The following is a 57671-nucleotide window of genomic DNA, read 5'->3' as shown; positions in this document are numbered from 1 at the left end:
AGATGCGTATATCGAGCCAACGATCAACATCGAAGAACTGCCAGACATGGACCCTTGGTCTGCTGAAGGTATGGCGTTGGCTCAGTTTGAGAAAGAAAGAGATGCAGCACAAGAAGCCGCAGAACTTGAGCGTGTTGCTTACACAGAACTTGCCGCAGTGAAGAAAGAAATTCGCGCTTATGTGTTAGAACAAGGTTCACAAATGGAAACTCACGAGTTACCAGAGAACCTACAACAAGCACTTGAGCAGGCCGAGAGTAATCTTAGTGCCGCACAAGCGAAAAAGATCGAGTTATCTGAGCAAGCTCAGAATGCTCGTATCACGTTCAATCAGGTGGTTGCAGACTTACCGCTTGCTTGACATTAGCCATGACACAGTCCATTGATTTGGACCCTCCTAAATACGACAAAGGCTCACAGAAATGTGAGCCTTTTTTTTATTCGGGTGATTGACTAGTCTTCGTTAACTAGCGGTTCGGGTGGTTCAAGATGTGATCTTCCCAATCGACAACATCGATTTCGTATACCACTTTGTTACGAACGCTTTCACCTGCTGCATGCATCTCTGTTTTTGATCCGGTGATCAACGGGTGCCATTCAGGAATCGGCTTAGATTCTGATAAAAGGCGGTAAGCACAAGTGTCTGGTAGCCAGTGAAACTCATCGATCTTGTCACGAGTCAGCTTCAAACACTCTTCACCTGAAGTGAAGCGGTTCGGGTAATCTTTACACGAACATGTTTTGTCGTTTAACCAGCTACACGCCACATTGGTGTAGTAAACTTCATCGCTATCTTCATCCATTAGTTTATGTAGGCAGCACTTACCACAACCGTCGCAAAGTGATTCCCACTCATTCTCGGTCATCTGTTCTAGTGTCTTTTCTTGCCAAAATGGATTCGTCATAGGATTACTTCTTACTCTTTTACTGGGGTGCGTGTTATACCGCTAGCCCATAAAAAGTTCAAGGATAATAATTGTTCATTCTTTGATTCAATCAACAGCTGTCACTCTCATCATTTTTTGCTACTATCGCGCACCCTGTTATTTAGTGAGTTTAATTTGATGGAATGTCGCCTAGGTTGTGGAGCATGCTGTATCGCTCCAAGTATTACATCTGCTATTCCTGGAATGCCTAATGGTAAGCCTGCTGGGGTACGCTGCATCCAATTAAATGAGCAAGATCTCTGCAAATTATTTGGTCAACCTTCACGCCCGAAGGTATGTCACCAATTCAAAGCTTGCCCTGTCATTTGTGGTAAAACCGACCAAGAAGCCCTTGATAACCTGATCGAGTTAGAAGCTATTACCTAAGCGTATTAGCCCTTTTCTATATCCCAGCAATTTCTTTTCCTACTCATACTTTGCTTTAGGTTATAGGTGCTTATGAGGCCTCAATAGTCTTTCAAACAATACTGACTACCTCGCTATGAGTAATAACCGTTTCAGGAAACTCTCGGCGAAATAAAGCCATCGATAAGACATCACAGATCAATGAGGCCTTTATTCTCGTACCCATAAACCAACCAATAACTTGCCTTGAATAAAGGTCAATAATGGCAACTAATTATAGCCAATATTTGTTTGTAGCTACGTCGGTGATATCTCCTGCCCATTTTTAAATTAGCAGTCGTTGCACTGAAGACCTGAGCGAGCAAGGCCGTAACTACGGGTATTCAGTTCAGGTCAAGAAGTGGACAATATCTTATAAACTTGAAGTACTATGTGTATATCATCAGGTAGCGTTTTTATTTACTTTGTTGTCAGCCAATATATTGGATAATATGGCAATAATACATTATGGAAGGAAAATGTGATGAGTAAAAAAATGACCATGGCGGAGATTTCAAGACAGCTTGGAATTTCAACAATGACCGTGTCACGTTACTTTAATGACGGTTATGTCTCGGCTGAAAATCGCCTTAAAATTGATGCTATCGTCAAAGAAAATCATTATACCCCTAATATATTTGCTCGTTCCATTCGTAGCCAATCTAATATTATTGGTTTCGTTGCTCCTCGCATTGAGTCATATACAACTAGTTTAGTAATTAAAGGGGCACTGGCGGCTGCCAATGAATCACAAGTACGAATGCTTTTTCATGCCTCAGGGTTTAACCATGAGTCAGAATGCCAAGCTGTGAGAGAGTTTAATGGCTTAAATGCATTGGGCACTATTATTATTGCTTCAAAGCACAGTGTCGAAGAGACGTTTTATCAAACCTTAGACAATGTGTTATTTATTGGTAAAAACACCCCCCACCATTGCTGTTTATATTACCCCGACCATGCTGCAATTAAAGCACTCGTTTCCCAAACCATCACTCAGTTAAAACAACAGCAGGCACCGCTGGCAGCCGTACATTATATTTATGATGAGCGTATGCTTTCCAGCCGTACTAAGTTGATGCAAGCCACCATTACTGACACCGTCCCTGAGTTGAATTTTTCACTACAAGCTCTAGCCAACTCGGAGGACAAAGCCGGCTACCAGGCAATTCAATTACAGCCTAATCATGTCTACTTTTGTGCCACCGATAATATTGCTATTCGTTTATATCGTCGCGCCAAAGAACAGCAACTCAAGATTGGTCATAACTTATGGATTGTAGGCATGGGTGACTATGACTACAGCGATTTGTTAGTCCCAAGCCTGACTACTGTCGCTTTTAACTACTATCAAGTGGGCTACCAAGCTGTCAAAAAATTGCTCAAGCGCGATTTCAGTTCCGTTGAAGGCACATTCGACATAAGAATGAGAGAAAGTTCACAGTTTCTCTGAAATTGTATTGAGTCCAAATAGGTTCCATTTAACACTATGTGTTAACGATAACACACATAGTATAACCGATGACACTCGCTAATAATCTACACTCAAAACCACTCGCGTGGTGGAAGAAAGCAACTGCCTACCAAATTTATCCCCGTAGTTTTTATGATACAAACCAGGACGGTATTGGTGACATCAATGGGATCATTGCTAAGCTAGATTATCTTGCTGATTTGGGCATTGATTTAATATGGATCTGCCCATTCTACGCATCACCGAATGATGATAACGGTTACGATATCAGTGACTATCAAGCGATTCATCCTGACTTTGGAACCCTTGAGGATGTGGATAAATTAATCACTGCTGCTCATGAACGTGGCATTCGCATTATTATGGATTTAGTGATAAACCACACTAGCGATGAGCACCCATGGTTCATCGAATCGCGAGATAACAAAGATAGCCCTAAGCGTGATTGGTATATTTGGCGTGATGGTTGTGAGCCTACAGCTGAAAAGCCGACTTGCGAACCAAATAACTGGGAAAGTATTTTTCATGGTAGTGCATGGGAATATGATGACAAAACTGCACAATATTATTTGCACCTATTTTCTAAAAAACAGCCAGATCTTAATTGGGAAAACCCTGAAGTTAAACAAGCACTATTTAAAATGATTCATTGGTGGTTGGAACGAGGTATTGATGGTTTCCGTGTCGATGCAATTAGCCATATTCAAAAACAAGCTGGTTTACCCTCTTTACCCAATCCAAAGGGTGAAAACTATGTCTCTTCATTCGATTATCATATGAATGTGGCTGGGATTGAAAAACATCTGTATGAGTTAAAAGAGCAGGCGTTTTCGCCTTTTGATATCGTGACCGTTGGTGAGGCCAATGGGGTGACGGCCGACAACGCATTGCCTTGGGTTGCTGAAGCGACCGAGCACGATCAAGGTGGTGTTTTTAACATGATTTTTCAGTTTGAACACATGAAGCTATGGTCGGAAGAACAAAGCAACGAGAATTTCGATCTCGTGGCGTTCAAACGCATTTTATCGCGTTGGCAAGATGCCTTAGAAGGTAAAGGCTGGAATGCGCTTTATTTAGAAAACCACGATCAAGCTCGTAGTATTGATACTTTTGCCGATCCTAACTCTAGGTATGCCAGTGCTACCGCGTTAGCGAGTTGTTATTTCTTGATGAAAGGAACTCCATTTATTTATCAGGGCCAAGAGATTGGTATGGTAAATCATCAGTTTACTTCTCTTGACGAATTTAACGATGTGTCTGCGAGAAATTTAATTCAAAAGCTATCGCAACAAGGTCAGAGCGATGCCGATATCTTAGCCTTGTTAAATCAAGTATCCCGCGACCACAGTCGCTTGCCAATGCAATGGAATGACCAGGATTTTGCCGGTTTTTCTGAGGTGCAACCTTGGTTCTCGGTGAATCAACAGTATGCAGATATCAATGTTGAGCAACAACAGCAAGATCCAAATTCGATCTTAGGTTTCTATAAGCAGTTGATTGCTTTGCGTAAGTCACATGAAAGCTTAGTGGTTGGCCGTTATCAATTACTGCTAGCTAACGATCCTAATATCTATGTTTATCAACGTGTTGCTCAAGATATGACATGGACCATTATTACCAATTTAAGTCCACAAGAGAGCGTTGTTGATATCGACTGCACCCAATTAGGCGAGTTAATGCTTGATAATCAGAATATTAACAATGAACACGTTCGCTCAGATTTTATAACAACGCAAATAGCCCCCGCTTATGCCGCGTATATATTTGCAAGAAAGCACTAAATTATATTTATGGCTAGGCGCTGATAACGTTAGCCTGTATTTAAATCAAGGAACTATTTATGAGTAAGTTACTATCGTTTGATTTTTGGCAACGATTTGGGAAGTCCCTTATCGTTGTTATCGCGGTGATGCCTGCCGCTGGTATCATGATATCACTAGGTAAAGTGGTCGCAATGTATGCGGGTGGGTTTGGTGCCATTGAAACACTAGGCGCTATAATGGAAAACATAGGTTGGGGGATCATTGTTAACCTTCACCTATTATTTGCGGTCGCGATTGGTGGCTCGTGGGCAAAAGAGCGTGCAGGTGGCGCATTTGCCGCGCTAATTGCCTTCATCTTAATCAACCGTATCACTGGGGTTATATTGGGCGTGGATAACGCTATGCTCAGTGACCCAGAAGCGGTTGTGATGAGCCTATTTGGTTCTGAGTTACCTGTCTCTCAATTCTTCACGAATATTTTGGGTGCTCCTGCCCTAAATATGGGTGTGTTTATCGGTATTATGTCTGGCTATTTAGGTGCCAACTTATTTAACCGCTATCATGACTTCGCTCGCTTACCTCAGGCATTAGCATTTTTCAACGGTAAGCGTTTTGTACCTTTTGTTGTTATTTTCTATTCGCTGATTATTGCGTTTGGTTTATCTGTAATATGGCCTTTAATTCAAGGTGCGCTTAATGATTTTGGTCAATGGATTGCTACCTCTAAAGACACTGCGCCGATCACTGCTCCTTTCTTGTATGGTACGTTAGAGCGTTTATTACTGCCATTTGGTTTACACCACACTTTAACTATTCCAATGAATTACACCGAGTTGGGTGGTACTTATGAGCTTTTGACTGGGATGAATGCGGGCTCAAGTGTTTATGGTCAAGATCCATTATGGCTTGCTTGGGTCAGCGATTTAAATAATCTTAAATTAAGCGATCCGACAACTTACCAACACCTGTTAGATACGGTGCACCCAGCACGCTTTAAAGCAGGCCAAGTTATTATCGCAGCCTCTTCATTGATTGGTATTGGACTTGCGATGTATCACTGTGTTGATAGTGATAAGCGCGCACAATATAAGCCAATGTTCTTATCTGCCTGTCTTGCTGTGTTATTAACCGGTGTGACTGAGCCTATTGAATTCATGTTTATGTTTATCGCTCCCGTTTTGTATGTTGCACATGCTGTGTTAACAGGAGTTGCATTTGCGTTGGTCGATGTGATGGACCTACGTGTACATGCCTTTGGTTTGATTGAGTTACTCACTCGTATACCTATGATGGTTTCAGCGGGCATCGGTGGTGATCTGGTTCGCTTTGCATTAGTTTCTATTGTTTTCTTTGTGATTAACTATGGATTGTTCCGCTTCCTAATCGTGAAATTGAAGTTACCAACACCGGGTCGTATGGGTAACTACCTGGATGAAAGCTCAGAATCGATGTCAGAAGATGAGAAGATGAACATTATTATTCAGAATTTAGGTGGCCGTGCCAATATTGCTGAGATTGATGCTTGTATGACTCGCTTGCGTATTACAGTTAATGATCCGAAGTTGGTTGCTGAATATGCGTCATGGAAGCCGACAGGGGCTCTTGGTGCTGTGATTAAAGAACAGGGTGTACAAGTTATTTATGGCCCTGGGGTGGATGTTATTAAATCTAAGTTAATAGAGAAATATTCAGCACAACCTGCGTAATTCTTTTTAGATCAAATAACCTCGAGAAACGCAGCCTTGCGCTGCGTTTTATCTCACTAGAATAAATAAGTGAATAATAATGAAGTTAATGACACTAAATACCCACAGTTGGCAAGAAGAAAAACAGCTAGAAAAGTTAGATGTGGTCGCGCAAGCCATTATCGAGCAAGGGAGCGATGTGGTTGCATTACAGGAAGTGAATCAACATCAAGATAGCCCGGCCGTTGATGCCAATATATTAACCAATCACACTGTGTTGGCGAATAACTATGGTTATTTATTACAGAAAAAACTCATGGAATACGGTCATCACTACCAACTTACGTGGGATTTCGTTCATCAAAGTTATGAAGTATATCAAGAGGGGCTCTCATTTTTAACGCGACTACCGATTGTCGAACATGAGGTCATTGATTTAAGTGATAACTATGATGTGAGCTTTTGGAAACATCGGCGAGCAGTGCGTATTAAAGTGACCTCTCAACAGGGTGATTTTAATCTTTATAATTGTCATTGTGGCTGGTGGAATGACTCAGAGAACTCATTTGAGGATCAGTTCGACCGAATCAAGGCAACTTTACCAACAGAGTTGAGCTTTCTATTAGGCGATTTCAACAACCCAAGCCATATACGTAATGAAGGCTATGATTACGTATTACAACGCGGTTTGATGGATTGTTATGAAGTTGCTGAAATCAAAGATGATGGAACCACTGTCATTAAAAACATTGATGGTTGGGAGCAAAATAGCCAAGCGTTACGCATTGATTTAGTACTTAGTAATCAGCCTGTAGTGGTAAAGCAGCATAAGGTGATTTTTAATCACGATTTTTATCCGGTTGTATCAGATCACTTTGGGGTGTTGGTAGAAGTAGAACTTACTTAATTTTTATCAACTCATCGTAGTTTAAATAAAAAGAATACTGACACAAATACGGCTAATTATCAGGTCACTCTTACTTGCTAAAATAGCGATAGAATACGACTGACCTTAACGATCTTTAGTGCGAGTTCGAAGTGATTACATAAGATTCTCTGTTCTTTCTTTCAACTATATACACAAGATTTCACACTTCTGCGAAATCTAAACTATCTTGTTGATACTGGTACAGATTAATAAGGATCGTTATGAATAGGTATATTGCAGAAATGTTCGGTACATTTTGGTTGGTGTTAGGGGGTTGTGGTAGTGCCGTCTTGGCCGCTGCTTTTCCCGATGTAGGTATCGGCTTACTCGGGGTTTCCCTCGCGTTTGGTTTAACCGTACTCACCATGGCTTTTGCTATTGGCCATATATCCGGCTGTCATCTCAACCCTGCTGTTACAATAGGTCTTTGGAGCGGTGGTCGCTTTGATGCCAAAGACGTCGCACCTTATATTATTGCCCAGGTCATTGGCGGTATTATCGCGGGTGGTGTGTTATTCGTGATTGCTTCAGGCCAAGCAGGCTTTGACGCTGCGGCATCTGGCTTTGCTTCAAATGGTTACGGTGAACACTCACCGGGCGGCTATTCACTTACCGCTGCACTGGTCTGTGAAGTGGTCATGACCATGGTGTTCCTGTTCGTGATCATGGGCGCGACTGATTCGAAAGCCCCTGCTGGGTTTGCACCGATCGCAATTGGTCTCTGTTTGACCTTGATTCACCTTATCAGTATTCCCGTAACCAATACTTCTGTGAACCCTGCTCGAAGTACCGGCGTGGCTGTATTTGTCGGTGACTGGGCCGTTTCGCAATTATGGCTATTCTGGGTTGCACCGATTATTGGTGCCGTGATTGGCGCGATGATATACAAAGCGGTAAGAGGTTCAGATTAAGCGCTGAAAAACGTCTAAAGCAATAAAAGAAAAAGCCGCTTAGTGATGCTTCACCAAGCGGCTTTTTTAGATCTTATGACGACCGAGTAAGGAGTGCGAAAGCGTGGTGCCATCCACCAGCTCTAGCTCACCACCAACGGGAACACCATGAGCGATACGGCTAGCGTTCACTTCATGGGCATTACATAGCTCAGCAATGTAGTGCGCTGTCGCTTCCCCTTCAACTGTTGGGTTAGTCGCTAGGATTACTTCAGAGATATCACCACGACGCAGGCGGTAGTCCAAAACATCGAGACCGATGTCACTTGGACCAATACCATCAAGTGGTGAAAGGTGGCCCATCAATACAAAGTAACGGCCTGAATATTGGCCAGTCGCTTCTATTGCTGCAATGTCTGCAGGGCTTTCTACTACACAGATTTGACCATTTTCCTGACGTTTAGGATTGGTACAAATGTGGCAAGTATCTTCTTCAGTAAAAGTACGGCACTCATTACAGTGACCAATTTCGGTCATTGCTTGGCTAAGAGCTTCAGCCAATTGTAGGCCGCCTTTTCTATCGCGCTGTAACAAATGAAAGGCCATACGCTGCGCCGACTTGGGGCCAACCCCAGGTAGACAACGTAAGGCCTCCATCAAATGCTCCAGCATATGACTGGTACGCATATTTAACCGTTCTAATGTTCAAGTAATAGCCTGTTCAACACAAACCACCACCTGAATTAACCTTTAAGAATAAGTTACTTAGAAAGGCATCTTCATACCTGGTGGAAGTTGCATTCCGCCAGTTACGCTAGCCATTTTCTCTTTTTGAGTTTCTTCAACGCGACGAGCCGCATCGTTGAAAGCAGCAGCGATAAGATCTTCAAGCATCTCTTTATCGTCTTCCATTAGGCTTTCATCGATATCAACACGGCGAACGCTGTGGCTACCAGTGATCGTTACTTTTACAAGGCCAGCACCTGACTCACCTGTAACTTCCATATTTGCGATTTCTTCTTGAAGCTTTTGCATGCGCTCTTGCATTTGCTGGGCTTGCTTCATCATGTTGCCCATACCGCCTTTACCAAACATGTTAATACTCTCTGGTCTAATTGGTTTATTAAAATTAATTAAGCTATACGAGCTTAAATGGGGGTTAAAACAGTGTGATTCAACCCCTCGATGTTCAGTTCTCAGATTTGCTTATCTGGGATGATATGCCGGTCACTAAACAAGAAAACGTTCTAGATAGGACGAACGCTGTCTCTGTCGAGTTCAGCGGCAAAACGTCTTTCAATGAACTGTACGTTGGCATCGTTTTCTAAAGCGGTAAACGCGTCTTTCAACTTACCTTGGTACAACCTTTCTCGTAATTCTAGCGGCGTTTCTCCACCATCACCGATTTCAACACTCAAATGACACTCTTCTCCAAGCACAGTATTGAGAGACTGCAATAATTCACTCTGTGCACGGTCCGTATTCAAGTGAGCTTGGCTCGCTCTTAACGTTAAAGTGATTGATGTGTCGTTTTTAGCAAACACTGAGTTCAATGCTAACTGTTCAACAAGCTTGGCTGTCTCTAGCTTTTGAATCGTGGCGGACCATTCATCTTGAGCAATCGACTCTTGAAGCAATTTGTCGACCATTTCTGGTGTCTTAATATGCTCTAACGCACGCTTGATCTGAGTAGGTGTAAGCTCTTTGCTCACCTCTTTCACTACAGGTTTAGACGGTTTCCAGCGATAAGGTTCATTATCGTTGGTCACATTTTCTGTCGAAGAGGCTGATAAAGAAGCTGGCGACACCCGCTCAGAACCACCGTGTTGCTGAGCAACTCGATCAAGAACTGAAGTTTTAGCTGGTGTCGCTTTAGCCTTTTTTGGCGCCGAGCCTTTGTTTTCTGTTGCCGCGCTGCCTCTACGTTGAGAACGTAATTGGTGGCGTAAACCACTCACAGGCGAAGTTGCACGCGCCGGCTGCTCTTGCGGAGCAGAAGGTGCAACGCTTGGCTGTTGAACCGGGCTCTGGTTTTGATAATTCGTTTGTTGCTGCTGAGGCTGATCTGCACCGTAGCTTGGACGCTCATCATAAGCAGGAGGCGCGTCATACTGGCTATGCGGGTAATCCTGTTCTGGATAACCTTGGTTACCTGAATGATCAGCGTAACCTTGCGAATCTGAATACTGTGTTGGATTCTGCTGCGGAGCCTGTTGCACCGGTTGCTGCTGCATAGCTTGCTGTTGAGGCGCCTGTTGTTGCATCTGAGGCTGTCTCGGAGCTGCCATTGGCGCAGGTTGACTCACTGACTGAGCAACGTTCTGAGCTTGAGCTGCTGGAACTGGCGCTGGGCTTGCCGACTGAGTCGAGATTGCCGTAGCAACCGCTTGTTCAGCAGGTCTAAAGGCCAACATGCGTAAAACTACCATCTCAATACCAACACGAGCAGTTGGCGATAACGGTAAGTCTTCACGACCTTTCAATACGATCTGGTAGTAGAGTTGAATGTCTTGTGGGCTAAGCGCTTTGCTCAGTAGTTCAAGCTTCTCAGCGTCAGGCTGTGCCTTATCTAATGTAGATGGCAAAGCTTGGAACATCGCAAGACGATGCAGTTGGGCCGCAAGCTGATTCAGCAAACCATCCCACTCAACACCGTTCTCAGCAAGGCTTTGGATACACGCCATCGCTTGCTGTGGCTGCTTACTGCTAATCGCTTCAAGCAAGTGGATAGCTTGGTCGGTATCCAGTGTCCCAAGCATATGAGCAACAGTATCTGTTACGACATTGCCGTTACCTAATGCGATAGCTTGGTCTGTAAGGCTTAGTGCATCACGCATACTGCCATCAGCAGCATGAGCAATCATTCCAAGCGCACGAGACTCAGACGTCACATCTTCTTGTTCAAGAATATGATCGAGCTGCTCGTGAATATTATCAACGCTGATCGGCTTAAGGTGGAACTGCAAACAACGCGACAAGATAGTCACTGGAAGCTTCTGTGGATCCGTTGTTGCGAGCAAGAATTTCACATACTCAGGCGGCTCTTCTAAGGTCTTTAGAAGCGCATTAAAGCTGTGCCTAGAAAGCATGTGGACTTCATCGATTAGGTAAACCTTGAAGCGACCACGTGCAGGCTTGTACTGAACATTGTCCAGAAGCTCGCGGGTATCTTCTACCTTAGTACGTGATGCCGCATCAATCTCAAGTAGGTCAACAAAGCGACCTTCATCGATTTCTTTACAGGTTGCACATTCACCACAAGGTGTTGAGGTAATGCCTGTTTCACAGTTGAGCCCTTTAGCAAACAAACGGCCGATGGTCGTTTTACCGACACCTCGTGTACCGCTGAACAGGTATGCATGGTGCAACCTGTTCTGGCTAAGGGCATTCTCTAATGCTGTTAAAACATGGGCTTGACCAACCACTTCTTTGAATTTGGTTGGTCGCCATTTTCGCGCTAACGCAAGATAGCTCATGAATAATTCCGAAAAGGATTAGTGACCGTCGAATTCGCAGATGCTAAACACTTCTAGACCTAAGCCTTGTAAGCGCTTGTCACCACCGATTTCTGGAAGGTTAATAACAAATGCAGCGTGTTCTACCACACCACCAAGCTGACGAATCAACTTTGTTGTTGCTTCAATCGTACCGCCCGTTGCTAGCAAATCATCAACCATCAACACTTTATCGCCTTCAACGATAGCATCAGTATGGATTTCTAGAGTGTCGGTGCCGTACTCAAGCTCATAAAATTGTGCCACAGTTTGACGAGGCAGCTTGCCCGGCTTACGAACAGGAATGAAGCCAACACCTAGCTCAAGTGCCAAAGGCGCACCAAATAAGAAACCACGAGCTTCAGTACCAACGATCTTAGTAAAGCCCATGTCCTTGTATGTTTCCGCTAGCAGGTCGATAGTCGCTTTGTAAGCTACTGGATCTTCCATCAAGCTTGTTACGTCACGGAACAAAATACCCGCTTTAGGGTAATCAGGAATGCTTTTGATGCTTGCTTTGATCAGAGAGATTTTTTCTGTGTTCATAATCTTATGCACTTCATTAGGCCGCTTTCCAAACTCTCGTTAACGAATCAAACATCAACGCTCGGAATTAAGGAAAGGTACGATTGGTATTCATTGCAACGAGAGTCATAACTCTGATTGCTGAAATAATAAACGCCCGCTATACAAGCAGGCACACTGGCTTAATGGTAGTGATTTTCTTTGCTGTCAGCAACCAACTCATGGGTTGGAAGTCGCATAAACCATGTGAGAAGAATAACAAGTACACAAATTAGGAAAGCCTTGACCCAAATGATAGGGGCAAAGTAGATGGATAACGCAAAACTCAACAAGATAAAGAATACGCCACGCGTTTTAACTTGTTTGGTGACGGCACCGTGTTGATACCAATTGTTCAGCAAAGGACCCAGCGTTTTGTGCTCATGCATCCATTTATGAACTTTCGGATTGCTTCGCATGAAGCATGCGCTGGCAAGAAGGAGAAAAGGAGTGGTTGGCAGAACGGGCAAAACTATCCCTAGAACTGCGAGAAATATACAAAGGCCACCAGCAATATTGAGGCTTAAAACTCGAACGCTAATTGTGGCCTCCTTGAGTTAGCTATCACCAATCGGCGACGACAGCTTAACTAGAATGTTGCGTAACCATTGAATACGCGGATCAACGTAAGTGTTGCTGGTAGCAATGGAATCATTAAAAATGCGGCTAAAAATCCTAAAAAGTAGAATACATTAAACGGGTCTTGAAAGTCTTTGTTATCTGCCATGATTGCTTCTTGTTTTTGTTAGTGAAGGTAAGTATCCGGCGAACCAAACCCGCTTTGCTAAATCGACATTTAACAAAAAAGGCATAGCCACACCATTTGCGCAACTATACCTTAATCAATTATTCACAAAAACCGAGGAAATATAGGGTTAATCAGTAGACCCTTGGTGTATGTCTAAACTAAAACTTGCCGCTCCAAGTAGGCTCAACGACAGTTGGCAGCCCTGTTCGATCGGAAGGTCCCGCGTAATAAAGTTCTTCTTGCAGTTCTCACCCAAGCGCTCACCTGCTGCAATATATTGATTCAATTCACCATTCGACCATTGCCCGTCTAGACCCGCAGGCAAAATGGAGATGGTTCCCTCGGCAAGGTCAGCAACACCAAACAAGGCATTCACTGGGGTGGAGCATTTAGAGCAACGAATCCCCTTCTCTAAGATTTCAGCAATATCTTTGAGATCAACATTAAAATCTTTTCTGTTTCTTATGTAATCGTGGAACAGCGCTCTCACTAACAATGTTGTCGCGGAGCCGCCATTATCAGACGACGATGAATCGACGAGGTAAAAAGCAAACTGCCCGTTCATCATCCACGCATAGTCAAACACAAGTGGCATCATCTCTGTTGATTGCAGTAACCGGTAACTGCAACGCCATGAGCCTTGTTGCGTATCTTTCTCTGGAAGCAGCGCATGCAGTAAGTCTTTTGCTGCGCTTGGGTTATCTTGAAGGTAATTCAGGTGCCAATGCAGTTCTTGGTCTTCAGGGATCTCTCCCCCATCATCCACACAGAACCATTGGCTCGAAAAATCTCGTTGGTCTGAAATGTTATCGAACGAATCTGTCAATGTATTCGCAATCGCACTTCCTAGGTGACGGTGATCCTCTAATGGCTTCGCCAAGAAGTCTTTAATACCAAATCGCAAGGCTTTCGCCACGTCAGACATGTCATCAGTGCCAGACACAACGATCATAGGCAGTGACGGGTACTCTAAACTGAGCTCTTCCACAAGCTCTATGCCATCAAGTATTGGCATTGATAAGTCAAACACAATTAAATCTGGCGCTGAGTCTCTAAGTTTCTGCAAAGCGTCCAGTCCATTTTCAGCCTCAACCACTTTATAACCGACCTTGTCTAGGTACGCGCTGGTTATACGGCGAAAAATAGGATCATCATCAACCAACATCACGCATTTTTGGTTAATTACTTCCTGAGCCGAGGTCATTACTGGCTGACTGTGAGTTTTGTACATAATCTATAACCTCACAAAACTAAGTCGAATTATTATTGTTATCTGTTCTAAGAACTAATATAAAACTTAGTAATAAAATGCTAAATACACAAATTTGCACTCTTTACTGGTAATTCGTGACGAGGGTTGGAATACTTGTAAATAGTGCAACGAGTTGACGTAACGCAAACATTGATCTCACTGTTACGTATAAATTAGATGAGATTGTAAACAAATGTGTCTGGATTTATGAAATTAGATGATTTAAACCTCTTTCGACTCGTCGTTGAAAATGGGAGCTACACCGCAACATCGCGCAAGACTATGATTCCGGTTGCGACCATCACACGACGCATCCAAGCCTTAGAAGATTCTTTGAACCTTAGGCTTCTCAATAGACACGCGCGTAAACTTTCTTTAACAGAGGCAGGCGAACGTTTCTTCAATGAATGCTCTCCGCTGTTGCAACGTCTCTCTTCTACTGCAGAAGAGTTAACTGACGTGTGCAAAGGCGCTTCCGGTAAGATTCGTATTACGGCACCCTCAAACCTGACCAAGCGCATGATGATGCCAATGTTCAGTGAATTCATGATTCAATACCCTGATATCAATATTGAGCTGATGATGAACAACCAAGCGGATCAGCTGGATCCAACGGAGTGGGACGTAATTTTCCGAGTCGGCCCTCAGCGTGATTCAAGCCTAATCGCTCGAAAAATCAGTGAAGTCAAAGATATTCTTATCGCGAGCCCTGAGTACTTAGCGAAGAACCCAGCTCCAAGCCATGCTGAAGAGCTAGCGAACCATTCGCTACTCAAAGGCTACCCGCTGATTAAGTGGCAGCTGAGTAATTCGAATGAAGAGACGGTGGTGAATAGCGAGAAAGGCCGTTTCAACGCCAATGCGCTTAATGTCGTAAGACAAGCGTGCTCAGAAGGCCTAGGTATCACCCTGATGCCTGACGTGATGATTCGTGAATACATTGAAGATGGCAGCTTAGTGCAAGTCTTAGAAGACTGGAGCGCTAACCCTCGTGATATTTACATGCTTTATAACCACAAAGACCATCTACCAGAGAAAGTGAGATTGTTTATTGATTTTGTGATCGCATACCACATTCATTAAGGTCAATCCCCTTCTCTATAAACAAAAAACCAGAGCCGATGCTCTGGTTTTTTATTTTCTGTATCGCTAGCGAAACTCTGTATGACTAACGAAACGCTAGTTAAGCGCCTTCGTTGTGTAACTCTAAGTTAGCAAGATCTTGTTGAATCTCACGCTGAACCTTTGAGTCGTCATTACGCAAAGAGTCTAGGAAATCTAGGTACACTTGGTCGATATCGCCCGTTACATACTCGCCGTTAAATACAGAAGTATCAAAACGAGAGATGTCTTGATTGCCCATGCCCACTGCAGAAATCAGATCTGGTAGCGTTTGGAAAATCAAGGCGTCTGCGCCAATCTGCTTACAAATCGTTTCGTTATCACGACCATGAGCAATCAACTCTGTCGCGCTCGGCATATCAATGCCGTAAACGTTAGGGAAGCGAACCTCTGGAGCAGCTGAAACCATGAAGACCTTATTTGCGCCAGAATCACGAGCCATCTCAATGATCTGCTCTGATGTTGTGCCGCGAACGATAGAATCGTCAACCAGAAGAACGTTCTTACCTTTAAACTCAGAGCGAATTGCGTTGAGCTTACGGCGAACCGACTTCTTACGTTGTTGCTGACCTGGCATGATGAATGTGCGGCCAACATAGCGGTTTTTCACGAAACCTTGACGGTATGGCTTATTGATCGCTTGAGCGATTCGTAGCGCAATATCGTTTGATGTTTCAGGGATTGGAATAACTACATCAATGTCTAAGTCTGCGTACTCTTCTTTAATACGCATACCAAGCATCTCACCCATCTCAACGCGTGCGCTGTAAACCGAGATTTTGTCGATGAATGAATCTGGGCGTGCAAAGTATACAAACTCAAAGATACATGGGTTTAGTTGTGGGTTGTCTGCACATTGCTTAGTGAAAAGCTCACCGTCAAACGTTGCGTAGATAGCTTCACCTGGTGCTACGTCGCGCATGAAGTCGAAACCAACAGCATCGAGTGCTACCGATTCAGACGCAACCATGTACTCTGTTTTACCTTGAACTTCACGCTTACCAAGACACAATGGACGAATACCATGTGGGTCACGGAATGCGATCATACCGTGGCCGATGATCATCGCCGTTACGGCGTAAGCACCACGAATTGTACGATGCACATTTGCCACAGCGCGGAAAACGTCATCTGAAGTTACGTTACCTTTAACAGTATCGATCTCATGAGCTAATACGTTCAGTAGAACTTCAGAGTCAGAGGTTGTGTTTACATGACGACGGTCTTTTTCGAACAACTTCTCACGAACTTCGTTTGCGTTCGTCAGGTTACCGTTGTGCGCCAACGTAATGCCAAAAGGAGAGTTTACGTAGAAAGGCTGAGCTTCAGACGCACTTGAACTACCCGCAGTAGGATAACGAACATGGCCAATACCAACTTCACCTTGTAGGCGCTGCATGTGTTTTGCTTCAAAAACATCTTTTACTAAACCGTTCGCCTTACGCAGACGGAAACGATTGCTTTCTATGGTACAAATACCAGCGGCATCTTGGCCACGATGCTGCAATACCGTTAAAGCGTCATAAATAGACTGGTTTACAGGTGTTGAACCCACGATTCCAACAATACCACACATGTCCTAATCCTCGATTTTTCGACATTAACTGGCGCTAGAGCGCGCCAGATAAGAAACTAGATGTTGCTTGTAAATGCTCGAAGAACGGCGCAATGATTCGACTAAATTCTGGAACCAATTGCGAATTCTTCCACCACTCAGAACTTGGGAATGCAGTAAACGCATCCATGAAAAACAACACTGCAGAAACAATCAAAACACCACGTAAGCCACCAAAGACGACACCGAGGATTCTGTCTGTACCTGACAGGCCTGTTTTCTGAACTAGTTGACCGATGACATAGTTAACTAAGGCACCCACAACTAACGTTGCAACAAACAATGCTGCTATCGCAGTTCCGTTTCGAAACATCTCATCTTCGATATTGGTGAAGTACATCGCTAATTTAGCGTAGTACTGGCTAGCAATAAAAAATGCTCCAAACCAAATAACGAGTGACAAGGCTTCTTTAGCGAAACCACGAACTAAACTGATCACGGCAGAGAAGCCGATCACGCCTAAAATGACAAAATCTAACCAATTCATGAATTCTTCATCTTAAGTTGGCGCGCATTTTAACAGAAAAAATGCTGACGCAAACGTTTTCTTATGGATTTAACGGTTTAAATTTGAGCAACTGGCCTTTTGAACCCGTAATTTTTTCTAATTCCTTAATTTGTCGCTCAAGTTTGGATTTAGAGACATCCGGGCCAATAATTACTCGCGTAAAAGTTTTTTCTTGCTTGGTGTGAGCCTGATAACCGCGCTTTTGCAGATCCTTAACAACGTTTTTTGCGTTGTCAGCATTCTTCAAAGCCATCAATTGAATAATCCAAGCACTGTCTTGGTATTCATTTTTTTCCGGTACCGGCTTAACCACAACTGCCACTTTGTCTGCTTCTTTATCATTAGAAGAAGACGCGGTTTGCGTGTTTGAATTATCAGTACGACCACTTTCAACCACTTGCTCAACCGGAGAATCCGGTAGCGCTATCTGATCTTCAACGGGATCGAGTACTTCAAACACTTCAACATTACTATCAAGCTCAGGCTTAATTGGAATGCTTGCAAACTCTTCTTTGTAGTGGAGCTTCTTACCATCTAGTACATCGGGCAATACAATCACGCCAATGGCCACTAAAATGATGGTGCCGACTAACCGGCTTTGGAATTTACTTGCCATTTAGTTTCCTTTTTTCTGCCAATGCTCCAACACTTCACCCACTGTATGGAAAGAACCGACAACCAACACAACATCGTCACCTTTAACAGAAGCTAAAGCCGCTTCAAACGCTACAACAGGGTTTGAATACCGCTCTACACCTTCAGGTAAGCTTTGACACAATTCAGCGGCTGTTGCGGCTCGTGGGCCGTTCAGCGAAGCTGGGTACCAATGTGTTGTTATTGGAGCTAATACTTCCAATGTCGCGGGGATATCTTTGTCATGAAGCATGGCGACTACAACGTGTAAATTTTTGCCTGCATACTTCTTCGCGACTTGCTGCGCAAAGTACTCAGCAGAATGCGGGTTGTGTGCTACATCAAGCACAATCACCGGTTGTTCGCTAATTTGCTGCATACGCCCAGGAAGCTGCGCATTCTTCATGCCGTTAACCACGTTCACGTCGCTAATACTAAGCTCTGATGTGCCCAATGCCATCAACGCTGTTGCAGCGTTAGGTAACGGCAGGCTTGGAATAGGTAGCGATTCTAGTTGGAATGCACCACTGCGCCAGTTCCACGTATCACCGTCAACATCATAAGTGTATTGAATACCGACTTGGTAGAACTCAGCCTTAATGTCATCAGCGTGCGCTGCAACCGTAGCCGGTGGCTTGGGTTGACCACAGATAGCGGGTTTACCGCTACGATAAATGCCCGCTTTCTCAAAACCAATCACATTGATGTCATCACCTAGCCAGTCAACATGGTCGACAGCCAAACTAGTAATCACAGAAACATCATGCTCAACGATATTGGTCGCGTCTAAACGCCCGCCTAAACCCACTTCTAAAAGCACAACATCAACCGCTTCAGTTTGAAATGCACGTAACGCCGCTAAAGTGCCATATTCGAAAAAACTCAGGCTGATTTCGCCACGCTCTTTCTCAATGAAATCGAAAGACTGAACCATCTTTTCATCAGATAGATCTTGGCCGTTGATACGAACACGTTCGTTATAGCGAATTAAGTGAGGAGAGCTGTAGACACCAACTGAGTAACCAGCGTCCAATAGAATCGCTTCCATCAGTGCACATGTTGAGCCTTTGCCATTGGTTCCGGCAACAGTAATAACATGTTGAGCAGGTTTGGTGAGGTTTGCCTTAGAGGCGACGGCCTGAACTCGGTCTAATCCAAGATCAATAGCGCTTGTGTGGATGTTTGATAAATAATCAAGCCACATCTCCAAAGAGGATGTGGCTTGAGGAATAGGTTGTTGACTCATCTAACTCATAACCATAATTAAGTTGGTTTGTTAGAAGGTACTTTACCCTTTTTCTGGCGCTTCTGGTACTTCATAAGTAGCTTCATTCGGTGAATCGTTCACAGAAACTACTAATGGTGAAGGCTGGTTGGTCATTTTAGCAACAAGGCTTGCAACGCGCTGACGCATCTCACGACGGTCAACAATCATGTCGATAGCACCGTGGTCTAGTAGGAACTCACTGCGTTGGAAACCTTCAGGAAGGTCTTCACGTACCGTTTGTTCGATTACACGACGTCCAGCAAAACCGATCAGTGCTTTTGGTTCACCAATATTGATATCGCCAAGCATTGCCAAACTTGCAGAAACACCACCCATTGTTGGATCAGTCATAACTGAAACAAACGGTAGGCCTTTCGCAGATAAACGCTCAAGCGCAGCACTGGTTTTCGCCATTTGCATTAGAGACATCAATGCCTCTTGCATACGAGCACCACCACTTGCAGAGAAACACACTAAACCACAGTTGTTCTCGATAGCAGCATCTACCGCTTTCACGAAACGAGCACCAACAACAGAACCCATTGAGCCGCCCATGAATGAGAATTCAAAAGCACACGCTACGATAGGTAAACCCAATAGTTCGCCTTTCATTGCAACTAATGCGTCTGTTTCACCACTGTTCTTTTGAGCAGCAGAGATACGTTCTTTGTAACGCTTAGAGTCTTTAAACTTCAGCTTGTCTTGTGGCTCAAGATCAGCACCTAGTTCAACACGCTCACCTTTGTCTAGGAATGTATCCAGACGACGACGTGCTTTCATGCGCATGTGATGGTCACATTTTGGACATACTTCTAGGTTACGCTCTAGTTCAGCATGGTACAGAACCTGCTCACAAGAAGTACATTTCGTCCAAACACCCTCAGGGATAGACGCTTTACGAGATGTTACGATGTTGCTTTTTTCTAAAATCTTTTCAAGCCAACTCATGGAAGACCTTTTTGTTTCGATTCTTCCGCTTGATTGCGAAAGAAATAAATTTGGGAATTATGCGTGGGAATTAAAGCACATAAAACAGCGACTGTAGATAAAAAACTGGTTGTACCTATTTCCTGGGACTATCTTACGCACTAAACCGTAATAATTTTTGAACCTAAGTCTCACATTTAGTTCAAATTATCCGGTAAAAATAGAGGACCAATTGGCTCTCGTGGTAGCTCAAAATGTTCAGGATAATCAACATCCACCAGATACAAACCTTCCGCTTTTGCAGTTGCGCCGGCTACTTTTCGATCTTTAGCTTCTAAAAGCCACTGGATCCACTCTGGTTTCTGCTCACCTTTACCTACGGCAATAAGGCTACCAGTAATATTCCTCACCATGTGGTGAACAAACGCATTCGCTTTAATATCGATCACAATGTAGTGTCCATGACGAGTCACGTTTAAGTGAATCATGTTTCTCCATGGGCTACGAGATTGACAGTGTGTTGCCCTGAACGAAGTGAAGTCATTCTCACCAAGTAAGTACTGACCCGCTTCATGCATTTTTTTCTCATCAAGGTGACCATGATAATGGCTCACGCCTGAATTCAAAATGCCTGGGCGTAGTGCATGGTTAAAGATAATGTAGCGATAACGGCGAGCAGTTGCCGAGAAACGAGCATGGAAATCCTCATTCACTTCTGTCGCCCAACGAACCGCAATATCTTTCGGCATGTTGGCATTCGCGCCCATTGTCCATGCCACCATTTTACGATCGACATTAGTTTCAAAGTGAACGACTTGTCCCGTACCGTGAACACCGGCATCTGTACGACCTGCGCACATAACTTCTACAGGGTGATTCGCGACAACTGAAAGAGCCTTTTCCAATTCTTCTTGGACACTTTTCACGTCTCGTTGGCGCTGCCAACCAAAGTAGTGGGTACCGTTATATTCAATACCTAAAGCAATTTTCATGTTCTTGTTCTCTTTGAAAATGGGCGAGAAGTATATACGGAAATCAGTGCTAGCCCAAATAGGATGGGGCTAAAACTTCAATAAACAATCAGCATCGACCGAGACGATACTGTTGAAAAACCAAATCAAACTATAGCGCTCTGTATTGCCTTAAAATAAAGGGTAGCCAACGCTACCCTTTCTGATTTTTAAATTTATCGACCGTTTAACGTATCGATAAGATTTTTTGCCTCTCGACGAATATCATCGCTGCCATCAACGATTGCCTCTTCTAGAAGCTTAATTGCCCCTTGCGAGTCACTCATCTCGATGTAAATTTTGGCCAAATCAAGCTTACCCGCAGCTTCTGCATTGCTGTCGACATCATAATTGCCAATATCACCGATAACATCAGGGAATTCGTTTAGACCAACATCCAGTTTAAGCTCTTCATCGTCTGGGTTAATGACTTCTTCACCTTCTTGCTCGACTTGAGCCATCAGTTCATCAATCGTCATGTACTGTTTATCACGACTGTTGCCTGATTCGGTTAGGTTGTCTTGTTGAGCCCAATTCTCTTCTTTGATTTTCGGTTCAGCTTGCTGCTCAGCCGATGCCCAAATCTCTTGTTGGTCATCAGGCACATCATTATGCATGCTCGATTGTTGCTCTGGTGCTAGATTAAAGCCTTTCCAGTCTTCGCCGCCAACTTCAAGCATGGCGTCAATATCTAGCCCTGCGCTATCAATCGAAGTTGCGTCCAATGGCTTATCAAACATGTTATCGACAGTGTCTTGAACATCTTCAGAAAGCAACTCAGCTAATGCTGTCTCATCAAAGTCATCAAAGCCTTCTAGTGGCTCGTCTTGAACCGTTGTAGGCGTTGAGTTTGGTTCTGAAGCCGCGCTCAGTGATTGTTCTGACTGTGAAAAACCAGCCGGTTCAGAGTCTTCAGAGTTCGAGAAATCATCAGCCTGACTGTAGCTCTGCGGATTTGAGAACAAATCATGCAACGCATCTTGCTCTTCGCCTTGTGGGCTGAAAGAGGTCAGTGGTGTTGGCTTCTCTGCAAACGCATCGGAGATGGCTTCGTCTTCACCGTATTCCGGTAAATCAAACTCATCAAACTCTACGCCTTGGTCTTCTGCTACCGGCTCAGCATTGCTTTGCTCAATATCATCTAAAACAGAGTCTGCTTTTGCGCTTTCTTCATCGTACTCCGGAAGATCAAGGTCATCGAACTCGAACTTCTCGGTGTCAGGCGCTAAGTCTTGCTCTAGCTGCGCTTCATCTGGTTCACTCACCACTTCCGCTAACGCATCGTCTTCACCAAACTCTGGAAGTTCGAAGTCATCGAATGAGAACTCTTCTTCGCTTTCTGGTTGCGCAGTATCAGCCTGTGGTGCAGTATCTAGCTGAGGCTCAGCGGTGGGTTGCGATTCAACACTTGGTTGAGAATCAATAGCAGGCGTTGCTGGCTCTGGTGTTGATTCAGCATCAGCTTCCGCTAGTGCGTCTTCTTCACTAAACTCTGGTAACTCGAAATCATCAAACGAAAACTCTTCGTCGCCTTGCCCCTGAGCTGTAACTTGGGGTTCAGTTTGAGGTTCAACACTTGGTTGAGCATCAATAGCAGGCGTTACTGATTCTGGTGTTGATTCAGCATCAGCTTCCGCTTGTGCGTCTTCTTCACCAAATTCTGGTAACTCGAAGTCGTCAAACGAGAATTCTTCTTCGCTTTCTTGTCCTAGAACTTCAGCTTGTTCTGCTACTTCCGCTTGTGGTGTCGCTTCAACTTGCGGTTCAGCATCTAACTGAGGTTCAGCGACAGGTGTCACTGGCTCTGGTGTTAGGTCAGCTTCTGCCAATGTTTCTTGTGCGGGCGCCTCATCTTCAATCAGCCAATCGTCGTCTTGTGGTACGCCGAATTCATTTGGAATGATTTCTGGCATATTTGCGGCACGAACTGGCTCTGGTTCTTGTTGTGCGGTTTCTTCTTTAACTCGCTCTTCAAAATCTGGTTTGTCAAAATCAGAATTCTCAGATAACAGCGAGTCGATATCCAGTTCATCATCTTCAACCGATGATGCGGTTTCTTGCGCTGATACTTCGTCGCTGTCTAAAAGAGACGCTTGCTCTGGTTCAACCGTATTGTCAATTGATGGTTCAACAGGCTCTTCTATTGCTGGCAACAAATCATTGTCATCAGAAGTCATTAACTCATCAATCAACGCTTCGTCTGTTGTTTCTAGCGAGTCATCAAGCAAAGCATCCGTTGCCGGTGCGACACCGAACAAATCATCGATAAAACCATCACGATTAAAGGCTTCATCATTTTCTGGCTTAATGTCAGAACTTTCTTGAGTCATTTCAGAATCTAACGATTCATCAGTAACGACTTCAGGTTGTGGTGTTTCACTAATGTCCAGATCTTGCTCAGGCTCACCTTCAGAGGTTAACGGAGTAAGCTCAACGTCTGAGTCCTTTTCAGGCTCCTCATTGGCGTTGTCCAAACCAAAGGCTGCGTCTAACTCTTTATCAAACGTCTTATCTTCAGATTCAAGCTCGTCTTCAATGCCACTTGTCAGTAAGTCATCAAATGGGTCTAGAGATTCTGATTTTGATGCATCCGCTAAAAGCTCATCATCTGACAATTCACTATCAAGGAAATCATCCAATAAGTCGGTACTTTCGGCGTCGAGTTCGAAATCATCCTCGTCAGAGTCACCTATTAATTCATCCAAGGTTTCCGTGCTGTCTTCTGCGATGTTGAGGTCATCATCGGTCGATAAACCAGAAAGCTCTTCAAGCTCAGACAGAGAATCAAAGCCAAGAGGTTCGCTTTCAGACTCATCATCCGAATCGTCCCCTAGCATCTCATCAAGAAGGTCTGTCGAGTTACTTAGGTCTACGTCATCGCCTGCCAGTTGCTCATCAAGCAGATCAACGCTGTCTTGAGGTTCTTCATTTACGATGGGCTTATCGAACTGAGACAGAATGTTTTCGATATCATCATCAGACGCCAAACCACTGTTTAGGTTAGTGGCAATCTCATCGTCGCTATCGAGGTTGAAAGGGTCATTCGCTTGATCGTTCTGAGCAGCAACTTGGGCAAAGATGTCATCAATATCATCATTCGCTGTCGGTGAAGCTGGCTCAGGGGACTGTTGTTCAGAGATTAGAGCATCAATATCAAAATCGTCATTGCTCAAATCAACAGGCTTAGTCTCACTTTGTTGCTCAGAGATAAGCGCATCGATGTCAAAATCATCGCTTGCTGGTGTTTCAGTGCTAGAAGGCGAATCACTTTGCTCTTCCGAAATCAGAGCATCAATATCGAAGCTGTCGTCATCTTCGTCATCAAGAGCAAACAGATCATCTAATAAAGATTGGTCTAGCTCGTTGGAACCGAGATCTTCAGTTTCAGACTCTTGAGATAGTAAAGCTTCAATGTCATCAGCAGACATTGCGTTATCATCAGAAAGATCAAAGTCGACATCATCAGTATCGACGGCGCTTTCCGCTGTTTTGTCTAGCGCACGTTCCATCTCTTCAAGGCCAAGCGCTTTCTCTTCGCCATTAACACTAATGCCGTTGCTGCTGTCTAAATCTAGATCGTCGAAGTTGGTGTCTAAATCACCGTTTTCGCCAATGCTAGCAAATGGGTCATCGTCTTCACCATCTAGATTGAAATCGAGATCAGATTCATCTAAACCAGCAAAGACATCATCCTCTTCGGCTAGCGCTTGATCGTCAAACAGCTTGTTGGCGTCATCTTCCGTACCAAACAAGTCATCATCTAAAGACAGCTCGTTAAGGTCGTCCATCTCGTCGCCCAATGTAATAGGTGCAACGGTACTTGGTTCTGGCTGGAGCGGTTGTTCTTGAGTCGTCTGCTGTTGCTCATCATTTTTAGAACGACGGCCTAACAGCATCACAACGATCAAACCAATGAGCAGACCTGGAATAATCGCAAGAGCCGCCACTAACCAACCATTCGATAACAGTTCGTCCATGACACTTGGTGCCATCTTTTCAATTTCGGCGTTCTTTCTGCGCTCTTCATCAAGCAGCTTTTCCACTTCGCTACGAATGCGGTCTTCATCACTGAGCTCTGTTTTTAGCTCATCCACTTCCGATTGAACATTCGATAACATCAAACGAAGTTGGTGATTTTTCTCTTCAAGTGACAGCAGTTCAGTTTCTGAAAGCTCTAGCTGCTTCTCTAACTTGTTCATCTCTTGGGTTGGTGCAGATTGAGCTAGAGATGATTGAGTTGGAGACAATGGCTTTTTAGCAGTTTCAGTAGTGCTTACTTGCTTAGCAGGAGTAACATTTTTTGCATCAGAACTCGGCGCTTTGGGTTTTGAAGCGACAGGCTTACTTGCAGGAGCATCAAGCTTAGCAAGATGTGAGTTCATGATGTTGATAGCTTGCTGCGTCGAGCTTGCACGTGCTTGCTCTAAAGAAGGCACGCGTAGATTGCTCGCAGGCAGCAGGCTATGGATATTCTGGTTTTCAAACGCTTGTGGGTTTAAGCGATAAATAGCCAACAGAGTTTGTTGGACTGAAACGGAGTTATCAGGGCGTAACTTTGAGGCAATAGACCACAATGTTTCTGAGCCGCGAGTTGGACCATAGAAACGTGAAGGCTCAGCGCTATTTGATTGCGCTCTTTGAAGTGGTTCTGAAAACGTAGGCGCTGATTGTATCTGGCCATTAGGCCCTACAACTCGAATGGAATCTGCACGAACAACGGAAATCTGAGTCGCAATGATAAAGGCAAAAGGCATTAACCACGGCTTGAAAATTTGAAACATAAAAGGCTCAGCTAGGTGCTTAAATTCGGAAAAGTGATGATCTATTAAATATATCGGATAAATGACGTAAAACTATAGAGATGAAAACAAAAAATGTGTTGCAGCAACAATATTCGCAGCAATTTCACACAATTTGACTAACAATATTTTTAATCGATTAAAAAAGCCCCACTAAAGAGTGAGGCTTTTTTATCAAAGCAATAAAGCTTAGAAGTAATCGCGAATCAGAACTTCAGCGATTTGAACTGCGTTTGTTGCTGCGCCTTTACGAACGTTATCAGCGACAACCCACATGTTTACGCCACTGTGATGGCTGATGTCGTTACGAATACGACCAACCATTACGTGGTCTTTACCACCTGCATCACGAACTTGAGTTGGGAAGTCTAGCGCTTGGAATACTTCAACACCTTCTGTGTTCTCTAGAAGCTGAACCACTTGCTCTGCACCGATTGGTGCGCGAGTTTCAATGTGTAGAGATTCTGCGTGACCGTAAAATACTGGTACGCGGACACAAGTCGGGTTCACTGTGATTGAAGAGTCAGCAAAGATTTTTTGAGTTTCCCAAACCATCTTCATCTCTTCACGCGTGTAGCCGTTCTCTGTAAATTCATCGATTTGAGGAATACAGTTGAAAGCGATTTGTTGTGAGAACGCTGAGTTTTCAGCTGGCATACCGTTAAGAAGCTTAGCCGTTTGACCCGCTAGCTCATCGATACCTGGCTTACCTGCACCAGACACAGATTGGTAAGTTGAAACGTTAATACGCTCAAGGCCCACTTCATCGTGAATTGGTTTTAGCGCTACTACCATTTGGATAGTCGAGCAGTTAGGGTTCGCGATGATGTTACGGTTACGGAACTCAGCAATCGCTTCAGGGTTCACTTCAGGCACAACCAGAGGAACATCGTATTCGTAACGGAAGCGTGATGTGTTATCGATGACAACCACACCTTCATCAGCCGCAATTGGAGCCCAACGCTCTGAAAGATCGCTACCTGCAGAGAAAAACGCAATATGTACTTGAGACCAATCGAAGTCTTCTACGTTTTGTACTTGTATTGTTTTGCCGTTAAAACGGGAAGTTTTGCCTTCACTACGTTCACTTGCTAGTAAGTGCATTTCACCGACAGGGAATTTACGCTCTTTAAGTACTTCAAGAATGGTTTCACCAACCGCACCAGTCGCACCTAAAATAGCAATATTAAATTCTTGGCTCATTGTTTCTCTCTTTTATAAAGTTGGCTTTACCATAAAACCGAGTTTAGATAACGGCGTTAAATTACAAGATTCGTCGCCCGTTAACTCGACTGCACTGTACTCTCTGCGGTCCCAATATTCTTTACGCATCTTGTCAAAAGAACCCGGCGTAACGATATTGCGACGGAATAAGGCGTCGTCTTTGCGCACATCATAGATCAACTGAGTCAAATTGTGCAGTGTTGCTTCATCCCAAGCTCTATCTAATTTCATTTGAGGTACAGGCGCTGTCGGCAATAAGTCGCTTGCATACGCACGCTGTTCAGTACCTAAAAATTCACAATAACTGTTGAAGATCATCGTGGTACCACGCGCTTTACCTTCTAAACCGTAGCCCGCTACGTGAGGCGTTGCAAAAGCGAGTAACGGAAGAAGCTCAAAGTCGACTTCAGGTTCAAACTCAAACACATCAAGCACTGCAGTGAAACCATCGGCTTTTTGCAGGCGAGCTTTTAGCGCTTGGTTATCAACCACAGGACCGCGAGCTGCATTAATCAGGATTTGATCAGCACGTAAGTTGTTCAGCACTTGCTCACTGATCAAGTGATGCGTTGGATACTCACCCGTCTTAGTGATTGGCGTGTGTAATGTAATAACGTCTGATTGTTCAAGCAAAGTCTCTAACTCAGTAAATTCGCGAGTATCACCCTCTTGCTGTTTTAGAGGGTCGTTCAGCAGAACTTTGATACCAATACCTTCAAGGCACTTCGCTAAGTAGCTACCTACCTGACCACAGCCGATAATACCAACCGTTTTATCAAAAACAGAGAAGCCTTGCTGTTGCGCAAGCACCATCATCGCACTGAATGCGTACTCAGCAACACCCACCTTGTTACAGCCAGGCGCCGCAGTAAAGAAAATGCCACGCTCTTTCATCAATTCTTGGTCAACATGGTCCATACCAGCCGTCGCAGTACCGACAAACTTCAGCTTATTGGCTTTGCTGATCAATGACTCGTTTACCTTGGTAACAGAGCGAATCATCAATGCGTCTACGTCAACTAGGTCGTCAGCAGTAAGTGTGCGACCAGACTTCATTGTCACTTCCCCTAGCTGGCTAAAAAGCGCTTCAGCGTAAGGCATATTTTCGTCGATTAAGATTTTCATTTGGCGAGTACTTTTGTTGGGGTCTATCGACCTAAATGTGAATTGAAATGATTGTGCAAAATTCCACACACGGTGTCGAGTAGCAATTGGAATACATTATAAATAAAGGGCTGAATCACTGAGTCTGCACAAACAACAGGCATAAGATTCCATACCCAAATCTCAAACGGCTAAAACGAAAAATGCCCGATTGAATAAACAATCGGGCAAACATCCAGAACAAAAGGATCCTATCTCGCTCTCCAGGAGACAGAGTCTTGCGTCTGTTCAACCAGTACTAACCAAAGTCAGTACTGGTCAAGCTCTGGAAACCTTTCAATCTCTAAACCCAGATTTAAAAACTATGTTCAAAAAACACGTTTACCAACCTGCGTCTAAAAACTTTGTTCTGATGGTCATTATTACTGGGTGACCTGTGCGTGTTGAATCGGCACTAGCGCAACCCTTTAACGATTAACCTTGTCTCTGTAACTCAAGCTTAAGTTAAGCTTGGTACTTTTTGATTACTAGCGTTGCGTTCGTACCGCCGAAACCAAAACTGTTAGACATAACTGTAGTTAGCTCTTGATCACGAGCTTCAGTTACGATGTCTAGGCCAGCAGCAGCTTCGTCTAGGTTCGAAACGTTAATGCTTGGAGCGATAAAGCCGTTATCTAGCATTAGCGTTGAGTAAATAGCTTCGTGTACGCCAGCAGCACCTAGAGCGTGACCTGTCATCGCTTTAGTTGCAGAAATTGCTGGGCTGTTGCCACCAAATACTTCTTGGATAGCGCCTAGCTCTTTAACGTCGCCAACTGGAGTTGAAGTACCGTGAGTGTTCACGTAATCAACGCCATCAACGTTTTGCATCGCCATCTTCATACAACGAACCGCACCTTCACCAGAAGGAGCAACCATGTCGTAGCCATCTGAAGTTGCGCCGTAGCCTACGATTTCACCGTAGATTTTTGCGCCACGAGCAACAGCGTGCTCAAGCTCTTCGATAACTAACATGCCGCCGCCACCAGAGATAACGAAACCATCACGGTCTGCATCGTAGGTACGAGAAGCCAGCTCTGGCGTGTCGTTGTACTTAGTAGAAAGTGCGCCCATTGCGTCGAACATCATAGTCAGAGACCAATCCAGTTCTTCACCGCCACCAGCGAATACAACGTCTTGCTTACCAAGTTGGATAAGCTCCATTGCGTGACCAATACAGTGTGCAGATGTCGCACATGCAGAGCTCATAGAGTAGTTCACACCACGGATTTTGAAAGGAGTTGCTAGACAAGCAGAAACCGTAGAAGCCATTGTACGTGGAACCATGTATGGACCAACGCGCTTCACGCCTTTCTCACGGATGATGTCTACCGCGTTTACTTGGTTTAGAGATGAAGCACCACCTGAACCCGCAACGATACCCGTGCGGTCATTAGATACTTGATCTTCAGTTAAGCCAGAATCAGCAATTGCTTGCTCCATTGAAAGATAAGCGAATGCCGCTGCATCACCCATAAAGCGCATTTTTTTGCGATCGATATGGTCAGCAGGGTTCATTTTTAGGTTACCCCATACTTGAGAGCGCAAGCCATTTTCCTTGAACTGCTCTGAAGCGGTAATACCAGATTTACCCTCTTTCAGTGATGCTAAAACTTCTTCGACGTTGTTACCGATACTTGAAACAATACCCATACCGGTGATTACGACTCGTTTCATGTGACATTCCTATAATTCTAAATTCAGCTAGATGATAACTAAGAAGCCTAACAAAAGTGGTCAGCTTTCCTAGAAATTCGTACAATCCCTACCAACATATCGCTTCAAATCACAAAATGATAGATTTTATGACTTCAATTACTAATGCAGAACTGGAATGGAATGAGTCTGGCACGCCAGTTTCAGACCAATTTGACGACGTTTACTTCTCCAATGTTAACGGTTTAGAAGAAACTCGCTACGTCTTTTTAAAGCAAAACCACCTTCCAGAGCGTTGGCTTGAACATGAACAACGCCGCTTTGTGATTGCTGAAACCGGCTTTGGCACAGGTTTGAACTTTCTTGCAGTTTGGCAATGGTTCGATGCTTTTCTTAAAGATAACCCACAAGCGATGACCAAAGAGTTACATTTCATCAGTTTTGAAAAATATCCTTTAAATAAAGAGGATCTCATCAAAGCACACCAATCGTGGCCAGAATTAGCCGAGTATGCGACGCAACTCCAAGAACACTACCCTATTGCTCTACCTGAATGTCACCGCATTGTGCTGGGCGACGGTGCAATCACGCTTGATTTGTGGTTTGGCGATATTAAAGATTGCATGCCCAACGTACCAACCCCGCGTGAAGGTTTGGTTGATGCTTGGTTCTTAGACGGTTTTGCTCCGAGCAAGAACCCAGAGATGTGGAATCAAAACCTATTCAACGGCATGGCTAAGCTCGCTAAGCAAGATTGTAGCTGCGCCACCTTCACCGCTGCTGGCTTTGTTCGCCGTGGCTTAATTGAAGCTGGCTTTGAAATGAAAAAGGTCAAAGGCTTTGGTACTAAGCGAGAAATGATCGGCGGCCGACTTGGCGAAAAGCACGCTCACACCAACATCAAACCTTGGTATGGCCTCGCTCAACACACTGAATCCCAAGACATTGCGATCATTGGTGGTGGTGTCGCCAGTGCTGCATTAGCCAAAACGCTAAGCCGTCGTGGTAAAAACATCACCCTTTATTGTGAACATCCACAAGCTGCGGGCAATGCCTCAGGTAACAACCAAGGTGCGATTTACCCGCTATTAAGCGAAGCGACCTCGAACGTGTCTCGCGTGTTTGGCCCGGGATTACTGTTTGCTCGTCAATTTATTAATCAAGCGGCTCAGTCTATTCAATTTGATCACAGTTGGTGTGGCGTGAACATCTTGATGTGGGATCAAGGCTCCACTAAAAAGCTCAACCGCATGTTGGAAGGCAACTTCCACACCGACCTGATTCAGCGTTTATCGCCAGAGCAAGCCAACGAAAAGATTGGCTTACCCGTCGATAAAGAGAGTGTTTACTTTCCGCTGGGTGGTTGGCTAAGCCCTCTGCAACTGACTCAAGGCTTGATTAGCAAGTTAGAAGAGAACAACCAAGTAAGCGCGCACTATCAACATCAAGTAACGCAACTTGAGTGGCTCGAAGCTGAACAACAATGGATACTGACGATGGATACACCTCAAGGTGAGATTCAAACCAAGCACGACCAAGTAGTTGTCGCAAACGGACACAAGTTCACTCAGTTTGAACAAACTCAGCCAGTACCACTGACTCCGGTTAAAGGCCAAGTGAGCCATATTCCGACCACGGAAAATCTCAGCCAGCTAAAAACCGTGTTGTGCTTTGATGGCTATTTGACGCCACAGAACCCCAACAATGGTCATCACTGTATTGGTGCGAACTACGACAAAACCAATATCGACCAAGAATTTGATATTGAGGTTCAGCAGCACAATGGCGAGCGCCTACATGGGTCACTACCAGACCAAGCATGGACAAAAGATGTCGATACCAGTGACAACTTAGCGCGCCAAGGTATCCGAAGCGTAAGCCGTGACCACCTTCCGTTTGTCGGAAACGTTGGTGACTTTGAAGCCATTAAGGAGCAGTACCAAGATCTCCACAACTTCAACCCGCAGCGTGACTCGGTTGAGGATGTAGAAACGGTAACAAGCTTCCCTAACCTTTATTGCTTTATCGGACTGGGTTCACGTGGTTTGAGCTCTGCACCATTATTGGCTGAAGTATTAGCATCACAGATCTGTGGCGATCCGCTGCCCTTGCCTGTTGATGTGCTTGAGGCGATTCACCCAAGTCGAATGTGGGTACGCAGACTGCGTAAAGGTAAGGCATTAACGGCTGGATGGGTTGCTGACAAGCATTCTAAATCAAAGCCGTAGTTTCTAGTTCAGCTATTTTGAACATCTGAAATTTCTGAATATCTGAAACTAATAAGTTAAAAGCTAAAAAGCCCTACGTGACTAAGTTAAGTCGCTCGGGCTTTTTGTTATTCGTGTTGATCTAAACTGATGTTCTAAACGAAGCTGTATTTACAGCTTAGCAACCGCGTCTTTAATCTGTAGAACGATCTCTTCGTTGCTGATAGAACCAGATTCAAAATCAAAGTTATCGTAGAAGCTTGGTACTGAAACTGACGCTTGCACGTTGCCACCGAAGTAAGGTGCAGAACCTGTCGCTGCACCAAGTACCGTTTGTGCGCCACCAGGGCCCGGTGAAGTCGCTAGGTAAACCGCCGGCTTCTCGCCAAACACTGAACGCTCAATACGTGTCGCCCAGTCAAATAGGTTTTTATACGCTGCTGGGTAGTGACCATTGTGTTCTGCGAACGAGATAACAAACGCATCAGCTTCAGCTAGGTCGCGTAGGAATGCTTGAGCACCTTCCGCTTGGCCAATCTCTTTTTCAGTGTCTTCACTGAACATAGGAACATTGTAATCGTTGATGTCTAGGACTTTTACTTCAGCACCTTCAATCAAGTTTGCTGCGTAAGTTGCTAGTGTTTTGTTGATTGAGGTAGAACTTGTGCTTGCGCCAAATGCGATAACTTTCATGATGTGACCTTTCTGTAATTCCGTTAAGTGGGATTAGAATAACGTAGTAAGAAAATGTAACCATCACAAGAAATGAACGGACTCATTCAAAAATTTCGAACGAGTCTCAAATAAACCAGTTCGCTCAGCAAAATGGGAAAGGAAGGGACTGAGCGGATAGTATTAATACATCGAGATTAAGCTTGGTTTTGTAGCTCAACCCAAAGGTCATTAACGATAGTGCGGTCTGCTGGTGTTAGTTCAGAGCGAGCGTCGTCTAGGCTCTGTTCAATACGAGCTTTTACTTCAGCCACATCTTCAATGCCTTCTTCTTCACATGAAGCCACTGAAAGAGAAATATGACCACGTAAGTAACCACCAGCAAACAGTTCATCGTCTGATGCGTTTTCAATGCGAGCATCAATTACTTCAAGTAGTTTTTCTTCAAATTCGATAATCATAATATTCTCTTATTTCACAATAAATTGGCTAGCACATAAAGGTTCTACATCGTAGAAGCTGCGTAATGCTTCAGAGAGCATTTTCACGCGAGGCGGAAAGCCTACTTCAAAGATACCCATAACTTCGCTATGTACTTTATTCATAAAGGCCAAACGATCTGGCTCAAAATCGCCGTGTAGATTGTCACAGCTGACATTAAAAGGAAAGCCTGCGCTCATCGCAATGATCCATTCATACGCTTGTGGGCGAATTTCTACTTTTTCAAACTCAGCTTGAACCGATTCCGTTCGACCGTCAGGTTCATACCAATAGCCAAAATCTTCCAGTAAACGACGCTCAGGCCCAGCAACGCACCAGTGTGCGATCTCATGGAGTGCAGAGGCGTAAAAGCCACGTGCGAACACGATTCGATGGTGTGGGATAGTATCATCAGCAGGCAAATAGATCGGCTCATCAGCCCCTAGCTCTAGTTTGGTATTAAAGCTTTCAAAAAAGGTCTGATTGAAGATATCGATAATGTCTGAGTATTGGTGTGTCATAAAATCAAATTTAAGTAAAAATAACTGGGGCATTTTGCTTTTTTTTCAGCGCTCGGTAAAGCCCTATCAAGCGTAATGACATCGGGTTCGCCATTATACTTTGCAGTGACAATCGATTGCCATTCCCAGATTACACCACTTTAAGGTGAATGATTAGTTTAGCTAATCTGAAACGCCCATTCACGGTACAAATATTCATTCGTCAACAAGCATTTTTACTACTACACTCGCGCTTCATTTTATATCCCTAAGGCCTATAAGACTCGAGTTTATAGACCTAAATTATAGAGCTACAGCAATGCTACTAAGTGTTTTGTATATCATTGGCATCACGGCAGAAGCCATGACCGGCGCTCTCAGTGCAGGCAAACAAAAAATGGATTGGTTTGGTGTAATGTTGGTTGCGAGCGCAACGGCAATTGGCGGCGGTACAGTACGCGATATCTTACTTGGCCATTACCCTTTAGGTTGGGTTGAAAACCCTCAGTATCTGGCCATCACCTGTATAGCAGGTGTTATTACAACCGGGTTGGCGAAATGGGTTATCAAGCTAAAAGGTTTGTTTATTCGCTTGGATGCCTTAGGCCTAATCGTATTCAGTATCATTGGTACCAAAGTAGCGATGACCATGGGTCTGCACCCGATGATTTGCATGGTATCGGCATTAGTGACAGGTGTCTTTGGTGGTTTGTTACGTGACCTTATCTGTCGTCAAACACCATTGGTGTTACATGAAGAGCTATACGCGTCTGTCGCACTTGTCGCTTCAGGTTTATACCTAGGTTTGCTTGAGCTTGGCATCAACGACGTCACGGCGACAATTGTGACGCTTGTAGTTGGTTACTTGCTGCGCATGGCGGCTGTAAGATTCAAATGGAGTTTGCCTTCGTTCCAGCTTGATCCTGAAAGTTCAGTGCATTAATGGATTAAGAGCCTTAAGCTGCTAGCTGTCTTTAATGACGATAGTCGCTAACCGGACGAATAATCCTGCTAATGTGAAAAAGGGTTACTTCATTACGAAGCAACCCTTTTTTGTTTCTACCAATTCTATTCTAAATAAAAAGAAGCAGAATTAGATTTGTGGTGTTTCAGTTGTCACACCAAAGTTTTGACCACGATGACGTAGCAAGTGGTCAAGCAGCACGATAGCCAGCATTGCTTCTGCAATAGGTACCGCACGGATGCCAACACATGGATCGTGACGACCTTTCGTGATTAGCTGCGTTGCTTCACCATCTTTCGTGATTGTGTCACCAGGTACAGTGATGCTTGATGTTGGTTTAAGCGCAATGCTTGCCACAATATCTTGACCAGTAGAGATACCACCTAAGATACCGCCAGCATGATTGCTGCTGAAACCTTCTGGAGTTAATGGGTCACGGTGTTCACTACCGCGTTGATTAACAACATCGAAGCCATCACCAATCTCAACACCTTTCACAGCGTTAATGCTCATTAGAGCGTGCGCGATGTCAGCATCTAGACGATCAAAGATTGGCTCACCAAGGCCTACTGGCACTTTAGTCGCAACCACTTGAATCTTCGCACCGATCGAGTTGCCTTCTTTTAGCAAGTCACGAATCAGTTGATCAAATTCTGGTACTTTGTCGGCATCTGGACAGAAGAAAGCGTTGTTTTCAATCTCGTTCCAATCCACTTTATCAATTGAGATATCACCCATTTGAGAAAGGTAAGCTTGGATTTCAACACCAAATTCTTGTTTTAGGTATTTCTTCGCAATTGCACCTGCAGCAACACGCATTGCAGTTTCACGAGCTGAAGAACGACCACCACCTCGGTAATCACGCACACCGTACTTTTGATGGTACGTATAGTCAGCGTGGCCAGGGCGGAACTTGTCTTTAATTTCGGAATAGTCTTTAGAGCGTTGGTCTGTATTTTCAATCAATAGACCAATAGAAGTACCCGTAGTTTGGCCTTCAAATACACCTGATAAGATTTTCACTTCATCCGCTTCACGACGAGCCGTTGTATAGCGAGAAGTGCCCGGACGACGACGGTCCAGATCTTTCTGCAGATCTTCTTCGGTAATTTCTAATCCTGGTGGGCACCCGTCTACGATACATCCTAGTGCGATACCGTGACTCTCTCCGAATGTGGTCACTCGAAAGTGTTGTCCGATACTGTTTCCTGCCATTACTTCCTCTAAATCAGCTATTGAGCAGAAGGTTTGATTCCTAAACCGACTGGCTAATAGCTTTACTTGTCTATTCTTCGTGAATTCATAGTGGCTTTATTACCAAATGATGTAAACCCCAAAAAACGAACAATTTTAACTTTCTATTACATAAGCCGAATGAAACGAATAACAGAAGAAAATGAGTCGCGCTTGAAAAGAAGTGTTTTATGATGTGTAAAATGCAAAAAACCCGACAACTCGGAGAGTTATCGGGTTTCTTTAAATAATGGCACGCCCTGAAGGATTCGAACCTTCGACCACCTCCTTAGAAGGGAGGTGCTCTATCCAGCTGAGCTAAGGGCGCGCTACAGGAACGAATTATACGAATTCGAATCAGTAAAGCAACGGCTTTATGTAACATTCTGATCTAAGTGGGTAAAAAAAGGCCAACAAACATATAAGTGTTGGAAAATAGACCAAAGCAAACGTTTGCTTGATGGTAATCAAAAAGATTTTCTGGAATAATGCGCCAAAAACATCAGCCACTAACTTGAATATCAATACTAAGGAAATTCATGACTGCTCAAAATATTGATGGAAAGCTAATTTCTCAAACGGTTCGCTCCGAAGTTGCTGCACGTGTAAAAGCTCGTACTGAAGCTGGATTACGCGCTCCGGGCCTAGCGGTTGTTTTAGTGGGTGAAGACCCTGCTTCTCAGGTTTACGTTGGAAGTAAGCGTAAAGCGTGTGAAGAAGTTGGCTTCGTATCTAAATCTTACGACTTGCCAGCCACTGCGACAGAAGACGAATTGTTAACATTGGTAGACCAACTGAACGACGATCCAGAGATCGACGGTATTCTTGTTCAACTGCCTCTACCAGCTGGCATTGATAGCACTCACGTTCTTGAGCGTATCACGCCAGAGAAAGACGTTGACGGCTTCCACCCATACAATGTCGGCCGTTTGGCTCAGCGCATGCCTAAGCTTCGCTCTTGTACGCCAAAAGGCATCATCACGCTGCTTGACCGTTACAACATCGACTTACGTGGTAAACACGCGGTTGTGGTTGGCGCATCAAACATTGTAGGTCGCCCAATGACGCTAGAACTTCTTCTAGCAGGTTGTACAACGACAACATGTCACCGCTTCACCAAAGACCTTGAAGGTCACGTGCGTCAAGCAGACGTTGTTGTAGTTGCCGTTGGTAAGCCTAACTTCATTCCTGGCGCTTGGATTAAGAAAGGCGCTGTTGTGGTCGATGTTGGTATCAACCGTTTAGAATCTGGCAAACTAGTGGGCGACGTTGAATACGACGTAGCGAAAGAAAGCGCAAGCTTCATCACACCTGTGCCGGGTGGTGTTGGCCCAATGACGGTTGCGAGCCTAATCGAGAACACCATGATCGCTTGCGAGCAATTTCACTCGAAGTAGTCCGCAGCGCATATAAATAAAATTAGAAAGCCGCAACGTGATGAACGTTGCGGCTTTTTTGATGCTTTGGTACTTAGCTATTCGTTTTTACAACGGGGTGACTCGCTTTTGATGAAGTGCTCGTTGCTACTTATCTGGAGTCTCGACTTTTTCCGTCTGTTCAGAAGGCGGTAATAAACTAATAAGCTCACACTCCGTTGATATGAGTTTTTCCAACTCAGATCCTTGTGTAATTAAACGGAAATCACCGCCAGTGATCACCCCAAGAGGAATGGCTTTAGGATACAAAGCGTTAAACTCTTTTAAATCAAATGCCTCGGTCAAACCTGTACTTTTAATTTGGCTACCCTGAGCCATCAACGAGTTAAGCTTAGAATAGGTGATCCCTTCCGAAAACAGACTTCTATTGCCATCGCGGCTCACTTGGTGCCTTTCATGTTTATTCTCTGAGGATTCAAGCTCAAACACCTTATTCTCACCAAACTCGTCTTGATAGTGCATGCTAACTAACGGGTTGGTTTGACGATAAGGCGAGACGATCATCGCACGCCCTATTCCATCCAATTCCAGATTATTTTCAGCGTGGCTCGAAGCTGGGTTACCAAAGTAAACATTCAAGTTATCCATACGAGCTAAGCGAATGCTTTCCCAGTTAGTATCAGCAAGCACACTGTTGATGTTGTGTGTGGCTAGCACCTTGGCAAATTGTCTTGCAAAGTGAGTGGCGCCAAAGAAGATAACCCCTTGCGCTTTCTCTTGAGTGACCCCTAGCCTTCTCGCCCACCAGCTCGCGGTTAAGCTCTGAATCACAACCGTACCAATAATGACTAAGAACACCATGGGCACGAGCAGATCTGCGCCTTCAATCAATTGCTTCTCTTGCAGTTTTATCGCAAACAGAGAAGAAACCGCGGCTGCTACGATCCCGCGAGGTGCCATCCAACTCAAAAACCATTTATCCGCCGAATTAAGATCCGTACCGATCCCGCTGATCCACACGCTTAACGGGCGAGCCACCAACATAACCACCGCTAGCAACCCAATACCGCCCCAACCTATCGAAAGGAAAGCCCCCGAATCGAGTCGACTGGCTAACAGAATAAACAACGCAGAAATAAGTAACACGGTCAGGGTTTCTTTGAATTCGATGATGTCTTCGATGTCCAAGCCCTTCACGTTGGCAAGCCAGATCCCCATGATGGTCACGGTTAATAAACCCGATTCTTCACTCAGATCATTAGAAAACGAGAACGCCGCCAACATTAGCGTCAGCACAGCCACATTACGTAAATAGTGCGGTACCCAATGCCCTTGCAGCATCTTGGCAATCAAATGGCCACCGATGATCCCTAAGCCTAAACCTATGACTAACGTCAGGCCCAGAGCTGACAGAACATGGCTTGTAGGATCGGCTGAAGAGACAATGTATTCGTAAACGAGAACGGCAAACAGAGCGCCAATCGGGTCAATCACTATCCCTTCCCAGCGCAAGATACTGCCTAGCGAAGATTTGGGTTGAATGCTGCGCAGCATGGGAACAATCACCGTTGGGCCAGTCACCACGACTAATGCAGCAAACAACGCCGCCAATGGCCAACTGAAATCGACAAAATAATAAGCCCCCACCACGATGCACGCCCATGTAATCAACATGCCGAAACTCACTAAGTGAGTCACCATGCGGCCATGGCCTCTGATTTCTTTGAAATTAAGAGTCAATGCACCTTCAAACAGAATGATGGCGACCCCTAATGAAATCAACGGGAACAGTACACCACCAAAAATGGCATCAGGATTAAGGATCTTTAGACCGGGACCTAATAGCAGGCCAACGATAAGCAAAGGAAGAATAGCGGGAAGACGCAAACGCCAACCAAGTAGCTGGCAAGCCAAGGACAAGAGTCCAATTAACGCCAAAGAAGAAGTGATCGACAAATCCATTTGTGCCCCTAAACATTTGTACCACACCCTGTGGTACAAACTTATTCACTGAATAAGAAAGCCTACGTTCTTACACTATAGGCTCTCTTTATCATACTAGGCGAATATTATTGTGGTTAATCAGTCACTTTACTATAGGGAGAGCAAAGCCATGATTAGTTAACTGGGTGGTTATGGCCCAGTTAGAAAATGCTTATAAGTCACCAATAATTACTTATAGAGAAAGCACCACGCCCGCAATCGCTGCGCTCATTAGGTTGGCAAGCACACCCGCACAAATTGCTTTAAAGCCGTATTGTGAGATGAAAGAGCGACGCTCTGGAACTAAGCTACCCAAACCGCCAATCAGAATTGCCATCGTAGAGATGTTGGCAAAACCACATAGTGCGAAAGTAACGATCGCTTTTGAGTGCTCACTCAGTGCGTCTTTTACGTCCATTAACTGGATGAAAGCCACAAACTCGTTCACGACAATCTTGTTACCGATCAATGAGCCCGCAACCACAGCCTCAGACCACGGCACACCGATCAGCCATGCAACAGGCGCGAACACATAACCTAGGATAAGTTCGAAGCTTAGGTTTACGCCAAACCAGCCACCAACAATACCTAACAAGCCATTCAGCATTGCTATCACACTGATAAAGGCCAAAAGTGTCGCACCCACTGCAACGGCAATACGAAGTCCAGACATAGCCCCATCTGCCATTGCCTCGACTACGTTTGTTGCTCGTGGAATTTCAACGTCAGACTCAATATTTTCTTGAGCGTCATCTGCGCTACCTGGTACCAAAATCTTGGCCATCAATAGACCAGCAGGAGCAGACATGAATGCCGCAGCGATCAGGTAGTTCAAATCAACACCAAGCGATGCATAACCGACTAGCGTGCCACCAGCTACAGAAGCCAAACCACACACCATGACGGCAAACAGTTGTGAATCCGTCATGTGCTTCAAGTAAGGCTTAACCACCAATGGCGCTTCGATCATGCCAACGAAAATGTTTGCAGTCGCAGACAGTGACTCCGCACGACCTGTGCCCAAGAACTTTTGTAGTGCGCCACCGATAAGGTTGATCACCTTTGGCATAAAGCCGATGTGGTACAAACCAGAGATCAGTGCAGAGAAAAAGATAATGATGCCTAGAACGTTAATCGCGAAAACAAATCCGTTATTCGTTAGGCCACCAAATAGGAAGTTAATCCCCTCTTGACCGTAGTTGATCAAGCTAGATACCGCACCCGTGGCTGCATTCAACGCTTCTTTACCCATTGGTACATACAGAACCAATAGCGCGAATGAGATTTGTAATAAGAAAGCCAAAGAGACTGTTCTTAGTGGAATATTTTTTCTGTCCGTAGATAGTAACCAAGCGGCAACTAAAATAGTGATAATTCCAAGTAGGGAAGCCATGTGCGTCAACCTAAAAGTTGTAGGTAGGAAAGGCGACGCATTCTATAGAGGAAATCGTTTGCGGCAAGCTGAGGTTGTTAATGTGATGTTGGGGTAATCACGATTTAACTATGAGTATAATTAAGTTATTGAATTTTAATAATTAACTTTGATTAAAAAGCGTACTTTTTCCATATGGAAATTATATTTATAGATTAGGAAACAGTTAGCGATGCAGTTCAACGCAAGTTTTGAGGTTTTTGTCCCAATACGTCGGCGACCCGATATGATCTTTAATGAACTCAATCACTGCCGAAAGCTTCTTCGGCATATTCTTTCGGCTCGGGTAAACGGCATAGAATGGCATCAGCTGACTGGCTCTCCACTCTGGCAATACTTGAATGAGCTTGCCCGTTCTAAACTCTTCTTTCACTAAGTAAGTCGCCAAATAAGCAACGCCCCACCCTGATACTGCCGCGTCTCGTACTGCCTCAGCCAAATCGACTGAGTAATCGCCCGCGACTTTGACGCTGAGGTTTTCTTGCCCGTTATCAAACGCCCACGATGTGTAATCTCGTTCACGGCTGCGATAGATAAGACAGTTATGGTCAATCAAATCGGAAGGTACATGTGGCGTCCCGGCCTTAATCAGATAATCCGGTGACGCAGCCACCACAAACTGGCTGTCTGCTAAACGCTGCGCAATGTAACCTTCAGGCAAGTCTTCATTGTTGGTGATCCAGAGATCCAATCGCTCTTCAATCATGTCCACCTTATAGTCGAACAAGTGGACCTCGATTCTCAATTGAGGATAAAGCTGTCTGAGTTGATCAATCGCCGGAATGATATGGAGTGTGCCAAATGACTGCGACAACCCGACGCGTAGTATTCCAGAGATATCATCGCGCTGGCTGTCCATATCCATCTGAGCTGCTTTCACCGTGTTAAACAGCTGCTCACAATGTTGATAGAACACGTCTCCCGCTTCAGTGAGCGTTAAGCTTCGTGTTGTCCTTTGCACCAGCTTGATGCCTATAGAGTCTTCAAGCAAAGCGACTTGCTTACTGATATGGGACACCGAAACGTTCAAGCTTTTTGCAGCACTGGTAAAGCCTTCGTGCTTGATCAGCGCATGGAATATCACCATCTGTGCAGCTCTATCTGTTAGCACAAGATCACCTTATTAAATCTCTGAAATATAAAATCAAAAAGGACTCCGAAGAGTCCTTTAGTTCGTTCTGCCTATGGTAGGCCAAATGCTATTCAAAGCGACTTAGGTCTGTTAATCAAACTTAATTCTGTCGGCTAGATGGCTTACTGCCAAAGCAAAGTAGTAAGAACGATTCCACTTCATTAACACATTGTAGTTGTTGTAAATGAGGTACGAACGTCCGGTTTCATCATCCGGCATTATCAACCAAGCTTTAATGTCTTCATCAAGCGTTGGCAGTGGGCGATCGTCATAGCGTTTAATACCGAGTTCAGACCACTCTTTTAAGTATTTCGCTTTGTCTTCGTCTCGACCTTGTAAATCGATCGACACAGTTGACGGAACATGAACCTGACGACCCCAAGTGTACTTATCATCCCAGCCTGATTGGCTAAGGTAATTGGCTGCCGAAGCAAACACATCTTCTTCAGTGCCCCAAATATCTTTCTTACCGTCGCCACTACCATCAGCGGCAAACGCTAAGAATGAGCTTGGCATAAACTGAGGTTGACCCATCGCACCAGCCCAAGAGCCTTTCATCTCTTTTGGTGCAATATGGCCTTGATCAAGAATCTTCAATGCCGCCATCGCTTCGCTACGGAAGAAAGCTTCTCGGCGTCCTTCATAAGCCATGGTAGTTAGGGCGTCGATAACGCTGTAATTGCCCGTGAACTTACCAAAATTACTCTCAACGCCCCATAGCGCGACAATGAATCTTGGTTGAACACCATATTCATCACCAATACGCTTTAACGCGGTGTAATGCTCCTTGTAGAGTGACCTTGCTTGCTTCACTTTCCAATCTGGAACCGCTCGTGGAATGTATTCATCCAGAGTCAGTTTTTTCTCAGGTTGGTTTTTGTCGGCTTTTACCGCTCTTGGCTTAAACGTTACACCATCAAAGGCTTCATCAATGATCGCTTCAGAGATGCCTTCTTCACGGCCTTGTTGTTTTAGTTTTTCTACATATTGCTCGAAGCTCAGTTCTTCAGCTTGTACTGAACTTATGGTCAGGCTATTACCCAATAGTAATGCCGACACAGCCAATATGGTTTTCGAAAATTTACTCAACGATCACTCCTCCTTGAATTGAGGTGGCTATCACTCTTCGTCTTGAGATTTCTGTTGAGCTTTACGCTCTTTATGAAGCTCAAGTTCGTTAACTGGTGGTGGCGGAACCTGTAAAAAGAAACCATCGGTATTCAGTGATTCTTTCACTTTTTCGATGTTTACTTGAGCCAGTTTACGGCCATCCATTTTAATTACCATTACAAAACTAGGTTTACCAAACATTTGCATCAATGCGTCAGGAACTTGTGAAAAATCATCCTTCTTAGGGATATAAAGGTATGTTCCTTCTTTCTTTGAGCTTTTATATATAGAACACAGCATGACAAACCTTTTAATTGATTATGACTACAAAACTCTCACTTGCGAGATCAATAGTTTATGTTAGGGAAATATTGGGAACAAAACGTCCATTTGACAACAAGATTACTTGCTGTGCTTGGTTTGGGAATATAACATGATAAACCTAGTTTCAGGCAATGCCCTTTATTTTATTGATAAAGAAATTGTACTAATCCGCTATTGAGGTCCTGTAGTTTTTCGATGTCTAGTAACCCAGATCTAAAAGGTAGCAGCTTTACGCTATCTGTTTTGCACTTATCCGATGATCAAGTCGAAAATGCAGTCTCTTTTCTTCAAGAGAAAGTAGACCAAGCACCTACGTTTTTCGCTGCCGCACCTGTTGTTATCAACATCAGTAAAGTCGCGGGCGATATCGATTTTGTGCAACTTAAAAATGGTATATCTCAAGCGGGCATGATCCCGGTTGGTGTGGCAGGCTGTTCTGATAAGCGAATGCAAAACCTCGCTAAAGAAGCCGGTTTTGCAGTGATGACGGCAAGCAAGTCGCCATCTCAAGCTCCAGCGAAAATGGCACCAATCAAAGTGATTAGAACCCCTATTCGTTCTGGTCAGCAGGTTTATGCGAAAGATGGCGATCTATTGATACTCAGCCATGTGAGTGCAGGCGCGGAAGTGATTGCCGATGGCAGCATCCATATTCATGGCACTTTACGCGGCCGTGCGATTGCAGGTGCAAGTGGTCAAACTGAAGCAAAAATAATTTGTAATGACTTACAAGCCGAGCTGGTTTCCATTGCTGGAAATTACTGGCTCAGCGATCAAATTGAAAGCGAGTACTGGCAGAAGAAAACCATGTTCAGTATGGCAAACGATGTATTACACGTTGATGTCCTCGCAATATAAGAGAAATAAAAGGAAAACAGAATGGCACGCATTATCGTTGTAACGTCAGGTAAAGGCGGGGTAGGCAAAACGACCTCCAGTGCAGCTATTGCCTCGGGTCTGGCTTTAAAAGGAAAGAAAACCGCAGTTATCGACTTTGATATCGGTCTGCGTAACCTAGATTTAATCATGGGTTGTGAGCGTCGTGTTGTGTACGACTTCGTTAATGTTATCAATGGTGAAGCGACGCTGAACCAAGCGATGATCAAAGACAAGCGCACAGAGAACCTGTTCATTCTTCCTGCTTCTCAAACTCGTGATAAAGACGCACTAACAAAAGATGGTGTTCGTCGTGTATTTGATGAACTGGATGAAATGGGCTTTGATTTCATCATCTGTGATTCTCCTGCGGGTATCGAACAAGGCGCTCTTATGGCGTTGTACTTCGCTGATGAAGCGATTGTAACCACCAACCCAGAAGTCTCTTCAGTTCGCGATTCAGACCGTATTCTAGGTATTCTTGACTCTAAATCTCGTCGTTCTGAAGACGGCTTAGAGCCAGTGAAAACACACCTTCTATTGACTCGCTACAACCCAGCACGTGTAACTCAAGGTGAGATGCTCAGTGTTGAAGACGTTGAAGAAATCCTGCACATCTCTCTACTGGGTGTAATTCCAGAGAGCCAAGCGGTACTGAACGCATCGAACAAGGGTGTTCCAGTTATCTTTGACGAAGCAACCGACGCAGGTATGGCTTACAATGATACTGTAGAGCGACTACTGGGTAGCCAAGTTGACTTCCGCTTCTTAACGGAACAGAAGAAAGGCATCTTCAAACGACTGTTCGGGGGCTAATGCACAATGTCATTATTAGAGTTTTTTAGACCACAGAAAAAGACAACCGCAAACCTAGCCAAAGAACGTTTGCAGATCATTGTTGCCGAACGACGCAGCCATGACGACCCAGCACCGTCTTACCTGCCGCAACTAAAAGAAGACATCTTGAAGTGTATTGCCAAGTACGTTGAGGTCGATCCATCAATGGTTGATCTGACTTTTGAACACAAAGATGACGACATCTCAGTGTTAGAGTTGAATGTTAAGCTTCCAGAAGAAGATCGATAATCTTTCTGAACAAGATTGGCAGGTAATACACTTGCTTGTATTGATTGAATAAAAAAGAGAGCCTAGGCTCTCTTTTTTGTATGTGCAGTTTATAACTGTAACTAAGTTAGGCTTTAAAGCAGCAAGCGGTTATTTGATCGCTTTACTCAGCTTTTCGCCAACCACATCTAAACGCCAGCCTTGCATAACATCAGGCAGCTTTTCTGGGTTACGATCGTGCTTCCACACCCAGCTTAACATTTGGTTAAGTTGCTTCTTCGATGCCAAGAATTCCGTCGCCAAACCACTGTGTTGTGATGCTGTTTTCACTTCATCTTTCAGCACTTTGAAGAGTTGCTTGTAGCCAGGGAAGTCCATTAGACGTTCTACTGGTGCTGGGTACTCTTCTTCTGGTGTATGTTCCGCTAACTTTACGATTGAGCTGATCTTCGCACCATGGCGACGCACAGAGCGGTAATCAAAACCCTCTTGCTCCATGTGCTTGGGATCTTTCATCGCAAAACGCGCCACAGCCCATAGGTCTTGTTCTTTGAAGACAAAGTTCAGCGCTAAATCGCGCTTGATTGCTTCTTTTAGACGCCAAGTTGCTAGAGGTCGTAAGATCGCTAATTGCTTAGGTTTAAGCTGCCACACCCCTTTAATATCAAGGTAGGCTGTATCTGGGTTTACTTTACGAATGCGCTTGGCAACTTGTAAATCAGACTCTTGCTGAGCCGCTTCCCACCAGCCAGCTTCCATCACTTTTTCGAGAAGCTTGTTGTACATTGGCATTAGGTAATGCACGTCTGCTGCTGCGTAGTCCAATTGTTTTTGAGAAAGCGGACGCGCTAGCCAGTCTGTGCGAGATTCACTCTTATCGAGATCGACACCGACAAACTCTGAAACCAGAGCAGCAAAGCCCGTTGATAAACCATGACCTAAGAAAGCCGCCATGATCTGTGTATCAACCATTGGTGTTGGTGTACAGCCAAATGCGTTCTGGAACACTTCCAAATCTTCACCGCACGCGTGCAGCACTTTCAATACTGATGCGTCTTTCAACAAGGTAACGAACGGTGTCATGTCATCAAGAGCAATAGGGTCAATCAGTGACAGCGTTTCACCATCAAATAACTGAATCAAGCCTAATTGAGGGTAATAGGTTCTAGTACGAACGAACTCCGTATCAAGCATAACGACATCGGCTTCACGTGCTTGTTGGCAAACTCGCTCAAGGTCTTTCAATTGGGTAATGATTTGATAATCCACAAAAACTCTCACAGGTTTCTATTTGATCGCCGGATACAAAAATGCCGACATTAACTGTCGGCATTCTAACACCATTTTTCAGCGCTCGCTTAGATTAAGCGCCTCAATGGTTTTGGTGCAGTACTTTCGCGCAAACGGGCTAATTATTCGCTAGCGCGTTTCGCAAGTTCTGCATCGTTTTCTTCACGCAGTACGCGGCGTAAGATCTTACCTACGTTAGTCTTTGGAAGATCATCTCTGAACTCGACTAATTTAGGGATTTTGTAACCCGTTAAGTGCTCACGACAGTGCGCGATAATGTCTTCTTTGGTCAGGCTAGGGTCACGCTTCACAACGTAGATCTTAACCAATTCACCAGACACTTCATGAGGTTGACCGATAGCTGCTACTTCAAGCACTTTACCATGCAGAGCCACAACGTCTTCAATCTCGTTCGGGTAGACGTTGAAGCCTGATACAAGAATCATGTCCTTCTTACGGTCAACGATGTACAACAAGCCTTCGTCATCAAACTTAACGATGTCACCTGTCGATAACCAACCGTCTTGATCGATCACTTCTTTGGTCGCTTCAGGGCGCTGCCAGTAACCTTGCATCACTTGAGGGCCACGAACTTGTAGCTCGCCTACTTGGTCATTAGCAATAACCTTACCTTCATCATCAACAATACGAACTTCTGTCGATGGTACTGGTAGGCCGATAGCACCTGTGTAGTCTTTCAGGTCGTATGGGTTACCCGTTACCAGTGGTGAACACTCAGTTAAGCCATAGCCTTCCAATAGGTGAATGCCTGTCGCTTTCTTCCATTGCTCAGCAACAGCGCGTTGAACCGCCATGCCGCCGCCAACAGATAGGCGTAGGTTACTGAAATCCAACTCGTGGAAATCTTCGTTATTAACTAGCGCATTAAACAAGGTGTTTACGCCGGTAATTGCGGTAAACGGAACCTTTTGCAGCTCTTTAATAAAGCCAGGAATGTCACGAGGGTTAGTAATTAGAAGGTTACGACCACCCATCTCAACAAACAGTAAGCAGTTCACCGTCAGTGCAAATACGTGGTAAAGCGGTAATGCCGTTACAACCAACTCGCGGCCTTCTTGCAGAACAGGACCGTAAGCCCCTTTCGCTTGAAGTACGTTCGCAATCATATTGCGGTGCGTTAGGATTGCGCCCTTCGCTACACCTGTTGTACCACCAGTGTACTGTAGGAACGCGATGTCATCACCCGCCATGAACGGTTTCACATATTGAAGACGACGACCTTTGTGCAGCGCTTTTCTGAATGAGATAGCACCCGGCAGATCATACTTAGGCACCATGCCTTTTACGTATTTCACTACAAAGTCGACAATTGTCCCTTTCGCGCGTGGCAGCATTTGCCCTAGGCTAGTTAGAACAACGTGTTTAACCGGCGTGTTATCAACGACTTTCTCTAGCGTGCTCGCAAAGTTAGATACGATAACAATCGCCTTTGCACCAGAATCGTTCAGTTGATGTTCAAGCTCACGAGGTGTGTACAGTGGGTTGACGTTCACTGCAATCATACCTGCACGCAATACACCAAATAGTGCAATTGGGTATTGCAGTAGGTTTGGCATCATTAGCGCGACGCGATCGCCCTTCTTCAGTTTCAAGTCATTCTGTAGGTAAGCGGCAAAAGCACGGCTGCGCTCTTCAAGCTTACGGAATGTCATAATCGAGCCCATGTTCTCGAATGCAGGTTGGTCCGCGTACTTCTGTACCGACTGTTCAAACATTTCTACAAGAGATGGGTACTGATCTGGATTGATCGTTTCTGGTACGTCACTTGGATAACGTGAAAGCCAAGGTTTATCCACGATGTTACTCCTCGTTTATCAGCTGACGACTGCTTCGCCGCTTTTTATCATTGCGGTATTACAGCACAGCTTTAGTGCATGAGCACTAAAAGGCTCAAACACTTGTTTAAATTTTGTTAACTACACCAAGAATTAGCTCTGAAACTAACTCTGGGCTCTCTAAATGACAATGATGTCCACCAGGAACAGTCTCTATATGCAGAGGACTATGCACTGATTTGTAGCGATTATGCTGCAAATGTCGGAATCCACCATTCCCTAGGATTATTAATTGAGGGCATTCAATAGCCGCCATAATCGCTTCAGCGTGCGCCTGTGACATTCGATATAACGAGTCACATTTTAGATTAGGGTCGCATCGCCATTGCCAAGAGTTCTCGAACTCGACAATACCTCGCTCAACAATAGGAGCGATTAATTCAGCATTAATTTGGTTGGCGTGAGCTCTCAGCTTAATAGCATCCTCAAGGCTTGCCAAAGGACGTGAAGGCTTTCTTCGCTGTCGAAGACGACTGAGTACCCCATCCCTCAAGCGAGAGACTGTTTCGTGGGGAGCTTCAGAAAGAGGTCCGTGACCTTCAATTTGAATTAATCCTGACACCTTTTCAGGAAAGGCGGCACTATAGCAACTTGCTATCAATGCACCAAGTGAATGTCCTACCAGTACCAGTCTGTTTGGCGATAATTTAGTCACCAACTGATGCAAGTCATCAATATAATCATGAAATGGGTAGTAACTTCCCGATTTGTGCGACGAGAAGCCGTGTCCGAAGAGATCGATAGCAACAAGGTGAGCATTGGGCGCAAACTTGGCGACTTGCTGCATAACCTGGTTAAAACTGGACGAATTGTCCAACCACCCATGAATAAAAACGACCGTCGTTGCGGTCGTTTGTGGGTTGCCAATCTGTTGTGTTGCAAGCGTCCCGCTCGCGAGGGAGTATGACTTTTCAATCATCAAACACTTAGTTCCATCTGTTTGCGCAATCAACGTCTAAAAAGTTAATTACTCTACGTCCTGTATCACTCGACCTTGTCTTGGCATCGTTTGAAAACTGCGACAATGTAAACTTCTGCACGAGTAGTAGGTTGGTGCAAAATCATTAACAACAACGCGCTCAGTAATGTTCCACAGTCGTTGGTTGTCCACTTTCATTACAGGGAAGGTGTAAGGGTATTCCCCTATTTTTCCATCTTCACTCCCGCTTGACTGACCAACCAAAGTAATCAGACGACCTTCTGCAAAGCTTAGAGGCTCAACGTACCCTTCAATATAACCAACAAAACGTCCGCTTGGCTCTGCGTCTAGATCTGGCTTACCGCTACTCGAAATCGGCATATTAGCGACTTCGATTCGAGTCTTATCTTTCAAGTTGGTCACTTTAGAGATAACGCCACCCAATCGAACACTTTTCGCCTCCGGTAGTTGGTCGACCCACTGTTGGTAATCACTAATTACAGGCTCTGATTTTGCTTCAAGTTCGCTAGGAAGTGATGAACACCCGGCAAGTACCAAGACACCAAGAGAAAGGGCTATTAAGCGTAATTTAGAGAGATAATTTGACATGGTTCTGGTCCTTAAACAGGCATTAATAAGAAGCTCTAGATGTAGATATCGACACCGATAAGCTTTGCAAGTTCTTCTTTCTTCGCCTGATTCATTACATCCATATACTCTTCCATAGCCTTACGTCCTCGGCCTTCTGGAAGATCATACTGGATTTGAGCCTTGTGTAGTTCAGACTCTTTAACTTGACGAATAGAGTGAGAAACAGCATTAGCGACCTTAGTCGGTTGCCCAACCGCAGTGCTAGCATCAGATTTTTTTGCCTGCTCCTTCTTTTTAATTCGATTCGGCTTAGACGTGCTGCCTATCGAAGAAGGAGGTAAGTTGTTAATTGATACCATGACTAAATATCTGCCCTCTCAAATCTAAATAATACGCATTTAGACCTAATTTGCATCAGAACCTTGTAAAAATTATTCGCGACCTGGCAGTTTCTTCCAAGTCACTTTGTCACGAAGATAAACTGGCTCAGATTCTTCTGCTGCAACCGCTTTACCTTCTGCGTAAGCAAATTGAGCAAGGAACGCCATATCTTGAGCTTCTGGGAATAGCACTTCACACGCTTTGGTGTTGATCGCAAGTGTATCCATATGCTCGGCATAAGCTTCCCAGCCGGTACCGACTTTCGCCCATATTTCAGAATCTGCTTCTAACTGCGCAGCCAGTTCACTTGGTGGCGTTACACATTCGGCATCAACCGCAGTCCAACGACCATCTTGTTCGCGGCTGTAACGAGCCCAGTACACTTCGCTCATACGCGCATCAATCGCTGTTGCTACATGAGTTTCACCAAATTTACGGTAGCTGCCTTGCGCCATCGCTGCCAGTGTAGAGACACCAATCATTGGTAAATCCGCACCAAAAGCCAAGCCCTGAGCAATACCAATACCAATACGCACACCCGTGAAACTGCCTGGGCCTTGGCCAAACGCGATAGCATCGATATCGGTTAAAGCGACATTCGCTTCTTTCAGTACTTCATCCACCATAGGTAGAATTTTCTTCGTATGGTCTCGAGGAGCCTCTTCGCTACGTGCGAACACCTGGTCACCAATTACTAATGCAACTGAACAGTTTTCAGTTGCGGTATCTACTGCAAGAATTTTCGCGCTCATTTGTGTCTCAAATATTCGTTATCTAATCTAAAAATAATGGCTAAACTCAACAATGCCAATTACTCAGCAGCGGTTGAATGGTCTTTAGCTAAGAATTCTTTAATGACCCCTAAGTCACGTGTACGAGGGATAGGCGGTAAACTCGCCAAAAATATGCCACCGTAATCGCGAGTCACCAATCGGTTATCGCAAATAATCAAAGCACCATTATCGCGCTTGTCACGTATCAATCGGCCGACACCTTGTTTCAAGGTAATCACAGCGTCTGGCAACTGTACTTGTGCAAAAGGATCACCCCCTTTTAGCTTACAGTCCTCGATTCGAGCCTTAAGTAAAGGGTCATCAGGGGCTGTAAAGGGCAATTTATCGATGATAACACAGCTTAATGCGTCGCCCCTAACATCTATCCCCTCCCAGAAAGCACCTGTAGCCACCAGCAATGCGTTACCTAATTCCATGAATTCGGCTAAGGTTTTTTGCTTACTTGTCTCACCTTGCAATAGAACGGGAACCGAGAGGGTTTCACGGAATCGCTCCCCCAACTCTTTCATCATGCTGTGTGAAGTACACAAGAAGAAACAGCGGCCTTGGTTTTGCTCAATCACAGGAGTCAGCATTCTTACTAGCTTATCCGCGAGACCGGGGCTATTCGGTTCTGGAAGATAACGAGGCACACACAAGCGCGCTTGATTCGGATAATCAAACGGGCTCGGCAGTGAAAACTGTGCCGACGGTTTTAACCCTAATCGAGAAGTAAAGTGTTCGAAATCATCCGACACCGCCAAGGTTGCTGAGGTAAACACCCATGCGCCCGGCTTCAGCTCAATCTGTTCGTGGAATTTATCGGCGACAGAAAGCGGTGTGATATGCAGAGCAAAGTGGCGCGGTGTAGTGTCATACCAATACGAATAGCCAGTGATCGACACATCGCACACACGTTCGATACGCGACTTAATCATATTTGCGCGTTCGAAAGCGGTATCTAACAGCTGGCTTCGCCCAAGTGCTAACTTCAATACATCAACAGCAAGTTGCAGAGCATCTTGCAAACGAACTAACTCGCGTGCAATCGACTCGGATTTCAAAGCTTCGCGCCAGTTACCACGAAAGCCGGTATCACCAAGCACAATACGCAGATCGGCTGACGATTGAACGAGCCTATCCCCTACTTTCTGTAGCTGACGCATGTCTTTGGCTTCAGTTCGGTAAGCAATTTCAATGTCTTTGGCTAACTCTTGGATCTGTCGACTGGAAACCGATTGTCCGAAGTACTGGCTGGCGATGTCAGGAAGTTGATGTGCTTCATCGAAAATAAACACGTCAGCTTCAGGTATCAATTCGCCAAATCCGGTTTCTTTGATCGCCAAATCAGCTAGGAAAAGGTGGTGGTTTACGACCACCACATCGGAATCCATCGCTTTTTTACGCGCTTTAAGCACAAAGCAATCGGTATAGCTTGGGCACTCTTTACCCAAGCAATTATCATTGGTCGAGGTAATGGTTGGAATAACCGGGCTGTCTTCAGCGATATCATCACAATCGCCTAAATCACCCGTTTGAGTGGATGACGACCAACTACGAACTTTGACTAACTGAGCCAGCAGCGTTGGATCGGTATGAGCACCATGACTCTCGATCATTTGGCGGCTGAGTCTGTCCAAACACAAATAGTTTGAACGTCCTTTGAGCAACGCAACTTGACCATAAAAGCCAAGCGCATCGACCATCAAGGGTAAATCTCGGTGAAACAGCTGTTCTTGAAGGTTTTTAGACCCCGTACTAATGATGGTTTTCTTGCCACTAAGCAGCGCAGGCACTAGGTAAGCAAACGTCTTACCAGTACCTGTTCCAGCCTCAACAACCAACTGGCTTTGATTTTCAATAGCTTGTGAAACCGCTTCAGCCATGTCTAACTGAGCTTGTCTTGGTTGAAACCCAGGGATAGCTTTGCCCAGAGCGCCATCAGCAGAAAACGTTTTAGATATCATAGAGTACGAAGTTTAGAAAAAGAGAAGGAGAATTATGGCAGGTTTAGTGAGCCGGCGCGAATCAAGAATGACTTCGCACCGGAGGTGTTTGGTTTGGCTTGACGTGGCTTAAGTTACCTTGAAGGTAAGAATTGAAGAAGTAGGAATTAGAGAATCGTTTTTATTTTCGACTGAGATAACGTGATAGCCAAGGAGCACCTTCAAAATGGTTATCACCAGGCTGTATGGCTTTCGCTGCATCGGTTGGTGAGGTCTTACTTTCCCACATTTCATCTAGAACATGACCATCTAATTCGGTACCTCTCGCCAATGAATTCACTCGCTTGCAGTACAGTTTTTTGGCTAGTAACTCTTTATCCATAAGTATCACCTCTATTTTTGGCCAAGGCGTAAATGCCTCGGTTGAAGTTCAAATGCGTACTACGGTCAAAACTTTTAAAAATGAAGCTTCTGCCTGTTTTTCTATCTAAAAACTGATATTTCTATATCAAACAATTTATCAAAGCGATAAATGAGCAGCAGAATTTGTTGAAACCAACTTGATAATAGATTAATTATAACGGTGATATTGCGGCTCAGTTCACCGTTCGACGGCCTGCATTAAATTTGAAGAATCCCTATTTCATATAATAAGTGCAACATTTCATGGAAGTAAGATGCAAATGGAAAGAAAAACTTTACTAACACATTGTACTGATGCCCCGGGCCTCATCTCTAAGATCACCAATATTTGTTATAAGCACCAACTCAATATTATTCACAACAATGAGTTCGTAGATAACACAAGTGGCCACTTCTTTATGCGCACCGAGCTGGAAGGCTATTTCAATGATGAAACCTTGCTTGCCGATTTAGACCAAGCCCTGCCACCAAATACGAAACGTAAGCTTGTTGATTCGTCTCGCAAGCGTGTTGTGATACTCGTGACCAAGGAAGCACACTGCCTTGGCGACATTCTAATGAAGAACTTCGATGGCAGCTTAGACGTTGAAATTGCGGCCGTTGTCGGTAACTACGACATTCTACAAAGCCTAACCGAGCGTTTTGACATCCCTTACCACCATGTTTCTCACGAAGGGCTAAACCGTGAAGAACATGAGAAGAAGATGCTAGAAGTGATTGACCAGTACGACGCGGATTACCTTGTTTTGGCTAAGTACATGCGAGTGCTGACACCAGGTTTTGTTGAAAAATACCACCACAAGATCATCAATATCCACCACAGCTTCTTGCCAGCATTTATTGGCGCGAAGCCATACCAACAAGCGTATGAGCGCGGCGTGAAGATCATTGGCGCAACGGCACACTTTGTGACGAATGATTTGGATGAAGGTCCAATCATCAAGCAAGATGTTATCCCTGTGGATCACAACTTCAGCGCGAAAGACATGGCACAAGCCGGTCGTGACGTAGAGAAGAATGTATTAAGTAAGGCGTTAAACAAGGTGATCAATGATCATGTGTTTGTTTACGGCAACAAGACTGTAATTCTGTAAATCGGATATTCGATTTCCGGTAAGACTTCCAGTTAGAACCCAATAAAAAACGCGCAATAGGGAAAGCCCATCGCGCGTTTTTTGTATCTGATGATCAGACTCGCTTTGAGAGATTCCCGACTACGCTCCTTCGTCGCTATCGGGAATGACGAACTCGGTGATGAACCTTCGAGCTATAGGCTCTAACATACGCTCTCGAACGCTCAGTCTGTCACAATCCAAAGATAGACTCTGGAAAATTTCATCGAACACCCCGTCATTCCGACGAGCCAAGGCGAGATCAGGAATCTCTTTCCTAGCAACTCTCTATTCAAATTAAGCCTGTTCTGATTCCACAATCTTCTTCAAAGAGTGTGGATGCAGCTTGATGCAAATCCCTTGATGTTTAAAAGCCACTGTTGGGTTATTCAAGCGTTCACCCTCGCCTTTCGGGCTAGAGAGTTTGATCTTAACGCCTTGCTCACCCAGCGTTTCAAAGTTAGCAGCGAACTGCGGGTAAGTTTCTTTAAGATCCGCTAGATACTCATCAGCTGTTTGGGCATGAGAAGGAATCACAAACTCTACATGTTCCCAATCTTGGCTTGGGTAAATCTTACCTTCTGCTGGATATGGCAGCTCCAAACATTCAATTTTCCAGCCAAGGCTTTGCAAGGGTTCATCGAAAGCCAACACCACAATTGGACGACCATTAATCATCGCCTCAGAAATCGTAGAGCCGTACTCAGACCACGCTTGATGGGCAGATTTCGCTAGCTCAGTGTCATTGATTCGCAGCGCAATATGATCCGCTTGAGCAAAGCTTAAATCCAAACCTAATGTATTTCCTAGGCTCTCGATTTTTGCCATAAAAGTATCAAGGCGGGCGATCATTTGTTGTGGTTCTAGTTCAGCTTGCTTCAGGCTCATCATCATTGTCTGTGTTCTCCAAATAATGGCTGCATGTTATCAGTTTTGCCTTTTGCAACAAGCGTTGCTTTTACAAAAAACACTCAATAACTATGTTCTTTTCGCTCCTTAAACATGCAAACGCGTCTTGCTAAAAGTCGATTGTCAAAAACCACTCAGGAAATGTTAATTTTCTATCAATTCGACCTATAAGAAACCGCACAAAATTGGTATGATTACCGCCATTTCTGTGAACTTAAACAGAGTCTGCTGCTGATTTTGGCATTAAATCGTTAACTAGAAGCATAATTAACCAATTTAATGACCAAGAATTAACGGCCACTCTTATCATCCTTGAATTGAAGGAAACGCGTGTGAATATCCAAGCACTTATTAATGACAAAGTATCTCAGGCTCTAGAAGCCGCTGGCGCACCTGCAGGCTCTCCTGCTGCTGTTCGTCAATCTGCAAAACCACAGTTTGGTGACTACCAAGCAAACGGCGTTATGGGCGTTGCTAAACGACTAGGCACTAACCCACGAGAATTTGCTCAAAAAGTATTGGACGTTCTAAACCTAGACGGTATCGCGTCTAAAGTTGAAATCGCAGGTCCGGGTTTCCTAAACATCTTCCTAGATGAAGCTTTCCTAGCCAAACAAGCAGACGCAGCATTGGCTGACTCTCGCCTTGGTGTTGCCGTTGCTGAAACGCAAACTATTGTTGCGGATTACTCTGCGCCAAACGTTGCTAAAGAAATGCACGTTGGTCACCTACGTTCAACTATCATCGGTGATGCAGTAGTTCGTACTCTAGAATTTCTAGGCCACAACGTTATCCGCGCTAACCACATCGGTGACTGGGGTACTCAATTCGGTATGCTTATCGCAAACCTTGAGCGCGTTCAGGCTGAGTCTGGTGAAGTTTCAATGGAACTTGCTGACCTTGAAGGCTTCTACCGTGAATCTAAAAAGCTCTACGATGAAGACGAAGAGTTCGCAGTTAAAGCACGTGGCTACGTTGTTAAACTGCAAAGCGGCGACGAGTTCTGCGCAGAGATGTGGAAGAAGCTTGTTGACGTAACAATGATTCAAAACCAACGCAACTACGATCGTCTAAACGTGTCTCTAACACGTGATGACGTAATGGGCGAAAGCATGTACAACCACATGCTTCCAACTATTGTTGCGGATCTGAAAGAGCAAGGTCTTGCTAAAGAAGATGACGGCGCACAAGTTGTATTCCTAGACGAATACAAAAACAAAGATGGTGACCCAATGGGCGTTATCATCCAGAAACGCGACGGCGGCTTCCTTTACACAACAACCGACATTGCTTGTGCAAAATACCGTTTTGAAGAACTAGGCGCAGACCGCGTTCTTTACTTCATCGACTCACGTCAACACCAGCACCTAATGCAAGCTTGGACTATCGTTCGTAAAGCAGGTTACATCCCAGAATCTGTTTCTCTTGAGCACCACGCATTCGGCATGATGCTAGGTAAAGACGGCAAACCATTCAAGACTCGTGCAGGCGGTACTGTTCGTCTTGCTGATCTTCTTGATGAAGCCGAAGTTCGTGCAGCGCAGCTAATCGAATCTAAGAACCCAGAACTAGCAGAAGACGAGAAGAAAGCGATCGCGAACACTGTTGCTATGGCAGCGGTTAAGTACGCAGACCTTTCTAAGCACCGCACTACTGACTACGTGTTCGATTGGGACAACATGCTTGCATTCGAAGGCAACACAGCACCATACATGCAGTACGCATACACTCGTGTTGCTTCAATCTTTGCTAAAGCTGGCATTTCTATGGACTCGCTTGAAGGTGAAATCAAAATCACTGAAGAGAAAGAGAAAGCGCTTATCGCGAAACTTCTACAGTTTGAAGAAGCAGTACAGTCTGTTGCTCGTGAAGGTCAACCACACATCATGTGTAGCTACCTATTCGAACTAGCTGGTCAATTCTCTAGCTTCTACGAAGCTTGCCCTATCCTAGTTGCTGAAGACAAAGCTGTTAAGCAGAGCCGTCTGAAGCTTGCTGCACTAACAGCGAAGACGATCAAGCAAGGTCTATCGCTTCTAGGTATCGACACTCTAGAGCGCATGTAAGCGATTCGAGATTCGAGATTC

The 57671-nt window shown here is 44.7% G+C and carries 52 protein-coding genes, 1 tRNA gene and 1 pseudogene (1 of these 54 cut by a window edge); 16 read left to right on the top strand and 38 right to left on the bottom strand.

Annotated elements, in window-relative coordinates; translation table 11 throughout:
* Positions 1–361, top strand: partial view of a BCCT family transporter gene (locus tag AB4133_RS00625; RefSeq protein ID WP_017063436.1) — the 3' end only. 1526 nt of this gene lie to the left of the window's left edge; 361 of the gene's 1887 nt are visible here — the last part of the coding sequence; its start codon lies beyond the left edge, outside the window; it ends in the stop codon at positions 359–361.
* A gap of 106 nt (positions 362–467) precedes the next feature.
* On the opposite strand, the gene AB4133_RS00620 is transcribed toward AB4133_RS00625, so the two are convergent.
* Positions 468–905, bottom strand: a complete 438-nt coding sequence (locus AB4133_RS00620) for a YcgN family cysteine cluster protein (RefSeq protein ID WP_017059388.1) — start codon at positions 903–905, stop codon at positions 468–470.
* 159 nt (positions 906–1064) lie between these two features.
* On the opposite strand from AB4133_RS00620, the gene AB4133_RS00615 reads away from it, so the two are divergent.
* Positions 1065–1313 carry a YkgJ family cysteine cluster protein gene (locus AB4133_RS00615; protein ID WP_017059389.1) on the top strand — a complete coding sequence of 83 codons (249 nt, stop codon included), beginning with the start codon at positions 1065–1067 and terminating at the stop codon, positions 1311–1313.
* Between the two features lie 20 nt (positions 1314–1333).
* Here AB4133_RS00615 and AB4133_RS00610 read toward each other — a convergent pair.
* Positions 1334–1675 (bottom strand): annotated as a pseudogene (locus AB4133_RS00610) (DDE-type integrase/transposase/recombinase); the annotation flags it as partial.
* 140 nt (positions 1676–1815) lie between these two features.
* On the opposite strand from AB4133_RS00610, the gene AB4133_RS00605 reads away from it, so the two are divergent.
* The 5 genes from AB4133_RS00605 to aqpZ all read left to right on the top strand — a co-directional run bounded on the left by AB4133_RS00605 (position 1816) and on the right by aqpZ (position 8089).
* The gene (locus AB4133_RS00605) at positions 1816–2781 is read left to right on the top strand and encodes a LacI family DNA-binding transcriptional regulator (protein WP_017070321.1); all 966 of its coding nucleotides are present in this window, start codon (positions 1816–1818) and stop codon (positions 2779–2781) included.
* Between the two features lie 68 nt (positions 2782–2849).
* On the top strand, positions 2850–4583 hold the full coding sequence (locus AB4133_RS00600; protein WP_102320046.1) for an alpha-glucosidase: 1734 nt from the start codon (positions 2850–2852) through the stop codon (positions 4581–4583).
* 59 nt (positions 4584–4642) lie between these two features.
* Positions 4643–6271, top strand: a complete 1629-nt coding sequence (locus AB4133_RS00595) for a PTS transporter subunit IIBC (protein WP_372223783.1) — start codon at positions 4643–4645, stop codon at positions 6269–6271.
* A 79-nt stretch (positions 6272–6350) separates the two neighbouring features.
* A complete protein-coding gene (locus tag AB4133_RS00590; protein WP_372223781.1) occupies positions 6351–7157 on the top strand; it encodes an endonuclease/exonuclease/phosphatase family protein in 807 nt (268 codons plus the stop codon).
* Between the two features lie 242 nt (positions 7158–7399).
* Positions 7400–8089, top strand: coding sequence for an aquaporin Z (gene aqpZ / locus AB4133_RS00585; RefSeq protein WP_048610468.1), 690 nt, complete (start codon positions 7400–7402; stop codon positions 8087–8089).
* Positions 8090–8155: 66 nt separating this feature from the next.
* Here aqpZ and recR read toward each other — a convergent pair whose 3' ends face one another.
* The 7 genes from recR to AB4133_RS00550 all read right to left on the bottom strand — a co-directional run bounded on the left by recR (position 8156) and on the right by AB4133_RS00550 (position 14105).
* The gene (gene recR, locus AB4133_RS00580; protein WP_019823189.1) at positions 8156–8755 is read right to left on the bottom strand and encodes a recombination mediator RecR; all 600 of its coding nucleotides are present in this window, start codon (positions 8753–8755) and stop codon (positions 8156–8158) included.
* A gap of 78 nt (positions 8756–8833) precedes the next feature.
* Positions 8834–9163, bottom strand: a complete 330-nt coding sequence (locus tag AB4133_RS00575; RefSeq protein ID WP_017062338.1) for a YbaB/EbfC family nucleoid-associated protein — start codon at positions 9161–9163, stop codon at positions 8834–8836.
* A 152-nt stretch (positions 9164–9315) separates the two neighbouring features.
* Positions 9316–11544: a DNA polymerase III subunit gamma/tau gene (gene dnaX, locus AB4133_RS00570; RefSeq protein WP_372223779.1), complete on the bottom strand. Its 2229-nt coding sequence runs from the start codon at positions 11542–11544 to the stop codon at positions 9316–9318.
* Between the two features lie 18 nt (positions 11545–11562).
* Positions 11563–12108: an adenine phosphoribosyltransferase gene (gene apt, locus AB4133_RS00565; protein WP_372223777.1), complete on the bottom strand. Its 546-nt coding sequence runs from the start codon at positions 12106–12108 to the stop codon at positions 11563–11565.
* Positions 12109–12269: 161 nt separating this feature from the next.
* Positions 12270–12641, bottom strand: coding sequence for a YbaN family protein (locus tag AB4133_RS00560; protein WP_029225617.1), 372 nt, complete (start codon positions 12639–12641; stop codon positions 12270–12272).
* A gap of 74 nt (positions 12642–12715) precedes the next feature.
* The gene (locus tag AB4133_RS00555) at positions 12716–12853 is read right to left on the bottom strand and encodes a hypothetical protein (protein WP_017067606.1); all 138 of its coding nucleotides are present in this window, start codon (positions 12851–12853) and stop codon (positions 12716–12718) included.
* Positions 12854–13001: 148 nt separating this feature from the next.
* The gene (locus AB4133_RS00550; RefSeq protein WP_372223775.1) at positions 13002–14105 is read right to left on the bottom strand and encodes a response regulator; all 1104 of its coding nucleotides are present in this window, start codon (positions 14103–14105) and stop codon (positions 13002–13004) included.
* 228 nt (positions 14106–14333) lie between these two features.
* Here AB4133_RS00550 and AB4133_RS00545 point away from each other — a divergent pair, with 228 nt between their 5' ends.
* Entirely contained in the window at positions 14334–15209 is an 876-nt protein-coding gene (locus tag AB4133_RS00545; RefSeq protein WP_017062344.1) for a LysR family transcriptional regulator, read from the top strand.
* Positions 15210–15309: 100 nt separating this feature from the next.
* On the opposite strand, the gene purF is transcribed toward AB4133_RS00545, so the two are convergent.
* From purF to fabB, 10 genes are all read right to left on the bottom strand, one after another.
* Positions 15310–16824, bottom strand: coding sequence for an amidophosphoribosyltransferase (gene purF / locus AB4133_RS00540; protein WP_017062345.1), 1515 nt, complete (start codon positions 16822–16824; stop codon positions 15310–15312).
* A 34-nt stretch (positions 16825–16858) separates the two neighbouring features.
* A complete protein-coding gene (locus AB4133_RS00535) occupies positions 16859–17350 on the bottom strand; it encodes a CvpA family protein (RefSeq protein ID WP_009848678.1) in 492 nt (163 codons plus the stop codon).
* Between the two features lie 61 nt (positions 17351–17411).
* Complete coding sequence (locus AB4133_RS00530) at positions 17412–17987, bottom strand: SPOR domain-containing protein (RefSeq protein ID WP_017063432.1); 576 nt, start codon at positions 17985–17987, stop codon at positions 17412–17414.
* Entirely contained in the window at positions 17988–19250 is a 1263-nt protein-coding gene (gene folC / locus AB4133_RS00525) for a bifunctional tetrahydrofolate synthase/dihydrofolate synthase (protein WP_017062347.1), read from the bottom strand. It lies immediately after the preceding gene.
* A 42-nt stretch (positions 19251–19292) separates the two neighbouring features.
* Positions 19293–20219: an acetyl-CoA carboxylase, carboxyltransferase subunit beta gene (gene accD, locus AB4133_RS00520; protein ID WP_017062348.1), complete on the bottom strand. Its 927-nt coding sequence runs from the start codon at positions 20217–20219 to the stop codon at positions 19293–19295.
* A gap of 176 nt (positions 20220–20395) precedes the next feature.
* Entirely contained in the window at positions 20396–21190 is a 795-nt protein-coding gene (gene truA / locus AB4133_RS00515; RefSeq protein ID WP_004734161.1) for a tRNA pseudouridine(38-40) synthase TruA, read from the bottom strand.
* A gap of 194 nt (positions 21191–21384) precedes the next feature.
* Positions 21385–25989 (bottom strand): FimV/HubP family polar landmark protein, encoded by a 4605-nt coding sequence (locus AB4133_RS00510; RefSeq protein WP_372223774.1) that lies wholly within the window; start codon positions 25987–25989, stop codon positions 21385–21387.
* 207 nt (positions 25990–26196) lie between these two features.
* A complete protein-coding gene (locus AB4133_RS00505) occupies positions 26197–27210 on the bottom strand; it encodes an aspartate-semialdehyde dehydrogenase (protein WP_372223772.1) in 1014 nt (337 codons plus the stop codon).
* Positions 27211–27222: 12 nt separating this feature from the next.
* The gene (locus tag AB4133_RS00500; RefSeq protein WP_017062351.1) at positions 27223–28356 is read right to left on the bottom strand and encodes a 4-phosphoerythronate dehydrogenase; all 1134 of its coding nucleotides are present in this window, start codon (positions 28354–28356) and stop codon (positions 27223–27225) included.
* Between the two features lie 483 nt (positions 28357–28839).
* Positions 28840–30051: a beta-ketoacyl-ACP synthase I gene (fabB, locus tag AB4133_RS00495; RefSeq protein WP_017062353.1), complete on the bottom strand. Its 1212-nt coding sequence runs from the start codon at positions 30049–30051 to the stop codon at positions 28840–28842.
* Between the two features lie 128 nt (positions 30052–30179).
* Between fabB and mnmC the strand changes: the two genes are divergently transcribed.
* A complete protein-coding gene (gene mnmC / locus AB4133_RS00490; protein WP_372223771.1) occupies positions 30180–32258 on the top strand; it encodes a bifunctional tRNA (5-methylaminomethyl-2-thiouridine)(34)-methyltransferase MnmD/FAD-dependent 5-carboxymethylaminomethyl-2-thiouridine(34) oxidoreductase MnmC in 2079 nt (692 codons plus the stop codon).
* Positions 32259–32408: 150 nt separating this feature from the next.
* On the opposite strand, the gene AB4133_RS00485 is transcribed toward mnmC, so the two are convergent.
* The 3 genes from AB4133_RS00485 to AB4133_RS00475 all read right to left on the bottom strand — a co-directional run bounded on the left by AB4133_RS00485 (position 32409) and on the right by AB4133_RS00475 (position 33910).
* Positions 32409–32930 carry an NADPH-dependent FMN reductase gene (locus AB4133_RS00485; protein ID WP_017062355.1) on the bottom strand — a complete coding sequence of 174 codons (522 nt, stop codon included), beginning with the start codon at positions 32928–32930 and terminating at the stop codon, positions 32409–32411.
* 176 nt (positions 32931–33106) lie between these two features.
* A complete protein-coding gene (locus AB4133_RS00480) occupies positions 33107–33370 on the bottom strand; it encodes a YfcL family protein (protein WP_017063425.1) in 264 nt (87 codons plus the stop codon).
* Between the two features lie 9 nt (positions 33371–33379).
* Positions 33380–33910 (bottom strand): elongation factor P hydroxylase, encoded by a 531-nt coding sequence (locus tag AB4133_RS00475; RefSeq protein ID WP_017063424.1) that lies wholly within the window; start codon positions 33908–33910, stop codon positions 33380–33382.
* 298 nt (positions 33911–34208) lie between these two features.
* On the opposite strand from AB4133_RS00475, the gene AB4133_RS00470 reads away from it, so the two are divergent.
* Positions 34209–34832: a trimeric intracellular cation channel family protein gene (locus AB4133_RS00470; RefSeq protein ID WP_017062358.1), complete on the top strand. Its 624-nt coding sequence runs from the start codon at positions 34209–34211 to the stop codon at positions 34830–34832.
* Between the two features lie 150 nt (positions 34833–34982).
* Here the strand turns inward: AB4133_RS00470 and aroC are convergent, their stop codons facing one another.
* The gene (aroC, locus tag AB4133_RS00465) at positions 34983–36068 is read right to left on the bottom strand and encodes a chorismate synthase (protein ID WP_029235357.1); all 1086 of its coding nucleotides are present in this window, start codon (positions 36066–36068) and stop codon (positions 34983–34985) included.
* 269 nt (positions 36069–36337) lie between these two features.
* A tRNA-Arg gene (locus AB4133_RS00460) sits at positions 36338–36414 on the bottom strand.
* 211 nt (positions 36415–36625) lie between these two features.
* On the opposite strand from AB4133_RS00460, the gene folD reads away from it, so the two are divergent.
* Positions 36626–37483 carry a bifunctional methylenetetrahydrofolate dehydrogenase/methenyltetrahydrofolate cyclohydrolase FolD gene (gene folD, locus AB4133_RS00455; protein WP_017062367.1) on the top strand — a complete coding sequence of 286 codons (858 nt, stop codon included), beginning with the start codon at positions 36626–36628 and terminating at the stop codon, positions 37481–37483.
* 126 nt (positions 37484–37609) lie between these two features.
* Here the strand turns inward: folD and AB4133_RS00450 are convergent, their stop codons facing one another.
* The 5 genes from AB4133_RS00450 to AB4133_RS00430 all read right to left on the bottom strand — a co-directional run bounded on the left by AB4133_RS00450 (position 37610) and on the right by AB4133_RS00430 (position 43419).
* Positions 37610–39424 carry a cation:proton antiporter gene (locus AB4133_RS00450; RefSeq protein WP_372223770.1) on the bottom strand — a complete coding sequence of 605 codons (1815 nt, stop codon included), beginning with the start codon at positions 39422–39424 and terminating at the stop codon, positions 37610–37612.
* A gap of 214 nt (positions 39425–39638) precedes the next feature.
* Positions 39639–40838, bottom strand: coding sequence for a NupC/NupG family nucleoside CNT transporter (locus tag AB4133_RS00445; RefSeq protein WP_372223768.1), 1200 nt, complete (start codon positions 40836–40838; stop codon positions 39639–39641).
* 205 nt (positions 40839–41043) lie between these two features.
* On the bottom strand, positions 41044–41964 hold the full coding sequence (locus tag AB4133_RS00440) for a LysR family transcriptional regulator (protein ID WP_017063421.1): 921 nt from the start codon (positions 41962–41964) through the stop codon (positions 41044–41046).
* Positions 41965–42099: 135 nt separating this feature from the next.
* On the bottom strand, positions 42100–43098 hold the full coding sequence (locus AB4133_RS00435) for a lytic transglycosylase domain-containing protein (protein WP_372223767.1): 999 nt from the start codon (positions 43096–43098) through the stop codon (positions 42100–42102).
* A 30-nt stretch (positions 43099–43128) separates the two neighbouring features.
* Positions 43129–43419 (bottom strand): YcgL domain-containing protein, encoded by a 291-nt coding sequence (locus AB4133_RS00430; protein ID WP_017062372.1) that lies wholly within the window; start codon positions 43417–43419, stop codon positions 43129–43131.
* Positions 43420–43638: 219 nt separating this feature from the next.
* Here AB4133_RS00430 and minC point away from each other — a divergent pair, with 219 nt between their 5' ends.
* From minC to minE, 3 genes are read left to right on the top strand one after another with little or no spacing between them, the layout of a single operon-like run.
* Complete coding sequence (gene minC / locus AB4133_RS00425) at positions 43639–44301, top strand: septum site-determining protein MinC (protein WP_017063419.1); 663 nt, start codon at positions 43639–43641, stop codon at positions 44299–44301.
* 21 nt (positions 44302–44322) lie between these two features.
* A complete protein-coding gene (minD, locus tag AB4133_RS00420) occupies positions 44323–45135 on the top strand; it encodes a septum site-determining protein MinD (protein ID WP_009848498.1) in 813 nt (270 codons plus the stop codon).
* 6 nt (positions 45136–45141) lie between these two features.
* Entirely contained in the window at positions 45142–45405 is a 264-nt protein-coding gene (gene minE, locus AB4133_RS00415) for a cell division topological specificity factor MinE (RefSeq protein WP_010436847.1), read from the top strand.
* Positions 45406–45534: 129 nt separating this feature from the next.
* On the opposite strand, the gene rnd is transcribed toward minE, so the two are convergent.
* The 8 genes from rnd to AB4133_RS00375 form a co-directional block, all read right to left on the bottom strand.
* On the bottom strand, positions 45535–46653 hold the full coding sequence (gene rnd, locus AB4133_RS00410; protein ID WP_372223766.1) for a ribonuclease D: 1119 nt from the start codon (positions 46651–46653) through the stop codon (positions 45535–45537).
* A gap of 143 nt (positions 46654–46796) precedes the next feature.
* The gene (gene fadD, locus AB4133_RS00405; RefSeq protein WP_017062375.1) at positions 46797–48491 is read right to left on the bottom strand and encodes a long-chain-fatty-acid--CoA ligase FadD; all 1695 of its coding nucleotides are present in this window, start codon (positions 48489–48491) and stop codon (positions 46797–46799) included.
* Positions 48492–48597: 106 nt separating this feature from the next.
* A complete protein-coding gene (locus AB4133_RS00400) occupies positions 48598–49449 on the bottom strand; it encodes an alpha/beta fold hydrolase (RefSeq protein ID WP_057622320.1) in 852 nt (283 codons plus the stop codon).
* Between the two features lie 48 nt (positions 49450–49497).
* The gene (locus tag AB4133_RS00395; RefSeq protein ID WP_017070299.1) at positions 49498–50058 is read right to left on the bottom strand and encodes a Slp family lipoprotein; all 561 of its coding nucleotides are present in this window, start codon (positions 50056–50058) and stop codon (positions 49498–49500) included.
* 35 nt (positions 50059–50093) lie between these two features.
* Complete coding sequence (locus AB4133_RS00390; protein ID WP_017062378.1) at positions 50094–50399, bottom strand: hypothetical protein; 306 nt, start codon at positions 50397–50399, stop codon at positions 50094–50096.
* 72 nt (positions 50400–50471) lie between these two features.
* Positions 50472–51173 (bottom strand): tRNA (adenosine(37)-N6)-threonylcarbamoyltransferase complex dimerization subunit type 1 TsaB, encoded by a 702-nt coding sequence (gene tsaB, locus AB4133_RS00385; protein WP_017062379.1) that lies wholly within the window; start codon positions 51171–51173, stop codon positions 50472–50474.
* Positions 51174–51232: 59 nt separating this feature from the next.
* Positions 51233–53161, bottom strand: a complete 1929-nt coding sequence (locus AB4133_RS00380; RefSeq protein ID WP_017063417.1) for an ATP-dependent DNA helicase — start codon at positions 53159–53161, stop codon at positions 51233–51235.
* Positions 53162–53321: 160 nt separating this feature from the next.
* Complete coding sequence (locus AB4133_RS00375; RefSeq protein WP_017062381.1) at positions 53322–53522, bottom strand: hypothetical protein; 201 nt, start codon at positions 53520–53522, stop codon at positions 53322–53324.
* 301 nt (positions 53523–53823) lie between these two features.
* On the opposite strand from AB4133_RS00375, the gene purU reads away from it, so the two are divergent.
* Positions 53824–54657, top strand: coding sequence for a formyltetrahydrofolate deformylase (purU, locus tag AB4133_RS00370; protein ID WP_372153227.1), 834 nt, complete (start codon positions 53824–53826; stop codon positions 54655–54657).
* Between the two features lie 315 nt (positions 54658–54972).
* On the opposite strand, the gene AB4133_RS00365 is transcribed toward purU, so the two are convergent.
* Entirely contained in the window at positions 54973–55569 is a 597-nt protein-coding gene (locus AB4133_RS00365; protein WP_102398069.1) for a VOC family protein, read from the bottom strand.
* Between the two features lie 347 nt (positions 55570–55916).
* Between AB4133_RS00365 and argS the strand changes: the two genes are divergently transcribed.
* On the top strand, positions 55917–57650 hold the full coding sequence (argS, locus tag AB4133_RS00360) for an arginine--tRNA ligase (RefSeq protein WP_372223765.1): 1734 nt from the start codon (positions 55917–55919) through the stop codon (positions 57648–57650).
* Positions 57651–57671 lie beyond the last annotated feature (21 nt).

This window comes from Vibrio sp. 10N.286.52.F8 (assembly GCF_041468745.1).
Classification (GTDB): domain Bacteria; phylum Pseudomonadota; class Gammaproteobacteria; order Enterobacterales; family Vibrionaceae; genus Vibrio; species Vibrio crassostreae_C.
This window is presented reverse-complemented; position numbering and strand designations above follow the sequence as displayed.

Bases quoted from the DNA above. Each gene is read 5' to 3' on its own strand.
- AB4133_RS00620 (WP_017059388.1), bottom strand. From the start codon at position 905: ATGACGAATCCATTTTGGCAAGAAAAGACACTAGAACAGATGACCGAG.
- AB4133_RS00615 (WP_017059389.1), top strand. From the start codon at position 1,065: ATGGAATGTCGCCTAGGTTGTGGAGCATGCTGTATCGCTCCAAGTATT.
- AB4133_RS00605 (WP_017070321.1), top strand. From the start codon at position 1,816: ATGAGTAAAAAAATGACCATGGCGGAGATTTCAAGACAGCTTGGAATT.
- AB4133_RS00600 (WP_102320046.1), top strand. From the start codon at position 2,850: ATGACACTCGCTAATAATCTACACTCAAAACCACTCGCGTGGTGGAAG.
- AB4133_RS00595 (WP_372223783.1), top strand. From the start codon at position 4,643: ATGAGTAAGTTACTATCGTTTGATTTTTGGCAACGATTTGGGAAGTCC.
- AB4133_RS00590 (WP_372223781.1), top strand. From the start codon at position 6,351: ATGAAGTTAATGACACTAAATACCCACAGTTGGCAAGAAGAAAAACAG.
- aqpZ (WP_048610468.1), top strand. From the start codon at position 7,400: ATGAATAGGTATATTGCAGAAATGTTCGGTACATTTTGGTTGGTGTTA.
- recR (WP_019823189.1), bottom strand. From the start codon at position 8,755: ATGCGTACCAGTCATATGCTGGAGCATTTGATGGAGGCCTTACGTTGT.
- AB4133_RS00575 (WP_017062338.1), bottom strand. From the start codon at position 9,163: ATGTTTGGTAAAGGCGGTATGGGCAACATGATGAAGCAAGCCCAGCAA.
- dnaX (WP_372223779.1), bottom strand. From the start codon at position 11,544: ATGAGCTATCTTGCGTTAGCGCGAAAATGGCGACCAACCAAATTCAAA.
- apt (WP_372223777.1), bottom strand. From the start codon at position 12,108: ATGAACACAGAAAAAATCTCTCTGATCAAAGCAAGCATCAAAAGCATT.
- AB4133_RS00555 (WP_017067606.1), bottom strand. From the start codon at position 12,853: ATGGCAGATAACAAAGACTTTCAAGACCCGTTTAATGTATTCTACTTT.
- AB4133_RS00550 (WP_372223775.1), bottom strand. From the start codon at position 14,105: ATGTACAAAACTCACAGTCAGCCAGTAATGACCTCGGCTCAGGAAGTA.
- AB4133_RS00545 (WP_017062344.1), top strand. From the start codon at position 14,334: ATGAAATTAGATGATTTAAACCTCTTTCGACTCGTCGTTGAAAATGGG.
- purF (WP_017062345.1), bottom strand. From the start codon at position 16,824: ATGTGTGGTATTGTTGGAATCGTGGGTTCAACACCTGTAAACCAGTCT.
- AB4133_RS00535 (WP_009848678.1), bottom strand. From the start codon at position 17,350: ATGAATTGGTTAGATTTTGTCATTTTAGGCGTGATCGGCTTCTCTGCC.
- AB4133_RS00530 (WP_017063432.1), bottom strand. From the start codon at position 17,987: ATGGCAAGTAAATTCCAAAGCCGGTTAGTCGGCACCATCATTTTAGTG.
- folC (WP_017062347.1), bottom strand. From the start codon at position 19,250: ATGAGTCAACAACCTATTCCTCAAGCCACATCCTCTTTGGAGATGTGG.
- accD (WP_017062348.1), bottom strand. From the start codon at position 20,219: ATGAGTTGGCTTGAAAAGATTTTAGAAAAAAGCAACATCGTAACATCT.
- truA (WP_004734161.1), bottom strand. From the start codon at position 21,190: ATGAAAATTGCTTTAGGTATTGAATATAACGGTACCCACTACTTTGGT.
- AB4133_RS00510 (WP_372223774.1), bottom strand. From the start codon at position 25,989: ATGTTTCAAATTTTCAAGCCGTGGTTAATGCCTTTTGCCTTTATCATT.
- AB4133_RS00505 (WP_372223772.1), bottom strand. From the start codon at position 27,210: ATGAGCCAAGAATTTAATATTGCTATTTTAGGTGCGACTGGTGCGGTT.
- AB4133_RS00500 (WP_017062351.1), bottom strand. From the start codon at position 28,356: ATGAAAATCTTAATCGACGAAAATATGCCTTACGCTGAAGCGCTTTTT.
- fabB (WP_017062353.1), bottom strand. From the start codon at position 30,051: ATGAAACGAGTCGTAATCACCGGTATGGGTATTGTTTCAAGTATCGGT.
- mnmC (WP_372223771.1), top strand. From the start codon at position 30,180: ATGACTTCAATTACTAATGCAGAACTGGAATGGAATGAGTCTGGCACG.
- AB4133_RS00485 (WP_017062355.1), bottom strand. From the start codon at position 32,930: ATGAAAGTTATCGCATTTGGCGCAAGCACAAGTTCTACCTCAATCAAC.
- AB4133_RS00480 (WP_017063425.1), bottom strand. From the start codon at position 33,370: ATGATTATCGAATTTGAAGAAAAACTACTTGAAGTAATTGATGCTCGC.
- AB4133_RS00475 (WP_017063424.1), bottom strand. From the start codon at position 33,910: ATGACACACCAATACTCAGACATTATCGATATCTTCAATCAGACCTTT.
- AB4133_RS00470 (WP_017062358.1), top strand. From the start codon at position 34,209: ATGCTACTAAGTGTTTTGTATATCATTGGCATCACGGCAGAAGCCATG.
- aroC (WP_029235357.1), bottom strand. From the start codon at position 36,068: ATGGCAGGAAACAGTATCGGACAACACTTTCGAGTGACCACATTCGGA.
- folD (WP_017062367.1), top strand. From the start codon at position 36,626: ATGACTGCTCAAAATATTGATGGAAAGCTAATTTCTCAAACGGTTCGC.
- AB4133_RS00450 (WP_372223770.1), bottom strand. From the start codon at position 39,424: ATGGATTTGTCGATCACTTCTTCTTTGGCGTTAATTGGACTCTTGTCC.
- AB4133_RS00445 (WP_372223768.1), bottom strand. From the start codon at position 40,838: ATGGCTTCCCTACTTGGAATTATCACTATTTTAGTTGCCGCTTGGTTA.
- AB4133_RS00440 (WP_017063421.1), bottom strand. From the start codon at position 41,964: ATGGTGATATTCCATGCGCTGATCAAGCACGAAGGCTTTACCAGTGCT.
- AB4133_RS00430 (WP_017062372.1), bottom strand. From the start codon at position 43,419: ATGCTGTGTTCTATATATAAAAGCTCAAAGAAAGAAGGAACATACCTT.
- minC (WP_017063419.1), top strand. From the start codon at position 43,639: ATGTCTAGTAACCCAGATCTAAAAGGTAGCAGCTTTACGCTATCTGTT.
- minD (WP_009848498.1), top strand. From the start codon at position 44,323: ATGGCACGCATTATCGTTGTAACGTCAGGTAAAGGCGGGGTAGGCAAA.
- minE (WP_010436847.1), top strand. From the start codon at position 45,142: ATGTCATTATTAGAGTTTTTTAGACCACAGAAAAAGACAACCGCAAAC.
- AB4133_RS00400 (WP_057622320.1), bottom strand. From the start codon at position 49,449: ATGATTGAAAAGTCATACTCCCTCGCGAGCGGGACGCTTGCAACACAA.
- AB4133_RS00395 (WP_017070299.1), bottom strand. From the start codon at position 50,058: ATGTCAAATTATCTCTCTAAATTACGCTTAATAGCCCTTTCTCTTGGT.
- AB4133_RS00390 (WP_017062378.1), bottom strand. From the start codon at position 50,399: ATGGTATCAATTAACAACTTACCTCCTTCTTCGATAGGCAGCACGTCT.
- tsaB (WP_017062379.1), bottom strand. From the start codon at position 51,173: ATGAGCGCGAAAATTCTTGCAGTAGATACCGCAACTGAAAACTGTTCA.
- AB4133_RS00380 (WP_017063417.1), bottom strand. From the start codon at position 53,161: ATGATATCTAAAACGTTTTCTGCTGATGGCGCTCTGGGCAAAGCTATC.
- AB4133_RS00375 (WP_017062381.1), bottom strand. From the start codon at position 53,522: ATGGATAAAGAGTTACTAGCCAAAAAACTGTACTGCAAGCGAGTGAAT.
- purU (WP_372153227.1), top strand. From the start codon at position 53,824: ATGGAAAGAAAAACTTTACTAACACATTGTACTGATGCCCCGGGCCTC.
- AB4133_RS00365 (WP_102398069.1), bottom strand. From the start codon at position 55,569: ATGATGATGAGCCTGAAGCAAGCTGAACTAGAACCACAACAAATGATC.